The 57361-nt window shown below is 40.5% G+C and carries 62 protein-coding genes, 1 tRNA gene and 2 pseudogenes (2 of these 65 running past the window's edge); 30 read left to right on the forward strand and 35 right to left on the reverse strand.

Annotation, left to right across the window (positions count from 1 at the left end; genetic code table 11):
• The 4 genes from BW976_RS04540 to BW976_RS04555 all read right to left on the reverse strand — a co-directional run.
• A protein-coding gene (locus BW976_RS04540; RefSeq protein ID WP_076370902.1) for a hypothetical protein crosses the window boundary here: on the reverse strand, positions 1-45 show its 5' portion. 597 nt of this gene lie to the left of the window's left edge; 45 of the gene's 642 nt are visible here — the first part of the coding sequence; the start codon lies at positions 43-45; the stop codon falls past the left edge of the window.
• A 209-nt stretch (positions 46-254) separates the two neighbouring features.
• Positions 255-668, reverse strand: a complete 414-nt coding sequence (locus BW976_RS04545; RefSeq protein ID WP_076370904.1) for a DUF3592 domain-containing protein — start codon at positions 666-668, stop codon at positions 255-257.
• Between the two features lie 175 nt (positions 669-843).
• A complete protein-coding gene (locus BW976_RS04550) occupies positions 844-2538 on the reverse strand; it encodes an FAD/NAD(P)-binding protein (protein WP_076370907.1) in 1695 nt (564 codons plus the stop codon).
• Positions 2539-2764: 226 nt separating this feature from the next.
• Positions 2765-2971 carry a hypothetical protein gene (locus BW976_RS04555; RefSeq protein WP_076370910.1) on the reverse strand — a complete coding sequence of 69 codons (207 nt, stop codon included), beginning with the start codon at positions 2969-2971 and terminating at the stop codon, positions 2765-2767.
• 291 nt (positions 2972-3262) lie between these two features.
• Between BW976_RS04555 and BW976_RS30000 the strand changes: the two are divergent.
• From BW976_RS30000 to BW976_RS04570, 3 genes and pseudogenes are all read left to right on the forward strand, one after another.
• Positions 3263-3406 (forward strand): annotated as a pseudogene (locus tag BW976_RS30000) (circadian clock KaiB family protein); the annotation flags it as partial.
• A gap of 98 nt (positions 3407-3504) precedes the next feature.
• A complete protein-coding gene (locus tag BW976_RS04565) occupies positions 3505-4044 on the forward strand; it encodes a hypothetical protein (protein WP_076370914.1) in 540 nt (179 codons plus the stop codon).
• 177 nt (positions 4045-4221) lie between these two features.
• Positions 4222-6207 carry a KUP/HAK/KT family potassium transporter gene (locus BW976_RS04570; RefSeq protein ID WP_076370916.1) on the forward strand — a complete coding sequence of 662 codons (1986 nt, stop codon included), beginning with the start codon at positions 4222-4224 and terminating at the stop codon, positions 6205-6207.
• Between the two features lie 200 nt (positions 6208-6407).
• Here the strand turns inward: BW976_RS04570 and BW976_RS04575 are convergent.
• From BW976_RS04575 to BW976_RS04585, 3 genes and pseudogenes are all read right to left on the reverse strand, one after another.
• Positions 6408-7064 (reverse strand): annotated as a pseudogene (locus tag BW976_RS04575) (alpha/beta fold hydrolase); the annotation flags it as partial.
• Positions 7065-7075: 11 nt separating this feature from the next.
• Complete coding sequence (locus BW976_RS04580; RefSeq protein WP_076370919.1) at positions 7076-7378, reverse strand: alpha/beta fold hydrolase; 303 nt, start codon at positions 7376-7378, stop codon at positions 7076-7078.
• A 13-nt stretch (positions 7379-7391) separates the two neighbouring features.
• Entirely contained in the window at positions 7392-7757 is a 366-nt protein-coding gene (locus BW976_RS04585) for a nuclear transport factor 2 family protein (protein ID WP_076370921.1), read from the reverse strand.
• A gap of 859 nt (positions 7758-8616) precedes the next feature.
• On the opposite strand from BW976_RS04585, the gene BW976_RS04590 reads away from it, so the two are divergent.
• A complete protein-coding gene (locus tag BW976_RS04590) occupies positions 8617-9735 on the forward strand; it encodes a serine hydrolase domain-containing protein (protein ID WP_076370923.1) in 1119 nt (372 codons plus the stop codon).
• Between the two features lie 348 nt (positions 9736-10083).
• Here BW976_RS04590 and BW976_RS04595 read toward each other — a convergent pair whose 3' ends face one another.
• The gene (locus BW976_RS04595) at positions 10084-10434 is read right to left on the reverse strand and encodes a helix-turn-helix domain-containing protein (protein WP_076370925.1); all 351 of its coding nucleotides are present in this window, start codon (positions 10432-10434) and stop codon (positions 10084-10086) included.
• A 42-nt stretch (positions 10435-10476) separates the two neighbouring features.
• Positions 10477-11058: a hypothetical protein gene (locus BW976_RS04600; RefSeq protein WP_076370927.1), complete on the reverse strand. Its 582-nt coding sequence runs from the start codon at positions 11056-11058 to the stop codon at positions 10477-10479.
• Positions 11059-11380: 322 nt separating this feature from the next.
• Here BW976_RS04600 and BW976_RS04605 point away from each other — a divergent pair, with 322 nt between their 5' ends.
• The 4 genes from BW976_RS04605 to BW976_RS04620 all read left to right on the forward strand — a co-directional run bounded on the left by BW976_RS04605 (position 11381) and on the right by BW976_RS04620 (position 14791).
• The gene (locus BW976_RS04605; RefSeq protein WP_175614043.1) at positions 11381-11905 is read left to right on the forward strand and encodes a GNAT family N-acetyltransferase; all 525 of its coding nucleotides are present in this window, start codon (positions 11381-11383) and stop codon (positions 11903-11905) included.
• 144 nt (positions 11906-12049) lie between these two features.
• Positions 12050-12832 (forward strand): nuclear transport factor 2 family protein, encoded by a 783-nt coding sequence (locus BW976_RS04610; RefSeq protein WP_076370932.1) that lies wholly within the window; start codon positions 12050-12052, stop codon positions 12830-12832.
• Positions 12833-13082: 250 nt separating this feature from the next.
• The gene (locus BW976_RS04615; protein WP_084192062.1) at positions 13083-14474 is read left to right on the forward strand and encodes an MFS transporter; all 1392 of its coding nucleotides are present in this window, start codon (positions 13083-13085) and stop codon (positions 14472-14474) included.
• Positions 14475-14590: 116 nt separating this feature from the next.
• The gene (locus BW976_RS04620; RefSeq protein ID WP_076370936.1) at positions 14591-14791 is read left to right on the forward strand and encodes a hypothetical protein; all 201 of its coding nucleotides are present in this window, start codon (positions 14591-14593) and stop codon (positions 14789-14791) included.
• 173 nt (positions 14792-14964) lie between these two features.
• Here BW976_RS04620 and BW976_RS04625 read toward each other — a convergent pair whose 3' ends face one another.
• Positions 14965-15828: a LysR family transcriptional regulator gene (locus tag BW976_RS04625; protein ID WP_076370938.1), complete on the reverse strand. Its 864-nt coding sequence runs from the start codon at positions 15826-15828 to the stop codon at positions 14965-14967.
• A gap of 72 nt (positions 15829-15900) precedes the next feature.
• On the opposite strand from BW976_RS04625, the gene BW976_RS04630 reads away from it, so the two are divergent.
• From BW976_RS04630 to BW976_RS28995, 7 genes are all read left to right on the forward strand, one after another.
• Positions 15901-16428, forward strand: a complete 528-nt coding sequence (locus BW976_RS04630; protein ID WP_076370940.1) for a GNAT family N-acetyltransferase — start codon at positions 15901-15903, stop codon at positions 16426-16428.
• A gap of 236 nt (positions 16429-16664) precedes the next feature.
• Positions 16665-17108 (forward strand): DUF1810 domain-containing protein, encoded by a 444-nt coding sequence (locus tag BW976_RS04635; protein ID WP_076370942.1) that lies wholly within the window; start codon positions 16665-16667, stop codon positions 17106-17108.
• 109 nt (positions 17109-17217) lie between these two features.
• Positions 17218-17418 (forward strand): hypothetical protein, encoded by a 201-nt coding sequence (locus tag BW976_RS04640; RefSeq protein WP_139332202.1) that lies wholly within the window; start codon positions 17218-17220, stop codon positions 17416-17418.
• 30 nt (positions 17419-17448) lie between these two features.
• Complete coding sequence (locus tag BW976_RS04645) at positions 17449-17799, forward strand: VOC family protein (protein WP_076371833.1); 351 nt, start codon at positions 17449-17451, stop codon at positions 17797-17799.
• Positions 17800-17866: 67 nt separating this feature from the next.
• Complete coding sequence (locus BW976_RS04650; protein WP_262494183.1) at positions 17867-18166, forward strand: sensor histidine kinase; 300 nt, start codon at positions 17867-17869, stop codon at positions 18164-18166.
• A gap of 539 nt (positions 18167-18705) precedes the next feature.
• Entirely contained in the window at positions 18706-19104 is a 399-nt protein-coding gene (locus BW976_RS29685) for a response regulator (RefSeq protein WP_076370950.1), read from the forward strand.
• Positions 19091-19621 (forward strand): NmrA family NAD(P)-binding protein, encoded by a 531-nt coding sequence (locus BW976_RS28995; RefSeq protein WP_076370952.1) that lies wholly within the window; start codon positions 19091-19093, stop codon positions 19619-19621. Before BW976_RS29685 ends, BW976_RS28995 begins: the two co-directional genes overlap by 14 nt.
• 109 nt (positions 19622-19730) lie before the next feature.
• Here BW976_RS28995 and gap read toward each other — a convergent pair whose 3' ends face one another.
• Together gap and BW976_RS04675 are read right to left on the reverse strand one after the other, a co-directional pair.
• Positions 19731-20708: a type I glyceraldehyde-3-phosphate dehydrogenase gene (gene gap / locus BW976_RS04670; protein ID WP_076370954.1), complete on the reverse strand. Its 978-nt coding sequence runs from the start codon at positions 20706-20708 to the stop codon at positions 19731-19733.
• A gap of 95 nt (positions 20709-20803) precedes the next feature.
• Positions 20804-21868 (reverse strand): GlxA family transcriptional regulator, encoded by a 1065-nt coding sequence (locus BW976_RS04675; protein WP_076370956.1) that lies wholly within the window; start codon positions 21866-21868, stop codon positions 20804-20806.
• 341 nt (positions 21869-22209) lie between these two features.
• Between BW976_RS04675 and BW976_RS04680 the strand changes: the two genes are divergently transcribed.
• Entirely contained in the window at positions 22210-22737 is a 528-nt protein-coding gene (locus BW976_RS04680) for a hypothetical protein (protein WP_139332204.1), read from the forward strand.
• A complete protein-coding gene (locus tag BW976_RS04685; protein ID WP_076370960.1) occupies positions 22734-22916 on the forward strand; it encodes a hypothetical protein in 183 nt (60 codons plus the stop codon). Before BW976_RS04680 ends, BW976_RS04685 begins: the two co-directional genes overlap by 4 nt.
• 78 nt (positions 22917-22994) lie before the next feature.
• On the opposite strand, the gene BW976_RS04690 is transcribed toward BW976_RS04685, so the two are convergent.
• The 10 genes from BW976_RS04690 to BW976_RS04740 form a co-directional block, all read right to left on the reverse strand.
• The gene (locus BW976_RS04690; protein WP_076370962.1) at positions 22995-23570 is read right to left on the reverse strand and encodes a Crp/Fnr family transcriptional regulator; all 576 of its coding nucleotides are present in this window, start codon (positions 23568-23570) and stop codon (positions 22995-22997) included.
• Positions 23570-24595, reverse strand: a complete 1026-nt coding sequence (locus tag BW976_RS04695) for an SDR family oxidoreductase (RefSeq protein ID WP_076370964.1) — start codon at positions 24593-24595, stop codon at positions 23570-23572. Before BW976_RS04695 ends, BW976_RS04690 begins: the two co-directional genes overlap by 1 nt.
• A gap of 486 nt (positions 24596-25081) precedes the next feature.
• Positions 25082-25645 (reverse strand): biliverdin-producing heme oxygenase, encoded by a 564-nt coding sequence (locus tag BW976_RS04705; RefSeq protein WP_076370968.1) that lies wholly within the window; start codon positions 25643-25645, stop codon positions 25082-25084.
• Between the two features lie 26 nt (positions 25646-25671).
• On the reverse strand, positions 25672-25899 hold the full coding sequence (locus BW976_RS04710) for a CcmD family protein (protein WP_076370970.1): 228 nt from the start codon (positions 25897-25899) through the stop codon (positions 25672-25674).
• Positions 25900-25946: 47 nt separating this feature from the next.
• Positions 25947-26621, reverse strand: coding sequence for a cytochrome c biogenesis protein CcsA (gene ccsA / locus BW976_RS04715; RefSeq protein ID WP_076370972.1), 675 nt, complete (start codon positions 26619-26621; stop codon positions 25947-25949).
• A 23-nt stretch (positions 26622-26644) separates the two neighbouring features.
• On the reverse strand, positions 26645-28057 hold the full coding sequence (locus tag BW976_RS04720) for an efflux transporter outer membrane subunit (RefSeq protein ID WP_076370974.1): 1413 nt from the start codon (positions 28055-28057) through the stop codon (positions 26645-26647).
• Positions 28058-28084: 27 nt separating this feature from the next.
• Positions 28085-31261: an efflux RND transporter permease subunit gene (locus BW976_RS04725; protein ID WP_076370976.1), complete on the reverse strand. Its 3177-nt coding sequence runs from the start codon at positions 31259-31261 to the stop codon at positions 28085-28087.
• Positions 31262-31278: 17 nt separating this feature from the next.
• Positions 31279-32514 carry an efflux RND transporter periplasmic adaptor subunit gene (locus BW976_RS04730; protein WP_245834638.1) on the reverse strand — a complete coding sequence of 412 codons (1236 nt, stop codon included), beginning with the start codon at positions 32512-32514 and terminating at the stop codon, positions 31279-31281.
• 2 nt (positions 32515-32516) lie between these two features.
• On the reverse strand, positions 32517-33044 hold the full coding sequence (locus BW976_RS04735; protein ID WP_076370978.1) for a DUF420 domain-containing protein: 528 nt from the start codon (positions 33042-33044) through the stop codon (positions 32517-32519).
• A gap of 208 nt (positions 33045-33252) precedes the next feature.
• Positions 33253-33846, reverse strand: a complete 594-nt coding sequence (locus tag BW976_RS04740; RefSeq protein ID WP_084192065.1) for a TetR/AcrR family transcriptional regulator — start codon at positions 33844-33846, stop codon at positions 33253-33255.
• Between the two features lie 271 nt (positions 33847-34117).
• Between BW976_RS04740 and BW976_RS04745 the strand changes: the two genes are divergently transcribed.
• The 6 genes from BW976_RS04745 (at position 34118) to BW976_RS30005 (ending at position 39015) form a co-directional block, all read left to right on the forward strand.
• Positions 34118-35194, forward strand: a complete 1077-nt coding sequence (locus BW976_RS04745) for a GlxA family transcriptional regulator (RefSeq protein ID WP_076371839.1) — start codon at positions 34118-34120, stop codon at positions 35192-35194.
• Between the two features lie 212 nt (positions 35195-35406).
• Positions 35407-35778 carry a DUF3817 domain-containing protein gene (locus BW976_RS04750; RefSeq protein ID WP_084192067.1) on the forward strand — a complete coding sequence of 124 codons (372 nt, stop codon included), beginning with the start codon at positions 35407-35409 and terminating at the stop codon, positions 35776-35778.
• Between the two features lie 13 nt (positions 35779-35791).
• Positions 35792-36253 carry a hypothetical protein gene (locus tag BW976_RS04755; RefSeq protein ID WP_076370982.1) on the forward strand — a complete coding sequence of 154 codons (462 nt, stop codon included), beginning with the start codon at positions 35792-35794 and terminating at the stop codon, positions 36251-36253.
• A 24-nt stretch (positions 36254-36277) separates the two neighbouring features.
• Complete coding sequence (locus BW976_RS04760; protein ID WP_076370984.1) at positions 36278-36922, forward strand: SCO family protein; 645 nt, start codon at positions 36278-36280, stop codon at positions 36920-36922.
• A gap of 89 nt (positions 36923-37011) precedes the next feature.
• Positions 37012-38067 carry a cytochrome-c peroxidase gene (locus BW976_RS04765; protein ID WP_076370986.1) on the forward strand — a complete coding sequence of 352 codons (1056 nt, stop codon included), beginning with the start codon at positions 37012-37014 and terminating at the stop codon, positions 38065-38067.
• Positions 38068-38733: 666 nt separating this feature from the next.
• Complete coding sequence (locus BW976_RS30005; protein WP_076370988.1) at positions 38734-39015, forward strand: transposase; 282 nt, start codon at positions 38734-38736, stop codon at positions 39013-39015.
• A 383-nt stretch (positions 39016-39398) separates the two neighbouring features.
• On the opposite strand, the gene BW976_RS04775 is transcribed toward BW976_RS30005, so the two are convergent.
• The gene (locus tag BW976_RS04775) at positions 39399-39905 is read right to left on the reverse strand and encodes a winged helix-turn-helix domain-containing protein (protein ID WP_076370990.1); all 507 of its coding nucleotides are present in this window, start codon (positions 39903-39905) and stop codon (positions 39399-39401) included.
• Between the two features lie 74 nt (positions 39906-39979).
• Here BW976_RS04775 and BW976_RS04780 point away from each other — a divergent pair, with 74 nt between their 5' ends.
• Complete coding sequence (locus BW976_RS04780) at positions 39980-41500, forward strand: serine hydrolase (protein ID WP_076370992.1); 1521 nt, start codon at positions 39980-39982, stop codon at positions 41498-41500.
• Between the two features lie 242 nt (positions 41501-41742).
• On the opposite strand, the gene BW976_RS04785 is transcribed toward BW976_RS04780, so the two are convergent.
• From BW976_RS04785 to BW976_RS04800, 4 genes are all read right to left on the reverse strand, one after another.
• Positions 41743-42510, reverse strand: a complete 768-nt coding sequence (locus BW976_RS04785) for an ABC transporter permease (protein WP_076370994.1) — start codon at positions 42508-42510, stop codon at positions 41743-41745.
• A 1-nt stretch (position 42511) separates the two neighbouring features.
• A complete protein-coding gene (locus BW976_RS04790; RefSeq protein ID WP_076370996.1) occupies positions 42512-43270 on the reverse strand; it encodes an ABC transporter ATP-binding protein in 759 nt (252 codons plus the stop codon).
• Between the two features lie 12 nt (positions 43271-43282).
• Positions 43283-44233 carry a pentapeptide repeat-containing protein gene (locus tag BW976_RS04795; RefSeq protein ID WP_076370998.1) on the reverse strand — a complete coding sequence of 317 codons (951 nt, stop codon included), beginning with the start codon at positions 44231-44233 and terminating at the stop codon, positions 43283-43285.
• 315 nt (positions 44234-44548) lie between these two features.
• The gene (locus tag BW976_RS04800) at positions 44549-44695 is read right to left on the reverse strand and encodes a helix-turn-helix domain-containing protein (RefSeq protein WP_217696214.1); all 147 of its coding nucleotides are present in this window, start codon (positions 44693-44695) and stop codon (positions 44549-44551) included.
• Between the two features lie 38 nt (positions 44696-44733).
• Here BW976_RS04800 and BW976_RS04805 point away from each other — a divergent pair, with 38 nt between their 5' ends.
• Positions 44734-44937 carry a hypothetical protein gene (locus BW976_RS04805; RefSeq protein ID WP_139332206.1) on the forward strand — a complete coding sequence of 68 codons (204 nt, stop codon included), beginning with the start codon at positions 44734-44736 and terminating at the stop codon, positions 44935-44937.
• A gap of 275 nt (positions 44938-45212) precedes the next feature.
• On the opposite strand, the gene BW976_RS30010 is transcribed toward BW976_RS04805, so the two are convergent.
• The 4 genes from BW976_RS30010 to BW976_RS04830 all read right to left on the reverse strand — a co-directional run bounded on the left by BW976_RS30010 (position 45213) and on the right by BW976_RS04830 (position 48123).
• Entirely contained in the window at positions 45213-45407 is a 195-nt protein-coding gene (locus BW976_RS30010) for an HNH endonuclease (RefSeq protein WP_076371002.1), read from the reverse strand.
• Positions 45408-46181: 774 nt separating this feature from the next.
• Entirely contained in the window at positions 46182-47420 is a 1239-nt protein-coding gene (locus tag BW976_RS04820; protein WP_076371004.1) for a site-specific integrase, read from the reverse strand.
• Positions 47421-47710: 290 nt separating this feature from the next.
• Positions 47711-47784: transfer RNA gene (locus tag BW976_RS04825), tRNA-Pro, on the reverse strand.
• Positions 47785-47850: 66 nt separating this feature from the next.
• The gene (locus tag BW976_RS04830; RefSeq protein WP_076371006.1) at positions 47851-48123 is read right to left on the reverse strand and encodes a DUF4242 domain-containing protein; all 273 of its coding nucleotides are present in this window, start codon (positions 48121-48123) and stop codon (positions 47851-47853) included.
• Positions 48124-48440: 317 nt separating this feature from the next.
• Here BW976_RS04830 and BW976_RS04835 point away from each other — a divergent pair, with 317 nt between their 5' ends.
• Genes BW976_RS04835 through BW976_RS04850 form a run of 4 tightly spaced genes read left to right on the forward strand, consistent with a single transcriptional unit; the run spans position 48441 to position 53185 of the window.
• Complete coding sequence (locus tag BW976_RS04835; protein WP_076371008.1) at positions 48441-51770, forward strand: DUF4175 family protein; 3330 nt, start codon at positions 48441-48443, stop codon at positions 51768-51770.
• 1 nt (position 51771) lies between these two features.
• On the forward strand, positions 51772-52197 hold the full coding sequence (locus BW976_RS04840; protein WP_076371010.1) for an ATP-binding protein: 426 nt from the start codon (positions 51772-51774) through the stop codon (positions 52195-52197).
• Positions 52197-52628 (forward strand): rRNA maturation RNase YbeY, encoded by a 432-nt coding sequence (gene ybeY / locus BW976_RS04845; RefSeq protein WP_076371012.1) that lies wholly within the window; start codon positions 52197-52199, stop codon positions 52626-52628. The genes BW976_RS04840 and ybeY overlap by 1 nt, the downstream gene beginning before the upstream one ends.
• Before the next feature lie 41 nt (positions 52629-52669).
• The gene (locus tag BW976_RS04850; protein ID WP_076371014.1) at positions 52670-53185 is read left to right on the forward strand and encodes a glutathione peroxidase; all 516 of its coding nucleotides are present in this window, start codon (positions 52670-52672) and stop codon (positions 53183-53185) included.
• 434 nt (positions 53186-53619) lie between these two features.
• On the opposite strand, the gene BW976_RS04855 is transcribed toward BW976_RS04850, so the two are convergent.
• The 4 genes from BW976_RS04855 to BW976_RS04870 form a co-directional block, all read right to left on the reverse strand.
• A complete protein-coding gene (locus tag BW976_RS04855; RefSeq protein WP_076371016.1) occupies positions 53620-54408 on the reverse strand; it encodes an MlaD family protein in 789 nt (262 codons plus the stop codon).
• The gene (locus tag BW976_RS04860; protein ID WP_076371018.1) at positions 54405-55196 is read right to left on the reverse strand and encodes an ABC transporter ATP-binding protein; all 792 of its coding nucleotides are present in this window, start codon (positions 55194-55196) and stop codon (positions 54405-54407) included. Before BW976_RS04860 ends, BW976_RS04855 begins: the two co-directional genes overlap by 4 nt.
• Before the next feature lies 1 nt (position 55197).
• Positions 55198-55974: an MlaE family ABC transporter permease gene (locus BW976_RS04865; RefSeq protein ID WP_076371020.1), complete on the reverse strand. Its 777-nt coding sequence runs from the start codon at positions 55972-55974 to the stop codon at positions 55198-55200.
• A gap of 92 nt (positions 55975-56066) precedes the next feature.
• Entirely contained in the window at positions 56067-56777 is a 711-nt protein-coding gene (locus BW976_RS04870; RefSeq protein WP_076371022.1) for a pirin family protein, read from the reverse strand.
• Positions 56778-56902: 125 nt separating this feature from the next.
• Here BW976_RS04870 and BW976_RS04875 point away from each other — a divergent pair, with 125 nt between their 5' ends.
• On the forward strand, positions 56903-57361 hold the 5' portion of the coding sequence (locus BW976_RS04875; protein ID WP_245834639.1) for a Rossmann-fold NAD(P)-binding domain-containing protein. It continues 156 nt past the right edge of the window; only the first 459 of its 615 coding nucleotides appear in the window; its start codon is at positions 56903-56905; its stop codon lies beyond the right edge, outside the window.

The following is a 57361-nucleotide window of genomic DNA, read 5'->3' on the forward strand; positions in this document are numbered from 1 at the left end:
ACCCAAGGCTATCAATACTATTGTAAGCGTAAATAATATTTTCATGGGGTATCTAATAAATTGGATAATAGACAGATAAATGTTTCAATTGTTTGATTTTACAAATCAAATTTTTCAATTTTCAAGTACCTCCCGGCCAACACATTAGATTGTTAACTATCACAATAATCAAGTCGTTTACGCATATCCCCCCATAGCATTGTGGACTTTAAACCGTTCTTTAAAAGAAGTATTCGTCAAACCAACTTTAATCTTTATCTTAATATTATAAAAATTAGCCCTGCAAGGATAATTACTAAAATAGCCACAGCGGCTTTTTTGAAGGTATAAACAAACCGGCCATACCAAGAATCCGCAATGAAATTTTTAGGGTTGGATGGCTCATACAAAATAATTAATTCCTCACCGGTGTAGTGGGTTTTCCGCCAAAGAGAGCTGGCACCCGACATCCCGGCGTCCACGGTAATCTCCTGTCCATTATGATCTGTAAAAACAATGGTTGGTATAAAAACGGAGGATTTTGTGGCCTGGTAACGGTTATTGCTGATGATCCGTGCTGTGGCCTGGATAGCGGAGGCAGTGAATCTGCGGGTTACCAATTGATAATAAATCATGCAAACCAACAAAATGGTTAGCAGCATCATAGGTGGAATAATTAATACGAGCATATAGATGCATGATTAGGTTGAATAAAATTGGGTGCCGTTTTTTCGAAATATCAGAGAATGAGTTACCTATATGTCTCTGATCGCCGATGTCCGCGCTGTATCCGGGTTAAGGCCAAAAACCTTTACCACCATCTATTTCGTCCCAGCGCTTTTGAGCCACGCAATTGTAAATATCTCATGTAAGTAGTCTTTTTATAATCTTGGCTGATGCTTCTTCGCTGAAATCCAGGCCTGAGTAATCAGGATTGTATCCCCCGATATAAGGCACCGCCATAATATATATCCGTTCATTAAAAGCACCATACGCATCTACTACTTGAAAATGATCGTTAATGGTAATGCCTGAAACTTTTAAATAATAATCACCGCTTTGATCCAGCAATACATCCTTTCCTTCTTCAAGAGCCTTTTGCCCTTCTTCTGCAGAACGAAATTTTAAACGGGCCGGACTAATTGTCCTGCCGCTCAGTAAACTTCTGAATGGAAACTCTTCATAAGCTAAATGTGGTTGCCCCACACAATCGATATAAGTATTAAAATGTACGGAGTGTTCCGTTCCTTCTTCGTCTGTATAATAGTAAATCGCTCCGCCTTCCGACGCCGCCTCGACCTTGCTATCCTCACCAACGGGAATAAGATCTAATACTCCCGCTTGATGTAAAGCAAGCAATTCTTCGCTGGAACTTTGCGGGATATAGGCAATAACAATAGAGATGAGCGGAACTAATGATTTTTGAAGCCTTTGCATATCTTCTGCCGAGAGGTGTTTGGCAGGATAGTTCAAAGCAAAGCTTAAAACGCCTAACATTTCTTTCCAGTATACCGATTCTTTTCGTTTAATTGATTTTTCAGCTTCTGTATATTCTGCTTTCAATAGTTGGAATGGATCAAGACGCCCGCGCAGCTCCATCATGGCCATTACAAATTCTTCAAGGCTCATGTCCTTGATATGTTCATAAAATTCCCGCTCTTTTCCCTTGATCGGTTCTTTAAAGTCTTTTTCAAATATATAATCAAGGGATAAAAAACCGTTATTGGCCGCTATGTGCGCTGCTATTTCTTCTTTACTTAGCAGGGATTTATTGGAGAGATGCGAATCTTCTAAATGAAACCTTACTGCGGGAAGCATCCCGTTCCGCGTATGCAACACCAGTTTAAAATTGGGACTTTGATCATGCAACCGATACGACAGCCGCCCATCCTGTTTCTTCTCAAAGCTACCATTGTAACGCGACAAAGTACGGATGGCATCAACGGCGGTGAGCGAAGAACCTTTGATTGCTACGGGGTGATTGGCATGGAGTGCCAGCTTTACAGGCGGATATGGCGAATCAAAATAATTAGGGACTTTGCCTTCATGCTTACGCGGCCAGTTATGTCCGGTACAGATGATCACCTGATCAAATTCTACTTGTTCATTATGATCAATTTCTACTAAAACGCTTTCTTTTTCAGGCCAATCAATAATATCTGTTACATTACTTTCGTAATGTACTTCGAAATTTATACCGGTGTCGCGCGCTTGTTTTTGCAGGAGGCTAAATTGGGCTGTGAGGTATTGCCCAAATAGCAGACGTGGTAGCACCTTGTATTCATTAAAACGCTTCGCGTCAATATGAAATTTATCAAGTGTGTCTTTGGGTACACTCCTGATCCAATCTGCCAGGGAGGTTACCAGCATCGGAATTTCGTTACCGGATACATTGGTAATATGTTCATCATTGGCACCCTCACTGCTATAGGGCATGCCTTCTCCCAACCGGTTTTTTCGCTCAAATATCGTAATGATGAAGTTTGTTTCACCACTATCCACCAGTCTTTTGAACATGAACAGGCCACTGGGCCCTCCACCTATAATAGCTACCCGCATTTTATTTTTAAGTGATTATTTAGCCTATTTTTATGAAGATTGTAATGCAACAAATTTTCCAGGCCAGTGTTTTATTTGCTGGTGATTAAGGATAATAGTTAGGCTTTTCAAGGTTTTTTGTATTGTTTAACTGATCTGAATTCTCCACTTATTACAGGTGCGAACAATCTGCCATAAAAAAAGCAGGCTATTAAAACAGCCTGCTTTGTTCTCCGCATCTTCTATTTTAATGCGAAGAACTGTGCTTTTCAGCATGCTTTTTTGCTGCTTCTGTCGCATGTTCGGTCGCCTTGTGCTGATGGCCCTGGGCAGTTTGAGCATGATGAGCAGCCTTTTCGTCATTTCCTTCAGCATGGCTCTTGTGAGCTTCAGTGTGGTGTTTTGCAGCCTCAGTGTGATGCTTAGCTGCTTCTTCGTGATGTGAATGTTTCATAATTTGGTTTTTATAATTTATTAGGTATACAACAAAAGAATTGGGGGCATTGTTTCTAATTGTTAAATAAATTTATTATAAAATTATAATATTAATATAAAGTTAAATTTAGGTAAATTTAATATTGCATAACAATAAAAACTTCCCTTATTGGTTAAATGCCTGATCGAAATCAATAAAATGAAAAAGGAAAAATACAGGCTATGCCTTTATATTACCGGTAAATCCCAAAAACCAATAAGGGCGATTGCCAATCTAAGAAACATGTGCGAATAAGAGTTAGCGGGTCAATTTACCGTAAAGATCATTGACTTACTGGAGCATCCGCAATTAGCGGAAGGTGAACAGATCATTGCCGTACCCACGCTCATTAAAAAATTACCGGCCCCATTCGTTTGCTGGTCGGTGATCTTTCTGATAAAGCTAAGGTGCTAGTTGGTTTGAATATTGTTCCCGCTCCTTAAATGTTAAGTGGCATTGCCACTCCTGTGGTAATGGTTTAGAAGTAAAACACTCATTTATTATTAAATACTATGGCAGCGATTGAAAACTACATCAATAATTACAAAAAGAGCAATCCACTAAAAATGTTTAATAACGTAAGTTATAAATCAACAAAGGACATGGTAGCTGCAGCTGATGTGGATAGGGTTAAAGAGCCTACAGTAATTACAGTGTCTTATTGGAACTATGTGTTTTTGTTTAGTCCTGTTTTTTTACTCGCGGTATTTTACAGTTGCCGTTCGGCATCAAAATCGATAATAAATATTTTGCCATTGGTAATAGTGTTGGTTATAGCTATAATTCTTATCAGGCAGGCAATAGTGAAAAAAAACAATAGCGAGACAGAAGTTTATGCCGACAAGGATAAGTTGGTCATTAAAAAACAAACTTTTCAATGGAAGGATGTAGCAAACGCCTATATCATGACGGATAATGCAGGCAGGACACCAGACAAATTTTTACTGCTGGAATTGAACAATGGGGAGATAAATAAAATATCTATCAGTCAGATTGGTATTAGCGGCAAACAGTTAGCTGCCATTGTAGAATACTATAAAAAAACAAAATAAACAGCAGTTTATTCCATCGTTAATTGATCATTGGAAACTCCATTACATTTTCAATGTCTCAAATAAAACTATTCCTGAGATTTTAGATTAGTAGGAAGACAACTAATGAGACAATTAACATAAAATCTTTATAGTCGTTGATTCATATACATTGAAAAAAATAATGGATACTAAGCTATGGACCAACAACTAAAAAAGCCGTCGGCAGCCGGGATGCTGATTGCCCTCGGTATAGTCTTTGGAGATATTGGGACTTCACCACTTTATGTTTTTCAAAGTCTGCTTGTTGATGGCGGAAAAGTAAATGAAAGCCTCGTGTTAGGTTCTATTTCCTGTATTTTCTGGACGCTGACACTGCAAACCACATTTAAATATGTGGTTATCACGTTACAGGCAGACAATCATGGCGAAGGAGGGATATTTGCACTTTATGCCTTGGTAAAGCCTTATGGCAAGTGGCTGGCTATACCCGCAATTGTTGGCGCTGGAACATTACTGGCTGATGGCATTATCACGCCCCCGATCTCGATTACCTCGGCAATTGAAGGCCTGAAAATGGTAAATGGCTTATCGCATACGATTGTTCCCGGAAATGGTCTGGTTTTGTTAATCGTTATTGTCATATTACTCCTGTTATTCTTTTTCCAGCGTTTCGGAACAGGTGTGGTTGGTTCGGCTTTTGGACCGGTAATGTTCTTGTGGTTTTTGATGCTGGGGACCTTGGGTCTGCTACAATTTGTACAGCACCCGGAAATTATAAAGGCCTTTAATCCATATTACGGTGCCAGATTGTTAATTGAGCACCCTAAAGGTTTCTGGCTGCTGGGCGCCGTATTTTTGTGTACGACCGGCGCAGAGGCGCTTTATTCGGATCTGGGCCATTGCGGTAAACGAAATATTCAGGTTAGCTGGATATTCGTGAAGATCACCTTGCTGCTCAACTATCTTGGTCAGGGCGCATGGGTGTTGATGCAGCAGCCAGGAAAAAACTTCAATGAAGTTAACCCCTTTTTCGAAATAGTTCCGCATTTCTTTTTGATACCTGGAATTGCCGTTGCAACTTTGGCTACCATTATAGCTAGCCAGGCATTAATCAGCGGTTCTTTTACGTTAATTAACGAGGCGATCCGCATGAATTTCTGGCCTCATGTAAAAGTAAAATATCCATCGAACATTCGCGGTCAAATTTATATCCCCGGCATTAACTGGATCATCTGTCTCGGATGTATAGCCGTGACTTTATACTTTCGAACATCAACTGCCATGACAGCCGCTTATGGATTTTCAATTACTGTAGCCATGCTGATGACCACTACCCTAATGTATTATTTCATGCGGTATGTAAAGAAATGGCCATTATGGCTGGTGATGCCAATTGTCGTTCTGTTTGTATGCGTGGAAGTTTCATTTTTCGTTGCCAATGCAGTTAAGCTGTTAAAACGGCTGTTTTTTCTGGTGTTTGAGTTCGGTTTGATCTTTACGATGTACATTTGGCATAAAGCGCGCATGATCAATGATCGCCTGGTATGCTTCGTTAACTTGAAAGACCAGATACCATTTCTGCTGGACTTGAATGCTGATCAGAGTGTTCCTAAATATGCCACCCATCTTATTTATTTTACCAAAGCTGATGATGCCCAGCAAATCGAACAATCGATCATGTTTTCGATTCTAAGCCGGAAGCCCAAGCGCGCCGATATGTATTGGTTCATACACATGGAACTTGCGGACGATCCCTATACGATGGAATATGCTGTAGAAGAGCTCGCCATAAGTAAAGTGGTTCGCATAGTGTTCCGCCTGGGCTTTAGGGTGCAGCCCAGAGTAAATATCCTGTTTAGAAAAGTAGTTGAGGATTTGGTCAAAAACAAGGAACTAGATGTGGTCAGTCCATATTTATCGTTAAAAAAGCGTGGCATGCACGCGGATTTTCAATTCGTGATCATGCAAAAATTCTTATCTCATGACAATGAGCTCCGTGTTGGCGAAGAATTCATACTTAACAGTTATTTTTTCTTAAGAAAATTGGAACTAACTGAAAAAGAAGCGTTTGGCTTAGATACCAGTGATACGGTTATTGAAAAATTGCCCTTTTTAGTTAAATCTGTTAAGGATTTAGGCCTGAAAAGAGTTGATATCAAAAGTAGTCGTAAAAATAAGTAACAGAAATACTAAACGCTTCGATTCGTGTTGCTTCTGAAATAATTTGCCCTTCCATTGCAGCCCGTAATACTTCTCGTTTGCAGATACAGAGGGGTCACAATGGGCATCCAATGCATATACGTTAAATACTTAGATTACATTTCTTTCTCATGGGCATCTATGGAGAACAATTAATTCATAGTTTTTAATATTAAAATACGCTACTTTGAAGCATAGTATTCGATAAGTCCAATTACTATTTCCGGTTGCTCCTCACTCACAAAATGCCCGCTGTTCTGAATAATCTTGGTGGTAACGTTTGTGCACCCATATTTCCGCAAGGATTCCGCCATTTTTAAAAGCGTTGGTCCTGCGGCTTTATCTCCTCCAGCCAATACAATAGGATTGTTAAGTACATTTCGCTTAGCGGCATTGAATTTTTCGTTGGCCGGAAAGGCCCGGTAAAACTCTAATCCAGCACGCAGTTTTTCTGAAGTCCCGTAAGAGTTTACATAATGATTTACATCGCTATCGGTGATAGAATCTTTATGTAACGCGAATCGGTTGAACATCCCTTCGCGGAAGTAAATAAATTGCCGGCCGGTGATCAACTTTTCTGGCACATCCGGCGTTTGGTGAAAGCCGAAATGCCAAAGAAAAGGATTAGCCTTGTTTTCCTCCCACGGGCTCAAACCCGGTAACCCCGAATCAAGAATCATCACCCCCCGTATTGTTTCCGGGTAAAGACGAAGGAGAGCATAAGTAACCATCCCACCAATATCGTGACCTACAATGTATACTTGCTTGAGTTGAAGTTGTAACGAGAGTTGATGAATGTCCTCTGCCATATTTGCAGCATCATATCCACCGGGAGTCGCCGCCGAGCCGCCTACACACGCAAATCAACGGCAATCACTGTAAAATTTTTCGATAACCGCGGCATGATCTTACGAAATTCATACCAATCCTGAGGAAATCCGTGGACAAGAATAACTACGGGGCCCTTTCCGCCGCGAACATAATGAATCGTTGTCTGATTCACTTTTACGGTATTCGAAATAAATCCAGCTCCAAGTTCTGATAACGTGGTATCATTCCGAGACAGTTCCTGGGCCTGAGCAACGAAAGGTCCCAAGCTGACAAATATAGAAAAAATAGGAATAGACATCAGAATATCAAATTGAATTTTCATCGCTTTTTAAATTTCAATAATTGGTATTTAATACAGAAGACGGAAAGCCTTGACCCGCTCCAAAGAAGACTTCAATTTCCTCTATTTTTCCGTTTGACAATCTAAAATACTCTGTGTTTCGAAATGATTTACCATCTGTAGTCCAACACTGATACCTGACGAAGGCTTCATTTCCGACTTCGATAATTTTTTCTAAATTATACTTATCGATCTTATCGGACTCGGGCCAACACTTTTCTTTGTAGTTGTTAATGTTTATATGATCATCATCATTGGGACTAGTAAAAGTAAATTTATCTGTAAGAATAGACTCGACTGATTCCCATTTTTTTCTTTGCCAACCGTTAAAATAGTCTCTAATTACTTTTTCGTTTTTCATAATTTATTTCTTTAAAAAAGGATAAAATTAAACTACGGATTAAGACTGGTAGCGTTGTTACGTACTAGTGAATAAATTTATAGGAACCCAAATCTATTATAATGAGTTACCCACAAAGCAAGTCATTATTCATTTGTATCATTATCAGGATATTCTATAGAGGTATTCTATAGGAACAAGGGCGAGGATGTATTGATAACATTGAAAGTCGTAAAAGGTTTTTAGAGAAAATATATAGTACAACAGATAAGTTATAATTACCTTATTTAGAATATGAGTTGGATATTCCGGAAGGTTTGACCATATGATTCCAAACTCCATGTCCATGCATTTGTGTGAAATGTATCAATAAATTAATTCTCCGTATAAGAGTATTAGCAGGATTAAAATATTTCGGAATGATATTTTGGATATGACGGAATGAGTTGGCCAAGAGCTCTGGAATATTTTCACTATTGTCTCATACTTAATTTATTTGTCTTCCGGCTTACAAACTTAAAAAAAGCAACCGCCTCTGAGGATGCTTTTATAATGAACAGGTTTTATGAATATGATCCATTTCCTCAAGTTTCTTGTTCCGATTAAACAGTAAAATACAGCTGATATGCATTTCACAACCTGATCAGAACAAAATATAAACTTAGCGGTGCAGCCAAGGTCCCCTATTACGATTATGCTTATTATCATGCTATTTTTATAAGTAATTTCCTCCTTGGTCAAGTGTGATATATACTCAGCATAATTACAGTTTGACCTTTTATTTTTTAATATGGTCAGGGTAAAACAATTCCCAGGTGTCTTACTCCCATAAGTACGTTAAAAGGAATTTATCCTTATTTAATCAAATAAAAATTAAAACATGAAAAATCTTGCAATTGCTCTTTTGGCTGTATTATTGTTCACCAGGTGTTCTAAAGATAAGACTGTGCCCTTCCACCCTACTAACCCCGACGGATTTGAGTCTGGTTCTTTTGAAGAAGCGAATATTGATAAGAATCGGATAACCGGCCTGGAAAAAGAAGTCCTCGGCGGTAAATATAATATCCATAGTATCCTCATTCTGCGACATGATAAATTGATATATGAACATTACTTTGCAGGCGAAGATGCTGTATTTCCCAATCCTGTAGGCCGCGTGGAACACACCAGGGACAGCCTTCATGATTGCAGAAGCGTAACTAAAAGTATTGTATCAACCTGTGTAGGTATCGCGATCGGACAGGGGAAAATTAAAAGCATTAACGACAACATTTTCGACTATTTCCCGGCATATAAGAAATATGCAACAGGTGCAAAGGCCGGACTAACTATTAAAGACCTGCTCACCATGAGTGCCGGGTTGGAATGGAATGAGCATACATCCTACACAGATCCCGCGAATGGAGAAAGACAGATGCTGGCTCAATCCGATGTAGTAGACTTTGTACTGAGCCGGACTGCCGTGACAACACCGGGTACTGTCTTTAATTACAGTGGTGGCTGTACCCAACTTTTAGCACAACTTGTACAGAAAGTTACCGGTATACCGATTAACTTATTTGCGGCTAAAAATTTATTCACGCCATTGGGCATTCAGAAATTTAATTGGTCAGTCAGGGAGGATGGAACTGTTTGGGCTCCGTCAGGCTTACGTTTACGTCCTATTGATATGTTAAAAATAGGTCAACTGTATATGCATGGAGGAATCTGGAATAATCAACAAATCCTATCCGCTGATTGGGTAAATCAAGCAATGAAATGGCGCATCAATACGAATGACATACCCGAAGGATATGGCTATCAGTTCTGGTGCGCTAAACCGCTGATCACAGGACGAGTGATGGATGTAACGCTTGCAGACGGGAACGGTGGGCAAATAATCTGTATGGCTCCTTCCCTGGATCTTGAAGTGGTATTAACTGCCGGGAATTATAATGAGGATGGCGATACTTCGTACGATGTGTTATTGAAATATATTTTCGCTGCTGTTCAAAAATAACCGATGGCTGCTTTACAAACAGCGGAAAGGTTTTCATAGGGAAAGGGGATTAGCAAACTTAATTACATTGACAAGCAGATCGATCAGCATATTTGCACCGGTATCTTCGTATACTGTGGATAGGTAAATTTTTTTTCATCATAAAGAACTTTTATCCGTATTAAAAATTGGAGACTATCCCTGTTCATGCACAGTAAAAGCTTTCATCAATACATAGAACATTAAGAAACCAGTTCATTGTATAGGTTTAAATTTCTCCGGATCATTACACTTAAAATTTATAAGTGTAATGATTTACCTATCACAAAGCACTTTCTTCTGTATTAAGGGTATAATAGAACAGGATATTTAATTTATTTGAGATGGGGAGATCCCATATTTCCTTTTAAATGATTTACTGAAATGCTGAGGGGATGAATATCCGGTTTGGTAGGCAATTTCGCTGATGTTTAAATTTCTTTCGGCTAATAGAGTCAAAGACGCTTCCAATCTTTTGTTAATAACAAAACCAATAACGGAAGTTTGGAATATTTCTCTGAACCCGTTCTTTAGTTTAAAGTCATTTATTCCAAACATTGTACAGATATCATGAAGATTTATCGGATTGGCATAATTCTTTTCTAAATATTCTTTTATACTATAGAGCTTGTCTCTTTCCGATGGTCTTTTAACAAATTTTTCATCATTATTCGTTTGCATGTTGGACAATAATACAAACAGCTCGTTTGATTTTGATTCCAATTATAATCTTTTCATTTCCTTTATATACTGGCATGTTAAGATGCTATGGATACAATGATCAATTTCAGGCCTTATATGCAGCCAATTGTTTGAAAATATGACTGGCCTGTCTTTATAAACCTCTTCAGAAAATCCATTCATCACCATACACCCTTCATCCATAAGAGAAAAAAAACGTTTCCTGGTCAATTGTAAAGAGAACATTTCCGAAATGCCTTTTTCGTGTTTGACCTGTGTATTCAATTCTGAAGAATAAAGCAGATTATACTGGCCACTCTGAATAGAAAACTTTTTTCCTAGTTCATCGTAGGAAATCGCAGCTGGCCCTCTTCTGTTAAAGTAAAATTTCACCGTATCTATATCATTTTTAATGTTATAGGTTACGATGTTATTAGTATTATTAAGAATACTGTTGGCTAAACGATATCCATCGAAATACCAATTTTGAAAATTCATATTGGCATCCTGAAATTCAAAATCCTCATTCGTTTCTATGAGTTTATCTGAACACAATTTGTCTGTAGACAATTGGTTTGTATAAAACACATTTTTTTTTACTTCGTGATTAAATATAATAGGCATTTGGGAATTATTATAGTTTTCAGTTTATTAATCATTGATAAGGTCATTCATGAAATGACTTACGGCCTTGGTATCTTCAATATATGTAAAGCATTCTAATATAGCAACTCTGACTAATAAAATAGTTATAAATTAAAAATAACCGCACTCCTTTTAACAGGTTAGGTAAACACCAAAAACTAAACCCCTTCGGACTTTTTCTATCCCGATATTGTAAGTTTTTATCCGGATTTTACCGTTGTAATCAGTCGAAATGGTCGAATTTTATCAACATGATTTATCTACAAATAATTTCACAGCAGATGAGCAGAACATGGAGGCAATGAGCAAAGGAAAAATATCTTTCAGGGAGGCTTGTCTTAAGGACATGCCTGCATTATCGGCATTGGCGAAAAAGGCATTCTGGGAGACGTTCACCGGACAGATGTCGGAAGATCACTTGCAGGCTTACATAGCCATTTCATTCAGTCAGGAAAAATTGATTCTTGAATGGGGAGAAGCGGTGAATACTTTCCTTATCGCATTTTTAGACCAGGAATTGGCCGGATATGCCAAAATTAGTACCCGACGAAAGTCAGACAGGCCCGAAAACGGGAAATATATTGAAATAGAAAGATTGTACCTGTTAAAACACCACCAGGGTAAGAAAATAGGAACAGCTTTAATGAATTGCTGCATTCAATACGCCCTGGACCATCATTTTGATCTGCTTTGGTTGAACGTCTGGGAACATAATACCGAGGCAATGAAATTTTACCAGGATCGAGATTTTAAGATCGTTGATTGGTCAATCCTGATGCGGGGTGATACGCCTCAAAAGGGGATCTGGATGAAAAAGGCCTTGTAACGCCTTTGCTTGCTGACTTTAGCCTATGGATTGGGTTGTTCAACTTATTTCTTTTGTTGGTGATAGGGATAAGCTTGAGCGCTTTGAACATGCTGCAATTGACGATCATCCTTTTATAACTAATTAATATAAAACAAAATTCTTATGAAAAAATCACTGTTATTACTATTCTTAACTTCTTATTCTCTTATTCCAAACTTTTTTTTTCAGTTTCAAGGTTTGAATCATTCCGTGATATGTCGAAGTGGAAAGATTCGGCAAAGTAATGCCTCTACCGATGAAAAGGAAATACTAACCATTACACAGGCACTGTTAGATGCCATAGTAACCGGAGATAAAACAGTTTGGGCAAAATATATGGCAGACGATGGATTTATTACCGAGGAAGATGGCGTAGTCAGGACTAAAACGGCGCAGCTGTCATTTATGAAACCCACTGATAAGCCGTTTAAGAGAAAGATCATACTGACCACCCCTACCCTAAGAAGATTTGAAAATACCATGGTTTTGTTTATTGTACCAAAAGAGCAGGTGGCAGTAAACGGACAGTTGATCAACACGGCTTACAACGAAACAGATGTTTTTGTTAAAAATCATGGTCATTGGCAATTATTATCTTCTCACGTGGCAGAAATTCTTTCGGTGCCAAACGCTATCATCCAGGAACCATCAATTTTGGCCACTTATACCGGAACTTATCAGTTAACTGATGGCATTTCTTACTTGATATCGATGCAAAACGGCAAGTTAATGGAACAACGTACCGGCAGAGCCCCACAGGAACTTCTGGGCGAGAGCCCGGATGTTTTCTTTACAAAAGCGCAATTGCCTCACCGAAAAATATTTATTAAAGATCAAACAGGTAAGGTTATAAGCATGATTGACAGGCGGGCAGGCAACGATCTGACCTGGAAGAAAGTGATGTAATAGCTATTCAAAAGCAGGGACATAATTTATAACAGGTTTGCAATTGTTGAGTTCAAAGTATGGCTTGTTCATGAACTTATGTAATTTCCTGACCTATGATCTTGCCGCCATATAATAGGGCTTTCCTGGGAAAAACTTGAAGAGTGATTACAAATAAAAGCAAAATTGTTGTCCACTGCTACTCAAAAGAATTTGATCAAAGATACCCTGTAGCTACTCATAGGTATCAACGATGTATAACCAGTAAAACATGCGTACTTTTGATAACAAAGGAATACTAAGGTTTATGACTCCCTTGGTGTTGGGCAATATGCTCAACCCGCTTAATTCCACGATGCTGGCAACAGCTATAGTGCCTATTTGCAGCGCTTTTAAGCAGGACATTGGAACCGGAGCCTTATTAATTGTTCCACTATATCTTACTTCCGCAATCGGGCAACCTTTAATGGGCCGTTTGGCAGATCTCTTTAGTGCAAAAAAAATCAACCTCCTTGGGTTTATATTAATATTGATCTCTGCCCTGATCGGAGTCTATGCGCAGAATTTCATATGGCTGGTCGTTTCCCGTATAGTATTGGGATTTGGATCCTCTGCAGCATACCCATCCTCTATTACCCTTATCCGGCAAAGATACAGGGCTTTAAATATTGAAGTACCTGGAAAGGCACTTGGAACTATTGCAATCGCCTCACAGGTATCCCTCGCTTTTGGCCCATTTCTTGGTGGAATACTAACCGAAAATTTTGGTTGGAAAGGAATTTTCTTTGTCAATATACCATTGGTGATTTTGGCCCTGATCTTATCAAAAAACGGAACCGGTATACCGGAGCATAAAGCGCCGATCAAAACTTCAGGGCAATTAATTAAAGAGCTGGATTTATCCGGGGCATTTTTCTTCAGTGCTTTTCTGATCCTCTTTTTACTTACGCTACTTTACCCAACCTATCTGCTCCTACAGCTTCCTTTAATTATGATTTCATTGTCGTTATTTATCAGAACCGAGCTCAGACGGGCAAAGCCATTTATCAATGTAAGACTTCTTACAACCAATTTGTCTTTGAGTATAACGTTTATGCGCCAGATCGCTATCAGCTTTGTGATGTATCTGGTGCTTTATGGATTACCCCAATGGCTGGAGCAATCAAAAAATATAAACCCCTCCAAGGTGGGATTAATGATGCTGCCTCTTTCCTTTGCTGCTATAATTACCAGTCTGTTGGTGTCCAAGTATAAAAATTATATGAGATTGCTAACCTTTGGAACCTTTAATATTGTTGCTACATCTGCCGTTTTATTTTTAATGAATACTCAGAGTACAAATGTGATCATTATTGGGACATCAATGCTATTAGGAATAGCTTTGGGTTTGCTAACCATAGCTAACCAGGCCACTTTATATGCGGAAGCCGCCGATGACCAGGTTGGGGTTTCTTTTGGCCTATACCGCACAGTGGGTTATATAGGCGCAATAATAGCAGGTTCAAGGCTTAAGCATGAATTCCGGACAGGGGCCACTGATTCAGGGTTACATGTATTGGCTGCATACGCATTAGTAGCTTCAGGGATAATCATACTCTTTATCATACCCGCTTTAAGAAAACAATGGAAAAACAGAACAGAAAAACTAGAAACAATAAATTAGGGTCAACCGATGGTAACTTATTATCGACTGGCATAGAATTTAGATCCGGGTTACCTGGATATTATGACAATAATGCCAATACACTTTCGTTTTGCAACAAAAAAATTACTTAAAATATGAAAAAATACTTTGTTGTCCTGTTGATAGCAGGTCTTATTGCTTGCAAAAAAAATGGGGCAGGCATCGCTCCTGAAAAAGTGAATATTCCTGAAAAAGTGAGTGTAATTGAGCATGCAAACATTGATTATAGGCAAGAGATGCGTGGTTTCGTTATTGGAATAAGTAAATATGCTAAGCAAATTAATTCCAATTTTTAAATAATACCACAAAATGGTATTCAACTGATAACAACAGACGGTAAGCATTCGGGGCCTTTAAGTACAGCTTACTTAAACGCAATTGATGGCAACGGTCAGGAAGATTTATATTTTGGTTATGAGAATGATAATGAACCAACTGATGCAGGGGTAACCACTTACCTGAAAAGCACCTACTGTAAGACCAATTTTAACACATTGGAAAGTACCGGGTTATGGTCATCTGCTCTCCAGTTAATGAATAGATCAGTTTTAAAAGGAAGCCTGATGAATCGCAATCCCGGACTCTCATGATACATGTAGGAATCTGGTAATATGGCTATACCAAGCCCTTTCCGAATCAATGCAATGGTCGTCGATCCGAATTCAGAATGCAGATAATCGTCGGGTACGACATCAAAAGACCTGAACATCTGCTGGATGATGTCACTGTAGCTGCTGTCCTCATTTTTTATCGGGAGTATAAATTTTTGTTGAGCAAGAGTCTCTTTAGAAAGATCTTCTATAGTATGGTAAAAGTGATTCTCCGGAACTACAATTGATAAATGATCACTGTGAATTTTTTCTGATCTTATTCTCGGGGCATTATTAAAGTCCCTTGTAATAGCAAAATCGATCTTATAATTGCTGAGAAACTCTTGCTGGTTTTCATATCGCAGCTGCACTAACTCCATTTGAAGTTTAGGAAATGTATTAGAAATACGAGCAATTATATCCGGTATTATAGAACCTGAAATTGAATCCGGATGCGCAATTCTTATCATACCGCTTTCCCCTAAATGCATCTGGCGGGCAGACTGATGAATAAACTCAAGCTCGTTCAATTTCACTTCCCACTTTTCCTTCAAAAATTCACCTGACGATGTCAGTTTAACATTACGCTTATTACGCTCGAATAATTGAACTCCTAACTCACGCTCTAAAGACTGAATATGACGACTGAGGGCGGATTGTGTGATGTTCATCTTTCCAGCCGTATTCCAAAAATGAAGTTCCTTTGTTAATGCTAAAAAGTATTTGATCTGTTGCAAGTGCATTAATGCAATATACGCATTAATAGATGAGAAATTAGCATTTTATCACATTTGATACCCTGGTAAATTTGTACTATGGAGAACTTAAAAATTGATCACGTAAAACTGGACGACGTTGTACAGCTTCAAAATATAGGCAGACAAACCTTTACTGAGACCTTTTCAGCCGTTAATACCGAGGAAAACATGGCGAAATATATTGAAGTGAGTTTTTCTTTAGGTACACTAGCTGCCGAACTGAGCAATAAATTGTCACAGTTTTATTTTGCAGTCCTGGATGGTGAGGTTATAGGTTATCTAAAGTTAAACTTCGGGCAGGCTCAAACAGAAATTAAAGATAACAATGCGCTGGAAATTGAACGGATATATGTATCGAAGGAATTTCAAGGGAAGAAGGTTGGTCAGCTACTATACAATAAGGCGATCCAGATCGCCCAACAAGTAGGTGTCAACCATGTATGGCTTGGCGTTTGGGAAAAAAATCACAAGGCGATTAGTTTCTATAAGAAAAACGGTTTTATGGAGTTCGACAGGCATATCTTCAAGTTAGGTACGGATGACCAAATTGATATTATGATGAAAAATGTCTTAAAAAACGAATGAGACACCTTCAAAATCATAATTTGATTATATCGAATATGGATACTATTTATAACGTATTTCAACACATCCCAATTTTCTCCAAAGCAGATGCAATTATGGCTCATAATAGTCCTATTTTTGTCAATTCGTTTTATTTTGGTTGATGATCGCCAAATCTACCAAACCACTGAAGGAATAGGTCAACCTGACATTTTAGGGTTGTTATTTAGCGGACAATTAATTTATTTTACGCCGAAATGAACGAGCAAGAATTGAACGTGAAAGACCTCAGCAGGTTTTTAACCGCCCAGGAGCGGGATTATGCAACAGCACTGGCTGAAATCCAAAATGGAAGGAAACGCAGCCACTGGATGTGGTATATCTTTCCACAGATTGCCGGTTTAGGCAACAGCGAAACGTCTAAGTTCTACGCGCTCAAAAACAGGCAGGAGGCTGAAGCCTATCTCAGCCACTCGGTATTAGGACGGCGGCTGGTCGAAATATCCAACGCCCTTATCCACTTGGAAGATAACCACGCTACGCGGATATTCGGCAGTCCGGATGACCTGAAACTCAAATCATCCATGACCTTGTTTAACGCACTGACCGACACCGATCCTATATTTTCTCAAGTATTAGCCAAATTCTATAACGGGATTCGCGACTGGGAGACATTACGGCTACTGGATGAAAGCAAATAACATCATCACAAGCTGCTATGCCGATATTTACACATAATGTTATCTTTAATCCATAGACGAACCAATATTGCTGCTTGTAGCTCACAAGGGGAAAGAATTAGAAATTGAAATGCGCTTACAGCAGGGCTATATCCCCCGGGCGGAAGCCATTTTTGATGGCACTCCACTTATTTTTGAAACCGACGATTCGGCGCAATACCGCGCCCTGTTAGTTTGGAGGAGGTCGAAAAAAGTAGACAACTCAATGCTGGATTGCTGTAAGCTGCCGCAGGCCAGTTGGAAAAGGTATTTTGCTATGTTTTATAAGTGAATCAAAGATCATTAATTAATGATAAAATCCATGAAAGTTAAACGCATTACAGTAAACATCGCCACGGAGGATATTGGAAAAGCGAAACAGTTCTACCAGGATATCCTCAACTTGGAAGTGCTTATGGATCATGGTTGGATAGTGACTTACGGTTCCGCTGAACAGATGGACGTACAGATCAGCTTCGCCAGTGAAGGTGGCAATAGTACAAGGGTTCCCGATCTCTCCATTGAAGTCGATGAGGTAGACATGGCCTATGACCAATTAAAAACGGCCGGTTTTGTTATCGAATATGAGCTGACTAATGAACCTTGGGGCGTACGCCGTTTTTATGTCCGCGACCCTTTCGGCAGGCTCGTCAATATTTTATCACATCTTTAATACTTCCTTAGCTCTTGTTTACCTTTCAGTTTAACATCTGCTTTGTACCTGCGGGCAACCCAATCTGATCAGCAACGCCATCAAATACTCAAAAAAAGGAACGGTGATCGAGGTTAAATGTGAAATATTGGGTAATACAGCCCGGGTAAGTATCCAGGACCAGAGTATCGGCATCAGGCCCAATGATATCGAAAAACTTTTTGAGCGCTATTACCGGGTCGACGAAATAAATGCAAAACACATTTCCGGTTTCGGCATCGGATTATACCTTAGCGCGGAAATTATACAGCGGCATGATGGCCGTATTTGGGTGGAAAGTGAAATAGGCAAAGGTTCAACGTTTTATTTTAGCCTGCCTTTAACGTAGCTATGTGTAAATGAGCAATTCGAGTCTTTTCAAATAATAAGACAACACTTGCCTGCTGTCGTGGGACAGCCGGATGAATTGTGATGTTTCCCGCGTAGATGCGATCCGCTTTCCCCCAAGAATCCGCCCGAGAACGCTGATCCTCCAGGGAGCTGCAGACCCTGTTATGCCGTTAACGGCTATCAATACTTTTCTTCAAAATGTGAAAAAATTGCATTGGCCTATACAATACGCAGAATTTCCTCATGCAGGCCATAATGAATCATGGACGACCGATGCATCCCGATATGAAACTATAGTAGCAAAATTCCTATCATCGATTAAAATAGTGAGCACAATTAATATCTCACATAAAAAGGGATAAGGTAATGTACGCTCAAGTGGACCGCTATTTCAGATAGGGAATGATGTATAATTTAGAAGTGTTCAGACGGACAATTGTTTGATATTAAATAACTACCTTAGCGCGACCCCAGAAATTGCATTGTGCGCTTAGGAAATGTTCCATTCTTTTTTTGGCTTCATTAAACCGCCACCAAATGGAAACTGTGATCATCCAGGATACCGACCAGTCAATTCTTGACATTCTTACCATAGCTTTGCAGATGGAAAATTACCAGGTTTATTCGGTACAGGATTGTGACAGCAACTTTATGGATATGATCGAGGAACTGAAACCGCACGTTATTATGCTGGATTATAGGCTTGACGGGAAAATTTGCATTCAAATCTGCCACCAGGTCAAAGCTGTTTACCCGCACCTGCCAGTGATCGCCATGAGCTGCAACAGCAACATCAATGATGAGTATGACAGGCATGGGTTTGACGATTACATTCCCAAGCCTTTCGACCTGGATAATCTGTATGCTGTGCTGCGTAAACATATTCCAAAGCAGGAAGCAAAGGCTATTACTGAAAAAGTCAGTGACAAGCTTTAATTCTGTAGAATTTTTTAATCGGTTATTTCAATCCATACAGGCGCATGGACGCTGCTATGCTCCCAGCCACGAACAGCTTTATCGACCTGCGCAGATTTTAGCCTGTCTTTTAATATATCATTCAGCAGCCCCGTTCGTCGACCCACGAACAGCCACGGGTCCGGCAGTACTCGAAATCTTTTCGAAACCAGATGTGTATGCTGGCAAAGCAATTCCAGTAATTGGAGATATTATTTCACCACAGGATTTGGTAAAGACTTTCGTAAGAGTGACTAGAAAGAAAGCTGTATACAGTTCCGCTTATACCAGTGGAGAACTTCTTCAACACTTCCCGGAATTTAGTAACAACAATGACCTGATTAGGGAATTTTCAGGCATGGTTGAGTTTGCTGTTGAATATGGCTATTTTCAAGAAAGCCGAGATTTGCAATGGAGTAGACGTATCAATCCTAACTCTTTGAACTGGGAACAATTTCTAATAAATACAGGTTGGACAGGTGAGAAACGAGCTTATTAAAGTAGTATATCAAGCAACTATGATCTTGAAAAACAAATCTGTTAAACTTTAATTAATAAAAGAGCCGCAACCAAATCGACTACGGCTCTTTTGTTGTTTTTAGACGGTATTATATTACGCTGATCAGTTCCGATATCCGGTTAGATATGCCGACTTCGTTGTCATACCAGGCTACTACTTTAACCAATTTACCGATAGCTTTGGTCATTGATCCATCTACAATTGATGAGTGTGTGTTGCCCAAAATATCTGACGATACAAAAGCCTCTTCAGTATATTGCATAATTCCTTTTAATGTGGTGTCTGCATAGCGTTTTAATACTTCATTGATTTCAGCTATTGAAACTTCTTTTTTCAGGTTAATCGACAGATCGACAATTGAACCGTCAATCACCGGAACGCGGTATGAGTAACCGTCCAGCTTACCTTTAAGGTTCGGTAGAACATCCCCAATAGCCTTTGCTGCGCCGGTAGTTGTTGGGATAATATTATATGCTGCGGCACGAGCCCGGCGAAGATCCTTGTGCGGCGCATCCTGTAAGTTTTGATCAGCAGTAAAAGCGTGAACGGTAACCATATAGCCCGATTCTATTCCATATTCTTTTTCTAATATGTGAAGCACCGGCGCAAGGCTCCCGGTGGTACATGAGGCGGTAGAATAAATCTCATCATCGCTTATTAATTCATTATTAACACCATGGACAACGGTTTTGATGCCGCCTGTCGCAGGTGCCGTGATCAATACTTTTTTAGCTCCTGCGCGAATGTGCGCTTCGGCAGCTTTTTTATCGGTAAATCTTCCGGTCGACTCAATCACCCGCTCAATTCCTAACTCACCCCAAGGCAATTTTTCAGGATCTCTTTCGCTCAATAGTTTAATTCGTTTTCCGTTAACAACCAGCTTGTCTCCATCAGCACTAACCTCTCCGGGAAAACGGCTGTGAGCTGTATCATATTTAAGTAAATGCACCAGTGTATCTATATCAGTTAAATCGTTTATTGCGACAACTTCTATGTTCGGTTTATCCTGTAAAGCACGCAAAGTCATTCTGCCAATGCGGCCAAATCCATTAATTGCAATTTTCATATTGTTATGTTTTATGTATTATTAAAAAGTAAGAGCATGGGGAATTAAATACACTTTGTTTAAGTCAAAGCATTTGTTTTGCCTCAATAAATTGCCTATCGTGTATTAGCGAGACTAGCCACATCTTGGCTAAGTAACTCAGTTATTCCGGAATCTTTAAGTGATGTTCTAAACGCCCTTCGATAGTCAGAGGGCGTAGTATTCAAATGTCTCAAAAACGTTCGGCGCATGGATACCAGGCCACCTAGGCCGCATAGCTCAGCTAACCTTTCCAGGGAAATGTCAGTGTCCTCCAAATATTTGCGGGCAGCTTCAACCCGTAGTTTCTCGACAAACTTAGCCGGCGGCATACCTGTTTCGCGATGAAACACGCGCGTGAAATTTCGAGTGCTCATATTCAGTTGGCTGGCAATTTGGCTGACATCCAATTTTTCATGTAAATGTTCGTTAAGCCAGTTTTGTGTTTTTTGGCCGATGTTATCGCTTTCGTAAACCGGCAACAGGATACCAAATTGTGCCTGGAAACCTGGCCTGCTTAAATAGTAAACTAATTTTCTAGCTACGTGGATAGCAATGTCTCTATTATAGTCCTCTTCAACCATGGCCAAAGACAAATCAATTCCAGACGAAACACCAGCTGATGTATAAACATAGCCATCTTTGGTAAAAAATGGATTCGAATTAACTTCAACATCCGGGTAGGTTTTGCTTAGCCGCTCGCTCGATTGCCAATGTGTAGTTGCTTTGCGGCCATGTAATATTCCGGCCTTTGCTAAAACAAATGCACCTCCACAAATTGAAGCTATACGGCGGGTATTTTGTTCATTTCTGGTTGCTAACCAATTGTAAAACTCAATTAAGCTCAGCTGACTCGCCTCTCTTGAATCATTCCCTGCTATGATCAGGGTGTCAATTGAATCCTGTATATCCGCTACTGAGTATTCACAATTTATACAAAACCCAGCAGCTGAATCTACTTTTTTGTTTGAACCGGGAGAAACTACTTTAACGTCATAACCATCAAAAATACCGCAATCTTCCAAGTATTTTTCAGCGTTGATAAATACGTCCGCGGGACCCGAAAAATTGAGGAGCATGTTGCCAGTCATGGCTACAATGATGACACGCTTTTTGCTTGGATGTACAAAATCCTGATTCATGATTCAAATTTAGCACATATTTAAACTGTCTCAAAGGACATAAATTATACAGTTTAGGCCATTTATGTCATAGTTATGAAATTAACTATTTAATAATCGGTACGTCGTTTCAGGCCCGAAATAATCACCAAGCCATTTTTGAAAAAAATATTCACTTGATTTACAGCGACAATCTTACTAACCGAATTCAAATGATAAATTTTCATTTGTGTTGATTATATACCTAGCTAAATTAGCTCCCTAGGACACAAACGGAACAACTTGCTATCGATATTAAAAGACTTCGTAACCAGGGAGTGAATCTTGTTAATGCTATTCAGGTTGAAGTTTATCCTGAACAAATGGAAGCTCATTTTACCAATAACTTAAAAAAGGATTTTGAGACCTTTAAAAAATCATTACCCGTTTTTAGTAATACATATCAGGCCTGGTATTCAGAAGCCCAAATTGTCCTCAGGCGACTTCTCCCGCTACGGCTTAATGATTTTATGGCGCTTTATGAAGTACCTAAAAGCCGTAAAGAATTGAAAAAGGAAAATTATACGATAGAGGATTATCTTAGAAACACATTTCTTACCTCCGGATTTGATAAAAAAGTGATTGTCGGGCCAGTCGATGTAATACCTTTAGTTCAGCAACAGCTCAATATTCTCGATTCAGTAACGGTTCGCCTGGAAAGCACCATAACGGAAATAAGCGAAATTTTACAAGCCGATTTGCTTGATAAAATGCTTGTGGCGGCAAATGAACTCGCAAGAAACGGACTCGCCCGTTCTGCGGGTGGTGTATGCAGCGCAATAATTCAACAGCATTTGAGACCCTTTGGGCTAAGTATGATCTTAAGTTGCCTAAGAAAAACTCATCCTTGAAAGATTATAATGAATTATTACAAAAGGCAGAGGTTTATGATTTTGGAACAGGAAGGCAAATTCAATACCTTATTGACTTGCGTGATCTTTGTATTAAAAATACAAAAAAGGCACCTAGCTCTTCTGAGATTGAGGATTTACTAGTGGGAACTGAAAGGATTATAAAAACAATTTATTAGCGCACCCCCAAAATTCATAAAATTGGAGAAAAATGAAATGATCAGGCAGACGGTCCGAACTTTCAAATGGAGCTAAAATTAATTATGAGATAATTCTTTCCTGATACGGCTTAATGACTGCGGGGTTATTTTTAAATAAGATGCAATGTACTGTTGAGGAACTTGCTGTACTAATGAGGGGTAACGTTTCAATAATTCCAGGTATTTCGTTTTTGCATCGCCAAAATTCAGAAAATCGTTGTCTTTGATCTTGCTTAGCAATGTAGCTTCGCTAACACTTTTGAAGAATATGAACAAGTTGGGTATTTCCTTAAGATATCTTTCGAACGTTAAAAAGTTAATGGTATAAACCTCGCTTGCTACTACCGATTGTATGGCCTCAGTAGCTGGCAGTTTGGAATAGTAACTTTCCAAATTAGCAAAAAACTGATTTTCGCGCACAAAATGCTTAGTGATGTCGTTACCATCGCCATCTATACCAAAAATTCTTAAGATGCCATTACTGATGAAGATGATATCAGAGGCCACTTCGTGAAGCTCTTGTACATATTCGCCGGCTTTTACTTTTCGATGCCTGAAATTTAAAGACAGCGCATCTATGTCCTCACGGGCCAGAATGCCTCCAAATGCTAAGGCTGATTTTAATTTATCCATCAGTTCACTATATGATGTGCCAATACGCTTTCTGCGCAGGCGACAACCGCTTCCCTTGCGGGTAAAGGCTGCCATTGCAATTCATTAATGGCTTTGCTTAAATCTGTCTTTCTCCTTACCATTTCGAGCAATACCGGTTTTAGTTCAGGCCGAAACATAGCAATCACTTTGGTTACAAAATTAGGAAATTCTGCTGTAGGTATTTTTCGTTCAGGATAATGCTCTTTTAGTATGTTGGAAACATCCTTCATTGTCAAATATTCTGATGCGGCGATATACCTGTTGCCTGCTGCTTTTGGCATTTCCATTGCCCTGATCAGCAAATCAGCAACTGAGCGTACATCAACAACGTCAAACCCAATCTTCGGCAGTGCTGGATAGCTGCCGTTTAACAAGGCAATGACAATATTAGCGGAAGTACCAAAATCGTTCTCAATCACAGGCCCGAGTATAGCACCGGGGCATACCGTTACCAATTCTAAACCAGATGGGTTGTTTCGGATAAAATCCCAGGCGACTTTTTCAGCAATAGTTTTACTCTTTAAATAAGGGGTAATATCTTTTTTTCTGTTTATATCCGTCCAATCATTTTCATTAAAAACCTGATTAAGTTCTTCTGTAGATTTTCCATATGCTATAGCTGCCAGTGATGAGGTCATCACTACCCGTTTGACATTGTTTGCTGCCGCAGCCTTCAAAATATTTAATGCCCCATTTTTAGCAGGAATGATTAATTCATCTTCATGTTTAGGCAACTCTCTTGGAAAAGGAGATGCGACATGTTGAACAAACTCCACGCCCTGGGTTAATTCGGTCCAAATACCCCTGTCGCTTAGGTCAGCAACTGCAAATGTGAGTTTATGAACATGGTCGGTGTGGGCAGCAATCACTTCTTTAATCGAATCAATTCTATTTTTAGCCCGCACCGTTCCAATAACATCGTATCCCTTGTTTAAAAGCTGGATCGCTGTGTGCGAGCCTAAAAAACCTGTTACCCCGGTAAGCAAAACTTTTCTGTCATTCATAACTTTTATTTTGCTCAAAGTTCAGGAGTGCCCAGCATTTAACCATTACCATTTGGTAAGAAATTCATTATAATAAAAAGTTATTACCAATACATTACCTGACATAGGAAACCAATTTTGCCGAGGCTATTTATGACCTCGGCACTTATAATGTCCTTTCCTTCCAATCGCAATACCTTTTCATTATCTTCCAAATCAATATTGATTTGCAGATCGTTAAATAGTCTGCACAGCAAGCGATTTACTGTCTTAAATTGCCGTTTATTATTAATATTTGTCCTGTATACAACTACCATTTTATTTTTTACACAACCTATTACGGTCTTTTTCACGAATAAATTCAATTATAGTGTGATGAAAAGTACGATCACCCTCATCTGCATTCCAACCTATGACATCAATAAATACCCTTGCTTATATATATCAAAGCATCAGGTAGCAATAGCAGGAATGTTTTTTATAGTTATAAGTTAAATTTGATTTAAATCAAACAGGGATGTTCAAGGTCTGCATGAAGACATTCGCAAAATTTGAGAAAGTTTGGTTTGCCGACTCAATTGCTTCCTGTCCGAAGTCCCTGTGAATATATCGGTCTAGTACCGATGTAAAAGAAGCCCATTTAACCCCGGTTTCAGAACCATAACCCCTAAAAAAAGAAATGCCTTCTGTTAGTCCGTGCTTCGCAAGCATCTGGATGATAATTGTTCCGCCCATCACAGAACCTTCCATTACATATAGGGCGCCAAGGGCTTTAATTGGGCTATCAATTACAGGGACAGTTACCTTTGGCAGTTTTGTCAGCGAAGATCCCAGGGATACAATGTCATTCGCAAGGCTGACCGCGTGTCTGCGGTCCGCATAATCAGGCAGAACTTCAGCCGAAATGTATGGCTTGATAGCTTCCTCCAGGCGAATAAAATAGGCATAAAAGATTTTCAGCAGGTTGGCGTAATCTTGGTTGCTGCGTATAGATTTTAGTCGGGCAACTACCAATTTTTCCAATTGCTGATGCGCTGCGGTAGTTTGTTTTCTTAATTCTTCTTGAATCATGACACTTTAATTTTATTGTTAACTAATTAATGCCGTGCATTATCCTTTTGTACCCTTTCCAGGCGGTTCAGCTTCCTGTCGATCCTTATCAGATATATGGCAAGGCCGGCAAACGATACGGCAATAGTTGCTACAACCACCCATATTTTGCCATCCCTGCGTAATGTATCAGCCATCTCAATTGCTTGTCCGCTTTGCCCAAAAGCGGTTACGGTACTTAAAAGAAATAAGACCAGGCTACTAATTTTTTTCATGGTTAATTTATAAACGGCCTATCGCTTACTTCCGCCGGCCTGTATTTTTAAGTAACTTGATTTTGATTATAATCGATCAGCTGCATCCGGTAGCGGAGAGTAGCGATCCAGATAGCAACCAAGCTCCATCCCAACATGGCCGGATAAAACGCGACCTTCATGCCATTGTCCAGATCATATTTCCCGAAAGCGGAATTACCTCCGCTGCCCGGATGCAGCGAATCAGTCATTCTTGGTAAGATAAATATCAGGACCACCATTATCGGAAATGCAAAAATATTATAAATGGCCGCTATCTTCCCGCGTTTCTGTTCTTCTTCAATGGAGTTTCTCAAAATCATATATGCGCAATAAAGCAGGCAGCCGATCGCTGCGCTGTTTTGCTTAGGATCATTACTCCAATAATCACCCCAGGTAAACTTAGCCCAAATCATCCCGGTGATTAACCCCATCGCATAGAAAAACAAGCCTGTTTTTACACATTCAGCAGATGCCAGGTCATATTCCTGTTTACCCGTTCGCAAATAATTGATGCTATAGAATACTGATATGATAAAAACAGTTAGCATGCCCATCCACATAGGTACATGAAAATATAAATTACGTATGGTTTCATGTAATATGGCTAGACGTGGTACCGGCAACAGCAAACCTGTAAAAATTGAAGAAAATATCAGCACTAATGCCGTCCATTTCCACCAGGAATGATAAATCATTTTCATATTGTCCTTATTAGTAATCTCAATCAATTAGTCCCGCCACCCAGGCTGCGGTACAGATCAGTAATTGCGGATAGTTCCTGCCGTTTGACGGATGCTAATTCAAGCTCGCTTTGCAGCACGTTTCCCTGTGCAGTGATTACTTCCAGGTAGTTGGTCATGCCGTTTTGAAACAGTGAATTGGCGTTGGCAGTCGCTCGCTGAAGCGTTGCAACACGTTGAGCTGCGATTAGATCCTGGTGTTTTAATTTCTCAATTTTTACCATCGCATCTGATACCTCACCAACTGCTTTTAATACGGTTTGCCTAAACAGTATAACTGTTTTCTCCCGCTCAATACCGGCTATTTTATACTGTGTACTTAATTCTTTATGCTGCAGCAATGGCTGAAGCACACTCGCGCCGACTACGCCAAAGAGTGAGCCGGGAATATTGAACCAATCACTGGCTTTCAGGGCATTGGCTCCTCCGCTTGCAGTAATCCGAAGTGCAGGATACATTTGAGCTTTGTTGATTCCTACTTTCGCATTTGCGATCACTAAGTCTAACTCACGGCTTTTAACATCTGGTCTTTGACGAACCACAACCGAGGGAATACCCGTTGATAGTTCTAAAGGGAACTTGATATCATCAAGGATGGCGTGGCGTCGGACAGTGCCTGGGAGTTGGCCGGCAAGAATTTGCAGTGCATTTTCCTGTAATGCAATCTCTTGTTCCAATTGAGGAACCAGCTCAGCCGCTGCCAGTTGCTGTGCCTGTGCCTGCTGAACTGCCAGGGAGGTAACCTGCCCGAAATTATACTGTACGCCGACTATGTGCAAAGTACTATCATTTAATGCCATATTATGCTTTGCGACCCGCAGTTGTTCATCCAACATGAGCAGGTTAAAATATCCTTTAGACACGCTGGCAATAATATCAGTCTGCAAGGTTTTCCTTGCTTCATTGCTTTGCAGGTAAGTAGCCAGAGCCGCTTTATTGGTATTGCGAATCCTTCCCCATATATCCGCTTCCCAGGAGAGGCTTGCGCCGGCAGCATAATCCTCAATATGATTAGAACCTAAAAACTGACTTGCAGTTAAACCATTTAGGCTGTATTTTGAAGGAATATTCGTGCTGGCCGTCGCGCTTAAATTCACTGTCGGCGCATTGTTCCATTTTGATTGTCTTACAACTTGCTGCGCTTCTTCTATATTTTTTAATGCGATACGCATGTCGAAGTTTTTTATCAGAGCACTGTCGATCAGCGCCTGTAATACATCGTCATGGAAAAAGCTTTTCCATGGCAGCGCACCAATACCTACGGTATCTTTTCCAGCCTCACCATTAAAGGCAACCGGTAATTCCGGTTTAGGTGTTTGTACGTCTTTAGAGATTTTACACCCTGCAACCGTAAAAAGCAACCCGGTAATTAAGATGATTCGATTATAATTTTTCATTAGATATTTAAAATATTTAAATCCTTTTCAATTAACTGCTTCAGCTTCCAATACCAGTCCAGGATTCGGTTCCGAATGAACTTTCTTTCCAGTGACTTTTTCATGCATGGCCTGGAAAACCACAAACAAAACAGGAATAATAAATAAACCCAGGACAACCCCGCCCAACATGCCACCGGCTGCGCCGATACTGATGGAATGATTACCCATAGCAGAAGGGCCGGTAGCCCGCATCATTGGAGAAATACCTGCCACGAATGCAATAGAAGTCATAATGATCGGGCGAATACGAAGTTTTGCAGCCTCCAGTGCTGATTCCACCAATGTGTGCCCGGCATGTCTGCGCTGCACGGCAAATTCCACGATCAGGATGGCATTTTTTGCCAGCAGTCCGATCAGCATAATAAGGGCTACCTGGATATATATATTATTATCAATCCCGGTCAACCCAATTGCCACAAAAACGCCGATGATACCGGTAGGCACTGAAAGAACTACCGCCAATGGAAGAATATAGCTGTTGTATTGGGCGCATAATAAGAAGTACACAAATAATAGCGAGAGCACAAAAATGATCACCGACTGGCCACCAGAAGAGATCTCCTCTCTTGTCATTCCGGAAAATTCGAATGAATAACCTGCGGGCAGCACATTTGCGGCAACTTCGCGAACTGCCTGGATCGCACTTCCCGTACTGTAGCCTGGTTTTGGTACCGCATTGACGCCGATTGAATTAAAGAGGTTATAACGGGTGATGGCTTCCGGGCCATATACTCTTTTCAACCTGATCATCGTATTAACAGGAACCATGTTACCCGTTTTATTCTTCACATAAATTTGATTCATGGAGGCCGGATCGGCACGCTCTTCCTGCTCTGCCTGTACCATTACCCGGTAATATTTACCGAACCGGTTAAAATCGGAAACCTGGGCACTACCAAAATAGGATTGCATAGTGCTTAACACATCCTTCTCATCAACCTCCAATTGCTCGATCTTTTCGTGATCTAGAACCATTTCATATTGAGGATAATCAGCACGAAAGGTGGTAAACGCAACAGCGATTTCCTTGCGTTTCATTAATTCGGCAATAAAGCGATTCGCGAGCCCGCCAAATTTATCCAGTTTACCGCCTGCCTTATCCTCCAGGACAAAATCAAGTGCATCAACATTGCTGAATCCCGGCACAGTCGGAAATGAAAACACGAAACATTGGGCACCCTTTATCGTATTTAAGCGCTTTTGCAGTTCAGCTATATTTGCCCCGACATTATTCATTTCACCCCGTTCGCCATCTTTTCTCATCCTGAAGAAAGCAACACCGGATGAAGGGCTTGTTGAACTGGTCAAAACATTGAAACCTGCCACTTCATTGAAAGCGAATTTTGCTTTCATATCTCTCACTTTGTTAGCCGCTTCATCCAGAATTGCCTGAGTTCTGTTCATAGAAGATCCTGGAGGAAGGTTCACAGATATGGCGATAAAGCCTAAATCTTCTGACGGAATAAAGCCTGTAGGGGTTATGCGAATCAGCCACCCGGTTATCAGAACAACAAGCACAAGCCCTGCCATACTCACCCACTTGAATTGGATCATTTTCTTAACTGCTCCAACATACTTACCGGTCACATGCTCAAATCCTTTATTAAAACCAAAGAAAAAGCGCTGTTTAAAAGTTTTTGGCTTTTCATGGTGATCATGATTTACATCTTTCAGTAATAAAGCACATAAGGCTGGGCTGAGTGTTAGCGCATTCAGCGCTGATATGGATATAGCAATGGCTAGGGTGAACGCGAACTGCCGGTAAAACACGCCAGCCGAGCCTTTCATAAAGCCTACCGGAAGAAATACAGCCGCCATGACCAATGTAATTGAAATGATCGCGCCGGTTATTTCATGCATGGCGGACATAGTGGCTTTCTTTGGCGACATATTCCGATGCTCTAATTTAGAATGTACAGCTTCGACTACGACTATGGCATCATCCACCACAATGCCGATGGCGAGCACCAACGCAAATAAGGTTAGAAGGTTGATGGAGAACCCAAATACAGACATAAAAAAGAAGGTTCCAATGAGTGCCACGGGCACAGCTATCGCAGGAATTAATGTGGAGCGGAAGTCCTGAAGGAACAGGTAAACTACCATAAAAACGAGAACGAAGGCTTCTAGCAAGGTATGCTCCACCTGGTCAATGGATTGATCCAGCATATCTTTGGTATTATAAAGTATCTGCTGTTTAATTCCCGGTGGAAAATCTTTCTCCGCTTTTTTTAGAAACTCAGCAACCTTGGTTTGTATTTCCCTTGAATTTGTACCAGGTAATTGTATAACCTGGAACAAAACACTTTGCTTATCATTTACCGTATTAAGCGAACTGTAAGTATAGCTGCCCAGCTCTACCTTGGCAACGTCTTTGAGCTTGAGCATACTGCCATCGGGATTCGCCCTGATTATCATATTGCCATATTCTTCCGGTTTGGTATATTTTCCGGGATATTTTAGCACGTATTCAAATGAGCGATTGCTTGACTCACCAAATCTACCAGGGGCTGCTTCCTGATTTTTGCTTTTGACAGCTGTCATTACCTCTGTTGGGGTAATGTTGTAAGCAGCCATTTGTGACGGATTTAGCCAAATACGCATGGAATAATCCTTATTGCTGCCGAAAAAAGTTACCTGGCCAACGCCCTGTATCCTTTTAAGCTCAGGAATTATGTTGATTTGTGCGTAGTTTGTCAGATATGTTGCATCATACAATTTAGGCTTATCACTCATCAGGTTAATGGCCATAATGAGCGAATTTTGTACCTTTTGCGTGGTAATACCGGCCTGAACCACTTCAGGTGGTAAAAGCCCTGTTGCCGATGATACGCGGTTCTGTACATTTACCGCCGCCTGGTCAGGATCAGTACCTAATTTAAAGTAAACTGAAATAGTCAAGGTTCCATCGTTGCTCGAAGTGGAACTCATATAGGTCATATTTTCAACCCCGTTGATTGCTTCCTCCAATGGCGGCGCTACCGCACGTACCATCGTTTCGGCATTTGCGCCGGGATAATTGGCAGATACCTGTACGACAGGTGGGGCAATATCAGGGAATTGTTGTATAGGCAGACCCATCAGGCCTACCGCACCGAGAATTACCAGCATGATGGAGACCACCGTGGCGATAACCGGCTTATCGATAAAAACTTTTAACATGATGTAATAATTAGGGATTAATTGCTGGCCATTTTTTCATTAGATATTTCAGGTTTAACCGGCATACCATCTTTGAGGGATTCCAGACCTTTTAATACCAGACGGTCACCTGTCTTCAGGCCACCAGAGATGTAATAAATGTTTCCGATTGAACCTGAAATGGTTAGGGCAACTTGCCGGGTCTGATTACTTTTATCGACTATGAAGGCAAAGGTTTTGTCCTGCAGCTCGAAGGTTGCTGCCTGAGGTACTGCGATGACGCCGGATTGTTTTAGTCCCAGTTTGATTCTGCCTGAGTTTCCAGAACGAAGCAAACCCTGTTTATTGGGAAAGGTAGCTCGTAGTGTAATTGCCCCGGTAGATTTATCGAATGCGGCATCCACCATATCTAGTTTACCGGTTTGCGGATAAGCTGTACCTCCGGAAAGCATCATGGTAACCGCTGAAGCATTTTTTAATTTTTCTGAGATAGAATTTCCCTTTAATCCATCTTTGAAGGCGACAAAGTCGGCTTCACCAACAGAAAAGTAGGCATGCACTTCCCGGTTATCGGACAAATAAGATAGTGGTTGAGCATCAGATGGAGCCACCAGACTGCCGGTTTTCTTCCCAAGACGACCAATGTAACCGCTAACCGGGGCTTTGATTGTTGCAAAACCCAGGGTGATTTTGGCATTACCGCTTTTTGCCAGTGCTTGTCTTTCACGCGCCGCTGCAGCATCATAAGCTGCCTGTGCACTCTTCAGTTGATAGGATGAAATTACTTTATTTTGTACAAGCGCGGTCAATTTTTCTACTTCTATTCTTGAAGTTGCAACATCTGCTTTCGCAGCTAGTAATTCGGCCTGGGCATTATTATATACTTCTTGATATGGACGGGCATCAATCTGAAAAAGTGATGTTCCTTTCTCCACATATGCGCCCTCTTCTACAAATATTTTATCCAGGATTCCATTGACCTGAGAGCGAATTTCCACATCGGTCTGGCCTTCTAATTTTGCCGGGTATTCTGTATAAACCACCGCATCGGTCTGATTTACTATGGACACCGGAACTTCAGGCGTAGCAGTATTCTGCGCCTGCTGGTTTCCTGATGTACAGGAGGAAAATATGATAGCCGGAATTATCATTCCATGTAACAGCTTTTTTTTCATAAAAAATTGATTTGATATATTAGAAATGTGTGCTAAAATGAACGTTAAGCCAAATCTCACCGATAGCTTTTTTGCCTGATCTATGATCGGTGCTCTCATGTTTAATAGTGGTAATAAGGTGAAATAAGCAGGTATACAATGACCCCGGTGGAACTGACGTACAACCAGATCGGCATTGTCCATCTGGCAATTTTCCGGTGCCGGTCAATCTGACCGTTTAATCCGAAAGCCATGGTTAGCAGCGCAAGCGGTACGATCAGGGCAGCCAGGAAAACATGGGTAACCAAAATGAAAAAATAAACTACCCGGAGTATTCCGTCGCCGCCATATTTGGTAGAGGGCGTGGAAAAGTGATAAAGCAAATAAGAAAACAGAAATAAAGAAGTAAATAAAAATGCCAGAAACACAAAAGTTCGGTGTAGGGGTATCTTTTTACGACGTATTGCAAGAAGCGCAATCATCAGGGAACAAAAGGTAAGACCGTTTAATAGCGCGTTAAGTAACGGAAGTTTTGAGAAATCGTGTCCGCCCAATACTGTGATTTTTGGCAGGAAAAACGCGAGTGCGATAAGACCATTGATAGCGATGCTAAGCGCCCATATTAGATACTTGTAATTTCTTTGTAACATTAGTTTAAGAATATAGTGGTGATTGTAGGATTCATTAATACATTGGGTTCTAGAGCTAACCAGTTAAAATAATTGTCAAATGACAGCATTGTAAGGTGATCTGTAAGAAAAACATAACATACCACATAGTATGTTTTAGGGCAGGAGATTTGAATGGTCATCGTAGTTTTGGTTACATACTACATGGTATGTTTAATCGTAAAAAAATTTATTTTAATGAGTTAAGATAATTTTCAAATTCCTTCAAAAAGGTTGCATAATAAGTTTTGCCTAGTACTTTTCCCATGTTGCGGACACCATGATATAATGTGATCACGTACAATGCAATTATTTTCGGATCATGATCTTTACTTAATTGACCTGCACCCTGGGCTCTAATAATTTCCTCCTCGATTAGATTCTGCCATTCGTTCAGGTTCTTTTTTAGCGCTTTACGAAAGCGTTCATTTAAGGGTGCCATTTCCTGGATCAGGTTAACTGAAGGGCAACCATATTCGCAAGTCATTATAGGGTGTCCAATAAGGAGATCTTTCAGCATCTTATAAAGATTCTTTCTGAAATCATTAGTTGAGCCAATAGACTTTTTTAATGCAGGCCAAAGTTCCTTGTGCATGACATCAGATATCAGTGCAATACCCATTTCTTCCTTGCTTTTGAAATGATAGTAGAATGCGCCTTTGGTTACCTGCAGTTTTACTAGTATGTCGTCGATACTCGTAGCCTGGTAACCCTTTTGATAGATCAAATCAAACGCATTCCTTAAAATTTCTATTCTTGTTGACTCTGCTTTTGATATTTTCATACTGATTAGTATGGTGCAAAGTTATTTATGTTTTGCATGTTTTTATAACCTCACATAATCATCAATCTGGAAAAGTCATGTCTAAAAAGTTTTTGTCTCTTACATTTTCAGATTAAAAAAGAGTCTTTTTTAGTTTGTAAATTTCAAACTATCAATTATTTAGCTTTATTTATTTTTTTGACGGAACAATACTATGCGAAACTTTAAAATGGCCTAAATTGCGCTATTTATGTCCTTTGAGACAACCAACTCACCACGTAAATTTGTAGTCATGAAAGATGAGATTTTAAATTCCATTAACATTAAGCAAACAAAAAAGGTCGTCATCGTTGCGATGACAGGTCGTATGCTCATGGATTTTGTAGGTCCTGCCGACGTTTTTACCACTGCCAGTATATTTCTTCAGGAATCAGGGTTAAACGATGGTTATGATGTTCAGATCGCTTCGCCAACGTCCAATAAAAAGGTAACTACAGGGGCAGGAATGGAAATATTATGTCCAATTAGTGCAATCGATATTAAGTCACCTATAGATACACTCATTATATCTAATTATGAATTCCGGGAAAAAGCAGCTGATCCTTTTGAACCATTTTATAAATGGCTTGGGAAAAGGACGGATAAAAACACTCGTAGGATAGCATCGGTATGTGCTGGCGCATTCGCACTGGCAAAAGCCGGCCTTATAGATAAACGTAAAGTGACAACGCACTGGAACCTGAATGAAAAGCTAAAGCAGAGTTATCCGCAAATAAACGTTGATACTAATCTATTTTTTGCTAAAGACGGACATATTTATACTTCAGGCGGCGTTTCATCCGGAATTGATATGGCTTTGGCAATGGTTGAGGAAGACTTCGGAAAAGAACTCGCCATTAGGGTGGCTCGAGAACTGGTGGTATATTTATATAGACCTGGATACCAAAGCCAGTTCGGAAGTCTTCTTCCTTCATACGAAACTTCAGGTCTAAGTCAAAAATTACGCAATTGGGTGCTCGAACATTTACATGAAATATTGGATGTTCGCAGGATCGCAGACCACCTGAACATGAGCACCCGGAATTTTACAAGGGTATTTCATAAGCAGACCGGTATGCCTCCAGCTAAGTATGTTGAAAAAATCCGGGTTGAGCAGGCCAGAAAATTATTGGAAGACACTGATCAATCATTGGAGCAAATCGCTGAAATATGCGGTTTGGGAGGTTTAAGTACGATGCGGCGAACGTTTTTAAGATTGCTGATGACTACACCATCTGATTACCGACGTGCATTTAGAACTCCATTAAGTGATATCGGTTTGGATGAGCTATATCCCTTAGATAATTTAAACTACAGCGGGGCGGAATGATGATTTATCGATTTGAAATTTAATCCTCCCTATATAGCACGACTCTGGTTATTCTGTTCGGGAACCACCATGATGGTGTACAGATTTTTAACTATTATCGTCGCAAATAATAATGAATTGAGATTGACATGATATAATCTCAGATTATCATGTTTAGTAAAGTGAATTGAGATAAAACATACTATGTAGTATGTTGTGAAACTGGTGTTAATATGGAAATGATTTTTGAAACGCCAATGGGGCGTTTAAGGGTAAGTGCACATGCGGTAGGAATTTCTTTAATTCTTTTGCTGGGTGCTGCGCTGCCACTCAAAATCATTCTTGGACAACCAAATATGTTATGGACGCTTTCTCCAGTCCACATAGTTCTTACCGTTTGGTTCATCGCTAATACCTTCATTGTAGCTGCTGAACATCGGTGGAAGTTCAAGGTAATGACCCGAAAAGTCTTAATAAGCTGTCTCATCCCATTTGGGACATTCTATATAGACAGAAGAATCCTCAAAAACGAGCTCAACCCGATCAAAGCCTGGAAAATGATCCGTGAAAACAATTATATAAGTACGAGAGCTAAAAAAATTTAAATAACATCCAAAAATGAACAGAACTATAACATATCGATTGGCATTGGCAAGCCTGTTAAGTCTCCTGGCAGCTTGCACTGAACAAGCGAAAGGCCCTGATCCCCGCAAACAAATTCTTGAAAAACACGACCAGCTGATGGCTAAGAGTGAACAAGCAGTCTCAATTAAAATGCAATTAGACACTTTAAAGCTGAGCCATTTTCGTACCGGGCATTTGATCACCGATACCCTGGCAGCAAGTAAAGAGATCACAAGATTAAAACACCATTTAGCTGAGGCTGACGATAAAATGGAAGATTGGATGCATAATTACCAGCCAGAATATAAAGGAAAGTCCCTGGAGGAAACTAACGCTTATTTCAAAAAAGAGGCTGATAAATTAAACAGTTTAGACAACGATTACAAAATCGCGATTGCAGCCCCGAATGAATTGTTTGCAAAGCTTCATATTCAGACAACTTCAGCAAAAAAATAGGATCAACCTTTAAATCTTAATATTATGAAAAGAATTATTTATTTGTTTTTGATTGCTGTAGTCATAACCGCTTGCAAAGAAACACTACGTAAACTTCCCATTTTCGGTAATCGTCAAGCAGTAAACCGCTTGGTGGACGAAAAAAAAATAGTAGATACCATTTATCAAACGATACCGGCATTTAGTTTTATCAATCAGGACAGCATAACCATTTCAAATCATCTGTTCGACGGGAAGATTTATGTTTCAGATTTCTTCTTTACGTCATGTCCTTCCATTTGCCCGGTAATGCATCGCAATTTGATGAAAGTTTACGAAAAGTATAAAGGTAATAGCGAGGTAATGCTGCTATCTCATAGCATTGACTACAAGTATGATGTTCCACATGTTCTTAAAAGTTATGCTACAAAATTAGGTGTCAGCGGCTCTCAATGGCAATTCGTCCGTGGTCCTAAGGAAAGTATATATGGGCTTGCGAAAAACAATTATCTGGTTTCCGTTGGCGAAGATAGCAAAGCCCCCGGCGGCTATGTTCATCAGGGCTACCTGGTACTGGTAGATAAGGACAAACGTGTGAGGGGGGCATATGACGGAACTAAAACTGAACAGGTAGAGCAGTTGATGAGTGACATGGACATATTGCTCGCAGAGACAAAACAAGGCAAGTAATTACAGGATAAATTTTAAAATCTGCAGCCTGATCATTTGTTAACCGGACTATTTATGTTCCTGCTCTGATTGGTGTTGTCTCGCTATTAATGAAAAAGAAGTTGATAATTATCATCTTACTGATCAACCTGATCATCGGCTATTTTGCTTATACTCTTCGACCAACCGAGATCGATTATAACGCACGAGAAGCAAAGGCAGCATTTTCAGTGCCAGGGAATTTCCCGAAACCAACTTATGATTTTAGAGGAAATAAAGTAACGCCGGCAGGATTTAAACTCGGCCGCATCTTGTTTTATGATCGGCAATTATCACTTGATCAATCCATATCCTGCGGCACTTGCCACCAATCTTTTGCCGCATTTTCAAATCTTAATCTCCCGGTTAGTCGTGGCATTAAAGGTTGCACAGGAACAAGAAATGCCCCCGCTTTATTTAATCTGGCCTGGCAGCAGGGATTTATGTGGGACGGCCGCATTGATCAATTTAAGCTTACTTCCCATAATGCGATTATTAATCCCTGCGAAATGGCAAATGATCCTGATCAAATCAGTAAGAGACTTCAGGCGTTAAAAGTTTATCCTGTGTTGTTTCAGGAAGCATTTAGTGACAGCACCATCAAATCCAAATATATTTTGAATGCTCTTGTCCAATTTATGGCCATGTTAGTTTCCGCCAATTCCAAATATGATAAGTACGTACGCAAAGAGCCGGGAGGAAATTTCAATGAGGAAGAATTGCAGGGATATACGCTGTTCAAACAAAAATGCAGTTCTTGCCATCAGGAGCCATTGTTCACCGACCGCAGTTATCGTAACAATGGCCTGGATATCCGGTCTCTGGACAAGGGAAGAGACAGTTTAACCCATACAGCCAAAGATTTTGGCAAGTTCCGGGTACCATCTTTAAGGAACGTCGAGGTAACAGCTCCTTATATGCATGATGGCAGATTTCCAACGCTGAATGAGGTGTTGGCGCATTACGATCATGGTGTCGAACCAAATCCCAACCTTGATCCTGAACTGAAACGAAATGGCAAGTTAGGCATCGTACTCAATTTGAAAGAGCAAAATAAGATCCTGGCATTTTTAAAAACACTGACTGATAAAGAATTTATAAACGATAAAAGATTTCAAACTCCCTGATATGTATCCATTTCTTCTTTTTCTTCATTCCATTTGGCGATGGCTGGTCCTTAGTAGTCTGTTGTATTCAATTTACATTTCCTATAAAGGGAAGACCGGCAAACTATCATTCACAGAAAAAGCAAATCAGTGGCGTAACGTTTCCAATATCCGATTACGGCAGGATTTATGACCAGCGTTTCGGGGTCAAACATGAGTTCCGGTAGCCCGTTGCTACCCTTTGGGCCGAAAACTGCATCGAACGAAACGTTCTGTTGCCCGCAGTAAAAAACAGCTTCAATACTATGCGCGATATTCGGTTTGTCGTAAACAACACTGTCGAGTATCCGGGGCCTGTCTATGGTCAGATGAAGCAGCAGCCGCCGAAGTTGAATAAGTGTATCAATAGTTTTTAACAGGAAGGGTCGCCAAGGCGACCTTCTTTATATCTACAGTTATGGAATCAAAAACCCAACCAAAGAACTGAGCCCGGAAAAACTCCGACATTTCTTTATCAGCCACCTGAACCAACTCTGTTGTGGGGATTCCGCAGGCGTTGATGTGATTCCGTGCCTTATGTTCTTTGTGTTGTGTAAAAGAACTTTCAAATGCACTTGAGTGTTAGATAGTAAGTATGATCAAAGTGTTGCAGAATGATATTTTTGCTATTCTGGAACGAGGTGGTCAATGGCTTCGGAATATCCAACGTGGTCTGTTTTAGCTGCTAATATGATTGCCTGTACCCATAACTTCACCCGGTTTACCAATTGGCGCAAGTTTGCCTGTTATGTAGGAACGGCGCCCTTTGAGCACCAATCAGGCACCGGTATAAAAGGTAAAACACGAGTCAGCAGCTTATCGAATCGGCAAATAAAAAAGTTGAGCCACTTAGTAGCTATATGCGCTTGCGCATATAATCCAGAATTGAAGAGCTATTATAAAAGAAGGGTAAGTGAAAAAATAAAATGAGCACACTCAATTTTATTCGGAATAAGCTTATTGCCAGAATGTTTGCTGTGGTTAACAGCGGAACCGCTTACGTGGATCTGATGAAATATGCAGCTTAATGTCTTTCATCTTAACTCGTAAACACCGCTCCTTATTTTGGACGGGTTCCGGCATGGGCAGCGAAGCGCTGACCTATGGGCGGAGCTGTTTATACACCCTTTACGGGTTCCGGCCAAAATGAGAGCTTTGTGAAGAGAAAAGATGAAAAATAGCATTAAATAAATGCCATATATTCGGGCATGCCTATGAAAGACAGGCAAATCTGCCTTGTTATGCGTAATATCAAAAACATCTTTGTGTTAGCGGCAAGACTGCGTAGTCAGGATTAATCGGACGCCACCATTTCAATTAAATGGCTTTGGAGACGGGTTTGGGCTGGGGGCTTTACCTGGCTTGGGAGCTGAAACCGGAGAAGCGATCGATGGCTTTCCCAAAGGTGAAAATAAAAATAATATAAGGGTTGCAATTATCAAAAACAGGAGAGCCGCCACCCAATATCTATGCTTTTTAGATTTATTAGGGAAGAAGGAATCTTCGGTAATAACGGCATTCAGTTTATAACCTTTCGTAGGGACAGTTTCAATTATTTTTTTATTCGTGTCCTCCAGTTGTTTTCTTAAAAAAGATATAGCCTGGCTCAGCCCTTCATCACCGCCGCCGTAATCGGCCCATATATCCTTAATTAACTGCCCCCTGCTAACCAATTTGTCTACGTTCAGGCTTAGTAATACAAGAACGCTCATCAACCTCGGCTCAGTCCTTAATTCTTTTCCGGTTTTGTGATCGGTAATGGTATGAAATTCCGGTTTGACCAGAAAGCGATCATTAATTATAAACGGCTTATTTTGCATGGTTGAATCAAATATAAAGAATATCTAAAGGTTTTCTATAGACGCGGAAGGATAACCGCCTGTTACTTTTGGGCATGAAAAAAATAAAAATCATAGGCAGTATCCTGTTCCTGCTTATAGCGCATCAAGCAGCATTTCCCCAACAAAAAGTCAACCTGGGAAAGTATTTTTCCGCCTTGCACAAAAATCAGCATTTTAACGGAAACGTGCTCGTGGCGGAAAATGGCAAGGTCATTTTTAAGCGGTCCTATGGTTATGCTGATTTTGATACCAAACGGTTAAATACTTTTGCTACCCAGGTGCCTATTGCCTCCATAACCAAAACGCTTACAGCCACGGCCATCTTTCAATTAAAGGATAAGGGATCGCTAAAGTTGACGGACCCGGTGATCAAGTTTCTACCGGATTTTCCCTATCCGGAAATTACCATTAAGAATTTATTGTCCCATACTTCAGGGATGCCTTCATTTGATGTACTGATGGATTCATTGATCAAGGCCCACCCGGACACTGTACTTACGAACAAAGACTTTTTGACTGCCATCAAAGGGACAAAAATTCCATTAAACCATAAACCGGGAGAAAAATGGAATTACGACAATACCAATTTTGTCGTACTGGCTTTAATTGTTGAAAAATTAAGCGGACTGGCCATCGATGAATATTTCAGGTCACAAATACTAAAACCGGCTTGTATGACTCATACCTTTTTTCCTGCATTTACCTTCTACCATTATACTAACCGGGAAAAGCAAAACCTCGCGATACCTTATTTTACCCCCTATTCCTATTCCGGCCAACGCATCAGGTCGGATTCGATACCCTTTCTGGCCGATTACTGGCACAAGTACAACTTCCGGGGATTTGGCGAAACCATCAGCACGGTTGAAGATCTGTTAAAATACGACCAGGTGTTATACAACGGCAAACTGGTCAATGCAGCAACGCTAAAAGAAGCCTTTATACCGTACCGTTTAAACAGCGGAGCGTATAATATAGCATGGTATGGCTTGGGCTGGCAAGTTGACCGGGATTCTACATTCGGAAAAGTAGTTAATCATACAGGGGGTGTCGCTGGCTTAAGCTCTGTATTGGTACGTAATATCACTAAACATCAAACTATAATTGTATATACCGTCGGAAGTGATAACGCCCATATCTATGCTATTGACGCCATGAACATCCTAAATGGACGAAACACTGCTTATCCCAAGATCAATACGGCTAACTTGTATGCTGCTACATTACTCAAGTCAGGTACTAAAATAGCTGCCAAAGTACTAAGGCTCGCAAAAAGAGATACGAGTAATTACGCGATCAATGAAGATGATTTCAATGCGGTAGGTTATGATTTGCTTGGTGGCGAGCCTGTTTATAGGCTAAAGCCTCCCCATCATTACCAACAAGCCCTGGAAATATTTAAATTAAATACAAGTCTTTTTCCGTCCAGCTGGAATGTTTACGATAGCTATGGCGACGCTCTACGACAAACTGGTCATTTTGCAGAGGCCATCAAGATGTATCGAAAATCAATTGAACTTAATCCCAAAAACGATGATGGAAAAGAAATATTAAAAAAATTACTAAAAAACTAAAAATAGATGTTAGATCAATGATTATCGAAAATTATTTTTTTATCAATTGTTAAAGTCTTAGAATACGGGCGAGGCCGCTGAAAGCGAACAACTCTCGCCCGCTTGTATAGCCTTTACTTTTTACCCCGGCGGTGGGCTACCTTCGCGACACAGGTGAATAAGGGATGGTTACTGATTTCACTTGCCACTGGGTTGTTCTTTTTAAATATTCCATCCATTCTCCTCCTTTGGACAAAAATCGGTTACGCCCATTTTTTATACACTCTCATCGCAAAGAGATAAGCCACAAGGATAATTCCGATGCACCAGGCAAGAGCAATCCATATTTCATGGCCTACCGGCTGGTTGGAAAGCAGCGCGCGGATGGTCTCCACGATCGAGGTTACCGGCTGATGTTCGGCAAAAGCGCGAACCGGCCCCGGCATCGACTTTGTCGGCACAAACGCCGAGCTAATGAGCGGTAGGAAATGGATTGGATAGGCAATCACACCTGCACCGTCCACAGTTTTGGCAGACAATCCGGGAACCGCCGCTATCCAGGTCAGGGTCAGCGTAAACAGTGCGAGTATACCGGCCACGGCGAGCCATGACAATATTCCAGCCGGTGAACGAAAGCCCATGAGCAACGCTACCAGAACGATCACCATAAGCGAAATAGCATTGGATACCAGAGAGGTGAGTACATGTCCCCACAGTGCGGCCGAACGCGCAATTGGCATAGAGTTGAAACGCTCGAATATTCCCCGTTGCTTATCTAAAAACAGGCGGTAAGATACGTAGCCTGCACTATTGGCAATCGCAATCAGCAATATGCCAGGCAACAGGTAATCCACATAATTCTTCGTGCCGGTTTGGATCGCACCGCCTAATACATAGACGAATAATAGCATCATTGCAATTGGCATGATGGTGACTGTGATGATGGTATCCAAGCTGCGAAAGATATGGCGCATGGAACGTCTAAGCATAACAACCATGTCATTAAAAAAATAATTATTTATCGTTTCCATTTTAATTTTTCTCTTTTTTGCCGATGATCGCAAGGAATATCTCCTCCAAAGTCGGCTGTTTTTCAATATATTCTATTTTTGCTGATGGGAACAGTTTTTTCAGTTCCGCGAGCGCGCCACTCACGATGATCCTACCTTCATGAAGAATGGCAATTCTGTCCGCGAGCTGTTCAGCTTCGTCCAAATACTGGGTGGTCAGGAATACGGTGGTGCCATTGGCGGCAAGTTCTTTGACCATTTTCCAAACCTCGATACGTGCCTCGGGATCAAGTCCGGTGGTCGGCTCGTCAAGGAAAATAAGCGGCGACCCTCCAACAAGGCTCATGGCAATGTCAAGCCTGCGGCGCATCCCGCCCGAATAAGTAGAAGCCTTGCGGTCGGCGGCATCGGTCAAACCGAAGCGTTGAAGCAGGTCATTCGCTACCTGAGAGGAATTGCTAAGATGTCGCAGCCTGGCGATCATGACCAGGTTTTCCCGCCCGGTCAATATTTCGTCTATGGCAGCAAACTGCCCGGTCAGACTGATTGACTGCCGCACATTATCGGGCTTTAGAGCAACATCGAACCCGTTTACTGTCGCCTTTCCACCATCTTGTTTCAACAGTGTGGTGAGGATTTCGACAATCGTTGTCTTGCCTGAACCGTTAGAGCCAAGCAGGGCGAAAATACTGCCCCTTTCCACCTCAAGGTCTACGCCCTTAAGGACATGAAGCTGCTTATAGGACTTTTGAAGTCCTTTAACTTGAATTGCATTTTGCATATACTTATTTCTTTAGATAAATGTAACTTTTGACAATTCAGCACCCAGGCCTTTGAGTTCGGCATAGGTCAGTTTATCCATCATCGCGCCGTCGAAGCAGATGGTTTTCATGGTACGGTAATATTTATTGGTCAATGCATAAGTCGGACGGAAAGATACATTCCTAAGCGTCGAGCCATTGAACGTGGCTTCATTGAGCGCTGTCTTGTCGAACTTAACGCTGATAAAGGTCTGCCCGTCTAGGCATACACTCCGCATGTCGGAATACTTAAAGTCCACACCTTTGAAGATGCAGTTTTCAAAGACCGTTCTTCTAAGGTCGGTCTTGGTCAGCGTTACATCGGTCAGTTCTGCGTTGGTGAATTTTGCCCCGGCCAGGCTGGACGCGCTGAACACGGTGCGTACAAGAACGGTCTTATGGAAGATCGCCCCTGTAAGGTCATTTGCAGCCAGTGTACAGTCCGTCAGGTTCGTCCCCTCGAAATTTGCTTCACGCACATCACTACCCGTAAACGAACTGCGGGTCAAATCCGCACCTGCAAAGTCGGAGCCGCGTAATGCACTCCCGTTAAATTTCCTTTGATGCGCAATAACGCCAGCAAAATCACTTTTTGACAGGTCGCCCCCGCTGAAGTTCGTCAGCAACTTTCGCTCCTCCGGCGAAGTGGGAAGGTTAACGTCCTCCGGTACAGGTTGCTCCATGCCGTTGTCATTATTGTCAACGGTTGCCTTGAAGACTGTTCCATTATCCGCTGACGAGAAGTTTTCTGAAAAATAATTAAGGTCAACGCCCAGAATTTCGGCGAGTTTGTTAATTGTAACGATGTCCGGAATTGCCTCTCCGCGCTCCCATTTTCCAACTGCTTGCGGGCTGATAAACAGCAGCCCGGCAAGTTGCGCCTGAGACATGTTTTTATCCTTTCGCGCTTTGGCAATTTTGTTGCCGATCATTTTAATATCCATATGTAATGTCTTTTTGTTCTGTTCTTCGACACTGCAAAGTTATCCGGCTACATTTTCAGAATCGAAAAAATGCAAATACTTGTAGTTGTTTTTACGCTACTTATAGTTGTTATTAATGGGTATAAGTGGTGAATTATTGTCTTTTAAATATGGAACAGAACATTGACAAAGATGCAAGTGTTTTGCAGAGATGGAATGACAAATTTTTTTTGTGCTACTAAGGCGACAGGCCTGCGACCTAACGAATAAGGAATGATGGCACGGAATTTAGCAAGTATAGCCAAATCGATTATCGCCGACCGATAAGACCATTCTTTATTCCTCTATCTTATATTCTTCAATTTTTCTGTAAAGAGTAGCTGAACTGATGTTCAATAATTTGGCTGCCTGCGTTTTATTCCATTTAGTATATTGCAATACACGATGTATGTGTGGAGATTCTAATGCGCCAGACCACCTGATCCCGGCGCAAGCTCATGCCGTTATATATGCGATGAGCAATGCTGATACCGTTACATTTATGGATGCTCAGACGCGACCGGGGCTGTGTTACGGTAATGCCCAAGCGGTTGCGCCAGCATGGTTTACCCTACGTGGAAGGCTTTTTTCTTGCCCAGGACAACTACATATTTCATGATTTTAGTCTTTTGCAGCATGAGGCTATCGATGTTCCGTACAAAGTTCGCGCGAAGCATATCGGTTAAACGGCCATCTGCCAGAATTTTATTGCGGGTTTGAGATTCCGGATGACTTGATAGCTAAGCAGAACGGCGATGCAATCGATCAAAATATCATGACTATTCCCCACTTGCTGCACTTGGTTTTCCGAAACCGTTAGATTTTTTTATTTCATTTGATGGCCTGTTACCGACTGCGCTATGTCTACCACTGGCAGGATTAAACTCAGCCGTAGAGTCGCCTCTACGGCTGGTCTTCAAAACCGTGCGTGAAAGTTTCCCTTCACACGGCTCCTCGTCCGTTAATCATTTATATGAAGCAAGCTGTCTTTCCTCGTTTTGGTGACATGACAATGAGCGTGCAATAATTGCACATTAGCCCATATATCTTTTCCTCCCAAATTCAAAGGAATAATATGGTCGGTATCCATATCATCGCCTAATGTAAACTGTAATTTGCATATTGAACATCGACCTTTCTGTTTCCTCAAAAGCATGGCTTTTCTGTTTGATAACGTAGGGTATCTACCAAGCCTTGCTCCCCAATAAGACCAGTCACCGTCGTATGGTGAGCGGTTCTCTTTAACTTTGACGTGCCTGATGATTGGAGTTTAACTATAGAGCCTAAGAGGCTTCCCTTTACGAGCAGCAAATGTCCAACGACCGGTTTCCAATCGCCAGTATTTGCGATTTACCCAAGTTTGGGTCTTATTCGGGTGTCTTCGATCCGCCCATCTCCTCAAAGATTGAAACAACTTGTGTGATAAGGATAGCTTCCCTCTGCTACTGCAGAGCCTTAATAAGATTACCTTGTTACGATTATCTGTATGGTCTTAATTGACTAAGGGTTAGCGTCCTATTCTTCAGCGGATTACAATAGCTTGAACGATTGATGGCGACATAACCATCAATCCTGTAATCGTTCCCATTTTGGGCAAGCCTTACAACCGTAGTTGAATAACCTGAGTAGGCTTGTTGACAGTGACGATGATTCAAACATAGGTTCGTTGTCTACGCATAGCTATACACTTGCAAAGGATCGAATGTCAGATTCCATTCTTACTTGCTTTCTTCCCTGCTGCACCCATGCAGTTGCCACCTGCATAAATGAGGAAAGTGTTTTCATCTGTTCAAATAGATGGAATGGTGTTTCCATTCACCAGATAATCAGTTATTAAAAAGAACATTTTGTAATGTCCGCTTACTTTACTCACAGACAACAAGTCACACATGCCGCTGCTATCACTTCTACGCAGTCCGGTTAGATTGAACTAAGCTTGCTTTAAACGTTCCCGTAACACTTTCATATCATTACTCACTTTCTTCTTTTTGATTTTGGAGTAAATTTGAGTTGTACGCAGGCTGGCGTGTCCAAGCATCCCTGATACTGTTTCCATTGGTACACCGTTTTCTAAAGTAATTGTAGTAGCAAATGTATGCCGGGCAATGTGAAAGGTCAATTTTTTATCAACCTTTGCTTCTTTACCAATCGCTTTGAGATAACGGTTAGTGGCCTGATTTGAAAATACCGGAAAGATAGTTTTGGTATAGCCTGCCATCGGATGTTTTCTGTACCTATTAATGAGTTCAATTGCTTCAGGAAGCAACATTACAAAGAATTTCTTGCCAGAGAAATTTGCCGTCTTGTGCCTGATCATCTCTATCCATTTTTCGCCCTCAATATCAGTGACCAAATGGTTATTGCTCAATAAACACATATCAGCGAAAGACAAGCCCGTATAGCAGCTAAATACAAAAATGTCTCTCACTATTCTTTGCCCATCTTTATCAAGTTTTGCTTCTTTGATCTGTTCCAGCTCTTCCAGTTCCAATGCTTCTCGGTCTTTGTTAATGATTTTACGTTCAAAGCGCAGGAACGGGTCTTTAATTAACCATTCGTTTTTTACTGCTATGTTAATCATTTTGCGCAACCGCTCAATGTGTTTCATTACGGTATTGTTAGAACATGGCCGCTGACCTTTATCCGGTTCTCTCTGGCGCAAATAGATTTCAAAATCAATAATAAATTTGTAATCCAATTGGGACAGATAAATATCCTGCCGTTTTTTCTTTTTCAGCAGAAACTCTTTTAGATAGCGTTCGGTGGTAAAATAATTTTTCATCGTACCGTCTTCAAGTAGTTTTTTGATCTCCGTATTATGGTAGTTCATTAGCCATAAGAGGGTAGTTTGTTCTTCATCTATACCTTCGACCTTTGCTTTGATGGCTTCGGCATTGACCAGTTCTTTATTAAAGCGCAATTCGTCATAAGCATTATTGATCTCAGTTTTGGTTTGCCGCATTTTCTCTTTAATGTCCCTAGCTTCCGGGCTGTTGCCGGTCACTTTTTGTCCATCCTGTTCCCACGTATCCATCTTGACACGGCGCTTTAATGACATGTCTACGAATTTGCCATTTACAGTTATTCGGACGTAAATCGGCGCGTTCCCTTTGCTTGCCTTATCTTTCTTGATAAAAAAGTTAAGACTGAATGAATTTGTTGTCTTCATACACTTTATTCCGTTTTATATGACAATGACATACTTTTATCGGATCAATGAGCAAAGCCGCAATATCAAAACGGGACAAAAGCACACAAAACACATTTAAGTATTTCATTATCAATTGATTAGTAAAATACACCGGTCAATAGTACGAAGAAAAAACAGGGTGTGGAATAGGGCATTTTTACTTTGATATTGAATGCCTCATTTTGATATGAAATTTTTAAAAATAAATGAAAAAACCCCCTAAATCTTACAATTTAGAGGGTTTTTGACTTGATTTGATATCGCTGTCGTCGGGATGGCAGGATTCGAACCTGCGGCCTCCACATCCCAAATGTGGCGCGATACCGGGCTACGCTACATCCCGAATGGTTGGGGGTGCAAATATATACTATGCTTTTTAAATCCAAAATCTATAATCCCTTATTTTGGCTTACTCCGCCGTCGTGGGATCAATGATCCTGGAAATCTCGCTAATTGAATTTGCCGGAAATCCACCCAGGCTAGCATGTTCCCTAACCATATCCTCATTAGGTGCTATATAAACACAATATATTTTATCAGTAGTTACGTAGCTATTAACCCACTGTATTTGCGATCCCATTTTGCTTAATACCCCACAAGAAGTTTGCGAAATGGCTTTTAATTGTTCGTCCGAAAGATTTCCTGCCCCAGGAATTTCTCTTTCAATAACATACTTTGGCATATTGTTTAATTGTTTTTTTGATGAGGTAATTTACAAACTTTAATAATAATTACAATGCTGATAATTAAGCAAATACATCCCTATTTACTGCCTGGTTATTCCTTAAACCACAACAAAACAATATAAACGCAAAATCAAATAATTTGTGGCTTGGAAATCAGATTGTTCTTTTTTAAGAAGCTCATTCTGAGGCAGTCGCTTGAATTTAAATTATTCATATTGTTTATTATTGCTTCTGGTATTAACTTAATTGTGGTATTATATATATTGTTCTGTTTTTTCGTTTAATATTGTGTTGGGAATTTTTGCACCTGTATATGAATTCTGCCGAAAATTATGAAGTACTCATTGATAAGATCAACATCTTTATCAGGAAGTACTATTTTAATAATTTTTTGCGGGGACTGATCCTTTTAGGTGCGGGCCTGTTTACCGCCTATGTGGTCATTACGCTGAGCGAGTATTTTGGCAATTTTAATATCGTTTTCCGCAGCATCCTGTTTTATTTCTTCATACTGCTCAATATCAGCCTGATATGCTGGCTTATTTTACCTCCATTTCTATCATGGCTTAAACTAGGACATTCATTGAGCCATGACGAAGCAGCCGAAATCATCGGTAAACACTTTCATGATGTTAATGATAAATTACTAAACACACTGCAGCTTAAAAAGCTTGCCGCTGCTGACGAAAAACACCGCGCTCTTATCGAAGCGAGTATCGATCAAAAGATAGAGGCCCTTAAACCGGTTAGCTTTCCTTCGGCCATTAATATTCGTGAAAATAGTAAATACTTAAAGTGGGTGTTGGCTCCTGCGGCCGTGATTATCGTACTGGCTTTTGCCGCTCCATCTATATTAACAGAAAGTACAAAGCGGCTTATCAGGCACAATGAATATTTTGCTCCTGTGGCCCCCTTTCGTTTCAACGTTCTGAACAAAACCCTATCTGTAGTACAGGGAGACGATCTTAAACTTGAGCTCAAACTTGATGGTGATAAATTCCCGGCTGACATTTATATAGAAACAGCGAATAATACTTTTAAACTCGATAAAGATAATGTCAGTAAGTTTCATTACCTATTCAGCAACCTGCAGCAAAATACAAGGTTCCGCCTGTTAGGCAACGGTTTTGCTTCGGCGCCTTATGAGATACGGGTAAACCAGAAACCCGCCTTGTTACATTTTGATGTAGAGTTGAACTACCCCGCTTATTTAAATAAAAAATCCGAAAAACTACTGAATGCAGGCGACTTGGTCATTCCGGAAGGTACTTCGGTGAAGTGGCTTCTGCACACACAACATGCTTCTGGTTTAGAATTTTATTTGAATGGCATCAAACATACTGCCAAATTAAATGGAACCGATCTTTTTGAATATAACGAAAGGATTTTAAAAAGTACCATTTATAAACTTAACCCCATAAACCCGCTGGTTAACCACAGCGACTCCTCTGCTTATCATATTAATGTAATAGCTGACGAACCACCAACCATCTCCGTTCAGGAAAAATCTGATTCGGTAAGTATTAATGCCTTGTATTTCAATGGAAAGATTCAGGACGATCACGGTTTTTCATCGCTCAACTTTCATTATAGTGTACAATCCTCCAATAATAAGGGCTCTCAAAAAACGTTCATCAAACGAATTGATGCTGCGATGAACCAAACACAATCAGATTTCTTTTATTTCTGGAATTTGAAGGAGCTGGGTATTGAACCAGGGGCTCGTGTAAGTTACTTTTTTGAGGTTGCGGATAACGATGGTGTGAATGGCCCCAAAAGAGCCCAAACCGCCGAGCGCACACTTAATTTGCCCGATGCTAAAGCCATTAATGAACAATTAAATGCCGGCACACAAGCGGTAAAACAAAAAATGGAGTCGGCCATAAAATTGGCTGGTCAGGTTGAGCATGATTCGCAAAAACTCAATCAATTACTACTGAATAAAAATACACTCTCGTTTGATGAAAAAAAACAGGTAGAAGACTTGCTCCAAAAACGGCAGGACCTGGAAAATTTGGTCAAGGAAATAAAGGACGAGAATCAGAAAAACCTGTATAACCGCAAAGAGAACCAACAGCAAAACGAGGAGCTTTTGGCCAAGCAAAAACAAATTGAAGACCTTTTCAACAATGTACTTGATCAAAAAACAAAAGAACTGCTCCAAAACCTGCAAAAGCTTTTAGATCAGGAACAAAAGGACGCTACGCGCGATGAGTTATCAAAAATGCAGATGGATAACAAATCGCTGAAAAAAGAGCTTGATCGCATGTTGGAACTGTATAAAAAGCTGGAGTTTGATCAAAAATTAAATCAAAGCGTTGATCAGTTGAACAAACTGGCCGATAAGGAGCAACAACTGTCTGACAAAACCAAACAGCAGGGAGCCGATCAAAAGGCGTTGCAGCAGGAGCAGGAAAATCTAAAAAAGGATTTTCAGGACATCAAAAAAGGATTGGAAGATCTGCAGAAAACCAACGAACAGGCCGAACACAAACAGGATTTTAAAAACCCTGAAAAAGAAACACAAAGCATTGACCAGCAAATGGATCAAAGTGCCGGCGAGCTGCAAAAAAACAATAAAGATGGCGCGTCGAAATCGCAAAATCAGGCTGCCAAACAAATGCAGCAGTTAGCCGCCAAATTATCACAGGATAATGACGAGGGCGAGAGTAAAGAAAATGCTGTTGATGCCCAGCAACTGAGGGAGTTGTTAAAAAGCCTGGTGAACAGCTCTTTCGATCAGGAAAAAGTGATGCAAACTTTAAAAGGTACCAACCCAACCGACCCCTCTTATATTACACTCTCTCAAAAGCAAAAAGATATTAAGGATAACCTGAAAACAGCCGAAGACAGTCTTTATGCTATCAGCCGGAGAATTCCCCAAATACAATCGACCGTTAACCAGGAGATCAGTGGCATCAACAGTCACATTGATCAAGCCTTGGATAATCTGGGCGACCGTCGTACAGCCGAAGCCAACCGTCACCAGCAATACGCCATGACGGCTATGAACAACCTGGCATTAATGCTGAGCGAAGCGCTGGAGCAACTGCAAAAACAGATGAATAAAGGCGGAAAAGGTAAGGGTAAAAAACAATCTGTGTCGCAACTGGCAAAAATGCAGCAGCAGCTTAATCAAAACATGCAAAAAGCGCGCGAGCAGATGCAGCAGCAAGGCAACCAGGGTAAAAGCGCACAAGGGAACAGAGGCAATATGAGTGAGCAATTAGCCCGGATGGCACGTCAGCAGCAAATGATACGGGAATCCCTTGAGCAGATAAACCGGGATGAGAATAAGGACGGGAAAAACGGTTTAGGAAATTTGGATAAAATTTCTAAAGAAATGGAACAAACTGAGCATGATCTCGTAAACAGGAAGATTACAGATGAAGCGTTAAAAAGACAGGAACAAATCCAAAGCCGGCTATTGGAGGCTGAAAAGGCAGAACAGGAACGTGAACAGGATCAGCAAAGAGAAAGCCATGCGGGTAAGGATATACCTCCGGGTTATATAAAAGCACTGCAGGGATACCAGCAACAAAAGAACAAGCAAACGGAGCAAATAAAAACTGTGTCTCCGGCACTTAATTTGTATTATAAACAAAAAATAAAATCTTACTTTGATCAACTTAATGCCAAATAACATGGAACAGGCAAATGTTCATACCAGCAGCGAATTGTTTACGTTACAGTTACCGTCAAAAACGGAGAGCATAGCGCAACTTGAGCAGCTGATTGAAGAAATTGCTGATAAATATCACGTAGCCGAAGATACTTTCGCTAACATGATGACCTGCCTTAACGAAGCCGCTATAAATGCTATTATCCACGGCAATAAACTCGACGAAACAAAAAAGGTAATTATTAACGCCGAGGTGGAGCCCAAACGTATTGTATGGACCGTTACCGACGAGGGCCCGGGTTTTGATTATACGAACCTCGCCGATCCTACCTCGCCCGAAAACCTGGAAAACTTAACCGGCCGAGGTGTTTTTATTATCAAGCATCTGGCCGATCAATGTATTTTTAATGCATCGGGCAATACTATCGAACTACATTTTAAAATATAATGCCCGCTATTCAGTTTTTTGAAGAAGATATCAGTTATAAACTAAAAAATAAAACCCTTGTGCGGCAATGGATCAAAGATACCATCACCGCCGAGGGTTTTAAACTGAAAGAGCTTACCTACGTTTTTTGTTCAGACGCGTACCTGCTGCCTATGAACCAGCAATACCTTGATCATGACACCTATACCGACATTATTACCTTTGATAATTCGGAGATCGAGGGTGATATCGTAGGAGATATTTTTATTTCTGTGGAGCGGGTACGTGAAAATGCAGCCAAATTTAACATCCCCGAAACTGATGAGCTACATCGTGTAATTATACATGGCGCCTTACATCTGTTGGGCTATACCGATAAAAGTGTTGTTACAAAGAAGAAAATGACACAAAAAGAAGATGAGTATTTGAATAAAAGAACTTTTAATAGTTAATTTTACTCAAAGAAATTTGTCTCACATCAATTATAAAAACAATGAAATTACTTACTTTAATATTCGCTTTCCTTTTTATTACAGCGCCCTCATCCGTGTATGAGTTTAAGCTGAAAAGTATTGACGGTAAAGATTTTACCCTGGCCAAGTATAAAGGCAAAAAAGTACTTATTGTAAATACGGCCTCCAAATGCGGCTTTACCAAGCAATACACCGATTTAGAAAAGCTGTCTGAGCAATACAAAGGTAAATTGGTAGTTGTGGGTTTCCCGGCCAATAACTTTGGCGGACAGGAGCCAGGTACCAATCAGGATATCAAAACCTTTTGCAAAGAAAACTTCTCGGTAAGCTTCCCAATGAGCGGAAAAGTAAGTGTATTGGGTTTAGATATTGATCCGTTATTTCAATACTTGACCACAGCGCCAAACCCCGATTTTACAGGTGATATCAAATGGAACTTTGAAAAATTCCTGATTGACGAAAATGGTAAACTAATACACCGGTTCAGGTCACAAACCACACCATTATCACCAGATATTACTAAATATTTGAATTAAGACCTTCCTTTTAAAAAGGTAAAGAGAGGCTGATCATGATTGATGATACAGCCTCTTTTTTTTGATTTATTCAGGTATTTAAATGATATATAGCCTCGGATTGGATTTAACTCCATTAACAAAAGTGGGTTTACATGGTTTACACAATTCATGGTTAACATTGATTTATATAATTGATAATCAATTAATTATGTATATTTTTTGAAAAAACATGTAAACCCACTTTTGTATAAATATTATCGGCTAAATTTCAATTCATAGGTAACACAACACCAAGGCTGGTCAATTTGATTGATGATACAGTTTCTTTTTTGTTCATTTTGTTCACTCAACATGCCTGTTTTTTAGGGCTTAATGTATAGTGTTGGTGTATATTATTCTATATAGTTGTATTTGGTTGGTTTGGGTTCGAAAAAGATTAAGTAATATTTTCGCTAATTTCCTTTATCCACCTTTTCCTTAGCTGCTTTCTCCTTGTCTTTTTGAGCCTCTTCTTGTACTTTCTTAATAGAATCCTGTTTCGCTTTAGCCGCCTTTTTCTTTTTATTAAAAAACCCACGGAGTAAAAAATTATGTTGCGCTGCCGTCAGGTCTTCATTTAGGGTATTGGTGGTGGTATGCACATTTTTCATGGTTGTTTGTGCTTGTTTAACCGTATTTTCGATGTTTTTAGCCATCGCATCGTTATTCAGCAAACGGCCTATACTACCTTTACCATTATTGATCTTACCAACAATTTGCGACAGATCTGTAGTTAATGCTTCTGCATTATCGGCAACACGGGTAAGCTTGATTATTATTTTGTCTACATCAACCGGGTTTATAGAACCCAAACGCCCACCTTGTTGTACCTCTTCATGACTTGTTATGCCTCCCGGGGCTATCACTACCAGCTTATCACCCATCAACCCATCACTCCCAATACTCATTTTTGCATCGGTTTTAATAAATTTTTTAACACTGTTATTCAGCGTAAGGTCAACCCTTACCGAGCTATCGGTCACAATGTTGATGGCTTGCACCACCCCGATGTTGATTCCCGCAAAGCGCACATTATTACCCACTTGCAATCCACTCACATTTTTAAATGTTCCATACAAGTTAAATGTGGAATTGAACAGGCCCTTTCGACTGCCGATAAAAAAGATACCCAGTACCAATACTACCAAACCGGCAAAGGCAAACAGGCCAATTTTTATTTTTTGTGATGATGTGGTTTTCATGTCGTTTCGTTAAAAAATGATCTAACCATTTTGTTATCCGATTTTTGTAACTCTTTATAGGAGCCCTCGGCTATATATTCGCCATCATCCATCACCACAATACGGTCGGCAGTTATCCTGGCGCATTCCATATCATGTGTAATAATGATAGATGATGTTTTATATTTTTTCTGCATGTTGAGTATTAGCTCACTGATCTCGCGCGAGGTGATGGGATCAAGCCCGGTAGTTGGCTCATCATACAGCATAATTTCTGGCTTTACAATAAGCGTTCTGGCCAGGCCTACTCTTTTACGCATCCCGCCCGACAGGTCTGAGGGGAGCTTATCAATGGCATCCAGCAAGCCAACGCCATCCAATACTTCTTCTACCCGCTTATCTATTTCTTGCTGATCATTAAGCTTTAATACACGGGTTAATGGAAACTCCAGGTTCTCCCGTACGGTCATAGAATCATATAAAGCACCGCTTTGAAACAAAAACCCGATCTTCATTCGCAGTTGTTTCAATTCATCATCATTCATTTCGGCAACATTTTGTCCAAAAACTGTCAAATCACCCGCATCCGGTTTTAGCAGGCCTACAATACATTGTATGGTTACCGATTTCCCCGAACCTGATTTACCCAAAACCACCATATTCTCTCCCCTTTTCAGGTCGAAGGTGATGTTTTTCAATACCTCGTTATCCACGAATCCAACTTTTATGCCTTTGGCGTGTATAACCACCTCATCTTTTTGGGTTGATGCCGGTTTTTTAGGGCTGATATTTCCGTTTGTTGCTTTCATCTTATTTATAAAATAACAAACTGGTGATCTGAACGGCTATAGCATCAATAACAAATATCCACAGGGAAGCAGTAACCACAGCCGAATTAGCAGCGATACCCACACTCTCGGTACCCTTATTGGAGTGATAGCCTTTATAGCAGCCAACAAAACCTATCGCAAAGCCAAAAAATATGGTTTTCACAACGGCCGGTAAAAAGTCGGAAAAGTCAAGTGAGGCAATACATTTATGAAAATAAAGAGGAAGGCTGATATTATCTGTAATATTCAAGGCCAGGAAGCCCCCAAACAAGCCTATAACGTCGCCAATAACAGCCAGGAGGGGCACCATAAGGCTGGTTGCTAAAATTCGCGTAACAACGAGGTATTGCAGCGGATTGGCTCCTGATACTTCCATGGCATCTATCTGCTCGGTAACCTTCATGCTACCCAGCTCGGCTCCAATACTCGAGGCTATTTTACCCGCACAGATGATAGCCGTAATAACGGGACCTATTTCGCGAATAAAAGATACGGTTAGTGTTTTAGGCAGCATACTCTCAGCCCCAAGCGCTACTATAGATGGCCGGAGCTGTACAACTAAAACCAGCCCCATGATAAAGGAGGTAATACCTACCAACATCATGGAGCGGTAACCTATTTCATAACATTGCCGCACAAACTCCGACCATTCAAAGCTGCCGGTAAATATATTTCTGAAAAAACGGGCAAAGAAAACGCATTGCTCACCAATGTCTTCAGCCCACTTTCTCCATCCGGTAATTGCTTGTTCTGCCATAAGTTACGTCAACTAATTGTCAGGGGTACAACAAAGTTTTACCCTTTTGTTTTGCAGTTCAAGAAAATTAACCTTTGGTTCGGCTTGCAGATTTATGACATTGGTACATCAATGATCAGGAAACGGGAAAATTCTTCGGGTTCAATTGTAAATGAACTGGTATCATAAACGCCCAGCGCATCTCTTTTGTTTAAAACAGCACTGTTTATTTTGACAGAACCTTCAATAACAAACAGATAAGCGCCATTCCCTGCTGTCTTTATATCGTAATTTACCTGGGTGCCTGCTTCAAAATCACCCATGCTAAAAGTGGCATCCTGGTTTAACCAAAGGGTGTCAGGGCTCTTTACCGGCGATATCAATGTAGTAAGCCGATTTGTCTTTAAAAGTGGCTTAAAGTCCTTTTGATCATAGCGTGGTTGTATGTCCCGTTCTTTAGGGAAAAGCCATATCTGCAAGGTTTTAGCATCTTCTGTACGTGAAGCATTATACTCAGAATGATAAACCCCGGTTCCTGCCGACATAACCTGAACCTCACCTGCACGAATTACGCCGGTGTTGCCTATACTATCCTTATGCTCCAACCCTCCTTCCAACGGGATGGTTATGATTTCCATATTATCATGCGGGTGTGTGCCAAAGCCTGTACCGCCAGCAATAATATCATCATTTAATACCCTTAATACGCCGAAATTAACTTTGTTGGGGTCGTGATATGATGCAAAGCTGAATGAAAAGTTAGCTTTTAACCAGCCAAGGTTATTTTTTCCACGTTCATTTTCGGGATAAAATATAGTTTTCATGATATTTTCCTATTTATATGTTTAAACATACAATTCTTATTCCACAATTTATTTATGTGTATTTTTGCAAAAAATTGTGCGCACTATGGCAAATAAGGCTATTATTGCAGGTTCGAGCGGACTAATTGGCAGTAATTTACTGGATTTTACTACGAGAGGATTTTTATGATGAAGTTTTAATTCTGGTTAGAAAAGAATTACCCATACAACATCCTAAATTGACTCAATTGGTGGTGGATTTTGATCAGCTGGAGAGTTATTCCAGTGCCATAACCGGCCATGCTATATTTTGCTGCCTGGGTACAACCAGGCATAAAACGCCAGACAGGACTGTGTATCACAAAATTGATCACGATTATCCTTTGCAACTGGCTAAACTGGCCCAGAAAAATGGTGTTCAGCAATATCATCTTGTTTCCTCCATAGGGGCCAACAAAACGTCTTCTACTTTTTATATCAAAACAAAGGGTGAATTAGAAGCCGATATTCAACGAGTTGGTATACCCGCTTTGCATATCTATCGCCCATCACTATTAACTGGCGAAAGACAAGAAAAACGGGCGGAAGAAAAAATAGTGACTGCG

Source organism: Mucilaginibacter lappiensis (assembly GCF_900155965.1).
Classification (GTDB): domain Bacteria; phylum Bacteroidota; class Bacteroidia; order Sphingobacteriales; family Sphingobacteriaceae; genus Mucilaginibacter; species Mucilaginibacter lappiensis.

Coding starts and splice junctions, on each gene's coding strand:
- BW976_RS04545 (WP_076370904.1), bottom strand. CDS start 668: ATGCTCGTATTAATTATTCCACCTATGATGCTGCTAACCATTTTGTTG.
- BW976_RS04550 (WP_076370907.1), bottom strand. CDS start 2,538: ATGCGGGTAGCTATTATAGGTGGAGGGCCCAGTGGCCTGTTCATGTTC.
- BW976_RS04555 (WP_076370910.1), bottom strand. CDS start 2,971: ATGAAACATTCACATCACGAAGAAGCAGCTAAGCATCACACTGAGGCT.
- BW976_RS04565 (WP_076370914.1), top strand. CDS start 3,505: ATGGCAGCGATTGAAAACTACATCAATAATTACAAAAAGAGCAATCCA.
- BW976_RS04570 (WP_076370916.1), top strand. CDS start 4,222: ATGGACCAACAACTAAAAAAGCCGTCGGCAGCCGGGATGCTGATTGCC.
- BW976_RS04580 (WP_076370919.1), bottom strand. CDS start 7,378: ATGAAAATTCAATTTGATATTCTGATGTCTATTCCTATTTTTTCTATA.
- BW976_RS04585 (WP_076370921.1), bottom strand. CDS start 7,757: ATGAAAAACGAAAAAGTAATTAGAGACTATTTTAACGGTTGGCAAAGA.
- BW976_RS04590 (WP_076370923.1), top strand. CDS start 8,617: ATGAAAAATCTTGCAATTGCTCTTTTGGCTGTATTATTGTTCACCAGG.
- BW976_RS04595 (WP_076370925.1), bottom strand. CDS start 10,434: ATGCAAACGAATAATGATGAAAAATTTGTTAAAAGACCATCGGAAAGA.
- BW976_RS04600 (WP_076370927.1), bottom strand. CDS start 11,058: ATGCCTATTATATTTAATCACGAAGTAAAAAAAAATGTGTTTTATACA.
- BW976_RS04605 (WP_175614043.1), top strand. CDS start 11,381: ATGAGCAAAGGAAAAATATCTTTCAGGGAGGCTTGTCTTAAGGACATG.
- BW976_RS04610 (WP_076370932.1), top strand. CDS start 12,050: ATGAAAAAATCACTGTTATTACTATTCTTAACTTCTTATTCTCTTATT.
- BW976_RS04615 (WP_084192062.1), top strand. CDS start 13,083: ATGCGTACTTTTGATAACAAAGGAATACTAAGGTTTATGACTCCCTTG.
- BW976_RS04620 (WP_076370936.1), top strand. CDS start 14,591: ATGAAAAAATACTTTGTTGTCCTGTTGATAGCAGGTCTTATTGCTTGC.
- BW976_RS04625 (WP_076370938.1), bottom strand. CDS start 15,828: ATGCACTTGCAACAGATCAAATACTTTTTAGCATTAACAAAGGAACTT.
- BW976_RS04630 (WP_076370940.1), top strand. CDS start 15,901: ATGGAGAACTTAAAAATTGATCACGTAAAACTGGACGACGTTGTACAG.
- BW976_RS04635 (WP_076370942.1), top strand. CDS start 16,665: ATGAACGAGCAAGAATTGAACGTGAAAGACCTCAGCAGGTTTTTAACC.
- BW976_RS04640 (WP_139332202.1), top strand. CDS start 17,218: ATGCGCTTACAGCAGGGCTATATCCCCCGGGCGGAAGCCATTTTTGAT.
- BW976_RS04645 (WP_076371833.1), top strand. CDS start 17,449: ATGAAAGTTAAACGCATTACAGTAAACATCGCCACGGAGGATATTGGA.
- BW976_RS29685 (WP_076370950.1), top strand. CDS start 18,706: ATGGAAACTGTGATCATCCAGGATACCGACCAGTCAATTCTTGACATT.
- gap (WP_076370954.1), bottom strand. CDS start 20,708: ATGAAAATTGCAATTAATGGATTTGGCCGCATTGGCAGAATGACTTTG.
- BW976_RS04675 (WP_076370956.1), bottom strand. CDS start 21,868: ATGAATCAGGATTTTGTACATCCAAGCAAAAAGCGTGTCATCATTGTA.
- BW976_RS04680 (WP_139332204.1), top strand. CDS start 22,210: ATGGAAGCTCATTTTACCAATAACTTAAAAAAGGATTTTGAGACCTTT.
- BW976_RS04690 (WP_076370962.1), bottom strand. CDS start 23,570: ATGGATAAATTAAAATCAGCCTTAGCATTTGGAGGCATTCTGGCCCGT.
- BW976_RS04695 (WP_076370964.1), bottom strand. CDS start 24,595: ATGAATGACAGAAAAGTTTTGCTTACCGGGGTAACAGGTTTTTTAGGC.
- BW976_RS04705 (WP_076370968.1), bottom strand. CDS start 25,645: ATGATTCAAGAAGAATTAAGAAAACAAACTACCGCAGCGCATCAGCAA.
- BW976_RS04710 (WP_076370970.1), bottom strand. CDS start 25,899: ATGAAAAAAATTAGTAGCCTGGTCTTATTTCTTTTAAGTACCGTAACC.
- ccsA (WP_076370972.1), bottom strand. CDS start 26,621: ATGAAAATGATTTATCATTCCTGGTGGAAATGGACGGCATTAGTGCTG.
- BW976_RS04720 (WP_076370974.1), bottom strand. CDS start 28,057: ATGAAAAATTATAATCGAATCATCTTAATTACCGGGTTGCTTTTTACG.
- BW976_RS04725 (WP_076370976.1), bottom strand. CDS start 31,261: ATGTTAAAAGTTTTTATCGATAAGCCGGTTATCGCCACGGTGGTCTCC.
- BW976_RS04730 (WP_245834638.1), bottom strand. CDS start 32,514: ATGAGAGCACCGATCATAGATCAGGCAAAAAAGCTATCGGTGAGATTT.
- BW976_RS04735 (WP_076370978.1), bottom strand. CDS start 33,044: ATGTTACAAAGAAATTACAAGTATCTAATATGGGCGCTTAGCATCGCT.
- BW976_RS04740 (WP_084192065.1), bottom strand. CDS start 33,846: ATGAAAATATCAAAAGCAGAGTCAACAAGAATAGAAATTTTAAGGAAT.
- BW976_RS04745 (WP_076371839.1), top strand. CDS start 34,118: ATGAAAGATGAGATTTTAAATTCCATTAACATTAAGCAAACAAAAAAG.
- BW976_RS04750 (WP_084192067.1), top strand. CDS start 35,407: ATGGAAATGATTTTTGAAACGCCAATGGGGCGTTTAAGGGTAAGTGCA.
- BW976_RS04755 (WP_076370982.1), top strand. CDS start 35,792: ATGAACAGAACTATAACATATCGATTGGCATTGGCAAGCCTGTTAAGT.
- BW976_RS04760 (WP_076370984.1), top strand. CDS start 36,278: ATGAAAAGAATTATTTATTTGTTTTTGATTGCTGTAGTCATAACCGCT.
- BW976_RS04765 (WP_076370986.1), top strand. CDS start 37,012: ATGAAAAAGAAGTTGATAATTATCATCTTACTGATCAACCTGATCATC.
- BW976_RS30005 (WP_076370988.1), top strand. CDS start 38,734: ATGGCTTCGGAATATCCAACGTGGTCTGTTTTAGCTGCTAATATGATT.
- BW976_RS04775 (WP_076370990.1), bottom strand. CDS start 39,905: ATGCAAAATAAGCCGTTTATAATTAATGATCGCTTTCTGGTCAAACCG.
- BW976_RS04780 (WP_076370992.1), top strand. CDS start 39,980: ATGAAAAAAATAAAAATCATAGGCAGTATCCTGTTCCTGCTTATAGCG.
- BW976_RS04785 (WP_076370994.1), bottom strand. CDS start 42,510: ATGGAAACGATAAATAATTATTTTTTTAATGACATGGTTGTTATGCTT.
- BW976_RS04790 (WP_076370996.1), bottom strand. CDS start 43,270: ATGCAAAATGCAATTCAAGTTAAAGGACTTCAAAAGTCCTATAAGCAG.
- BW976_RS04795 (WP_076370998.1), bottom strand. CDS start 44,233: ATGGATATTAAAATGATCGGCAACAAAATTGCCAAAGCGCGAAAGGAT.
- BW976_RS04805 (WP_139332206.1), top strand. CDS start 44,734: ATGCTGATACCGTTACATTTATGGATGCTCAGACGCGACCGGGGCTGT.
- BW976_RS30010 (WP_076371002.1), bottom strand. CDS start 45,407: ATGCTTTTGAGGAAACAGAAAGGTCGATGTTCAATATGCAAATTACAG.
- BW976_RS04820 (WP_076371004.1), bottom strand. CDS start 47,420: ATGAAGACAACAAATTCATTCAGTCTTAACTTTTTTATCAAGAAAGAT.
- BW976_RS04830 (WP_076371006.1), bottom strand. CDS start 48,123: ATGCCAAAGTATGTTATTGAAAGAGAAATTCCTGGGGCAGGAAATCTT.
- BW976_RS04835 (WP_076371008.1), top strand. CDS start 48,441: ATGAATTCTGCCGAAAATTATGAAGTACTCATTGATAAGATCAACATC.
- BW976_RS04840 (WP_076371010.1), top strand. CDS start 51,772: ATGGAACAGGCAAATGTTCATACCAGCAGCGAATTGTTTACGTTACAG.
- ybeY (WP_076371012.1), top strand. CDS start 52,197: ATGCCCGCTATTCAGTTTTTTGAAGAAGATATCAGTTATAAACTAAAA.
- BW976_RS04850 (WP_076371014.1), top strand. CDS start 52,670: ATGAAATTACTTACTTTAATATTCGCTTTCCTTTTTATTACAGCGCCC.
- BW976_RS04855 (WP_076371016.1), bottom strand. CDS start 54,408: ATGAAAACCACATCATCACAAAAAATAAAAATTGGCCTGTTTGCCTTT.
- BW976_RS04860 (WP_076371018.1), bottom strand. CDS start 55,196: ATGAAAGCAACAAACGGAAATATCAGCCCTAAAAAACCGGCATCAACC.
- BW976_RS04865 (WP_076371020.1), bottom strand. CDS start 55,974: ATGGCAGAACAAGCAATTACCGGATGGAGAAAGTGGGCTGAAGACATT.
- BW976_RS04870 (WP_076371022.1), bottom strand. CDS start 56,777: ATGAAAACTATATTTTATCCCGAAAATGAACGTGGAAAAAATAACCTT.